Annotated in this window: 56 protein-coding genes, 1 tRNA gene, 1 pseudogene and 1 riboswitch (1 of these 59 running past the window's edge); of the genes and pseudogenes, 29 read left to right on the forward strand and 29 right to left on the reverse strand. The window is 68.2% G+C overall.

The window, feature by feature from the left end; translation table 11 throughout:
• Nucleotides 1-151: 151 nt before the first annotated feature.
• Nucleotides 152-385: a hypothetical protein gene (locus AC6LJ9_RS14475; RefSeq protein ID WP_103272179.1), complete on the reverse strand. Its 234-nt coding sequence runs from the start codon at nt 383-385 to the stop codon at nt 152-154.
• 177 nt (nt 386-562) lie between these two features.
• Nucleotides 563-1,423, reverse strand: a complete 861-nt coding sequence (locus AC6LJ9_RS14480; protein WP_498148097.1) for an NAD(P)H-hydrate dehydratase — start codon at nt 1,421-1,423, stop codon at nt 563-565.
• Between the two features lie 101 nt (nt 1,424-1,524).
• Between AC6LJ9_RS14480 and AC6LJ9_RS14485 the strand changes: the two genes are divergently transcribed.
• Nucleotides 1,525-2,358, forward strand: coding sequence for an enoyl-CoA hydratase/isomerase family protein (locus tag AC6LJ9_RS14485; RefSeq protein WP_212318031.1), 834 nt, complete (start codon nt 1,525-1,527; stop codon nt 2,356-2,358).
• A 22-nt stretch (nt 2,359-2,380) separates the two neighbouring features.
• Here the strand turns inward: AC6LJ9_RS14485 and AC6LJ9_RS14490 are convergent, their stop codons facing one another.
• Nucleotides 2,381-3,121 carry an enoyl-CoA hydratase-related protein gene (locus AC6LJ9_RS14490; protein ID WP_498148098.1) on the reverse strand — a complete coding sequence of 247 codons (741 nt, stop codon included), beginning with the start codon at nt 3,119-3,121 and terminating at the stop codon, nt 2,381-2,383.
• Between the two features lie 41 nt (nt 3,122-3,162).
• Entirely contained in the window at nt 3,163-4,155 is a 993-nt protein-coding gene (locus AC6LJ9_RS14495; protein ID WP_498148099.1) for an NAD(P)H-dependent flavin oxidoreductase, read from the reverse strand.
• A 270-nt stretch (nt 4,156-4,425) separates the two neighbouring features.
• Between AC6LJ9_RS14495 and AC6LJ9_RS14500 the strand changes: the two genes are divergently transcribed.
• The 4 genes from AC6LJ9_RS14500 (at nt 4,426) to AC6LJ9_RS14515 (ending at nt 9,415) form a co-directional block, all read left to right on the forward strand.
• On the forward strand, nt 4,426-5,049 hold the full coding sequence (locus tag AC6LJ9_RS14500) for a TetR/AcrR family transcriptional regulator (RefSeq protein WP_212318025.1): 624 nt from the start codon (nt 4,426-4,428) through the stop codon (nt 5,047-5,049).
• A 40-nt stretch (nt 5,050-5,089) separates the two neighbouring features.
• Nucleotides 5,090-6,238: an acyl-CoA dehydrogenase family protein gene (locus tag AC6LJ9_RS14505; RefSeq protein ID WP_212318023.1), complete on the forward strand. Its 1,149-nt coding sequence runs from the start codon at nt 5,090-5,092 to the stop codon at nt 6,236-6,238.
• A gap of 297 nt (nt 6,239-6,535) precedes the next feature.
• Nucleotides 6,536-7,765, forward strand: coding sequence for a CaiB/BaiF CoA transferase family protein (locus AC6LJ9_RS14510; RefSeq protein ID WP_498148100.1), 1,230 nt, complete (start codon nt 6,536-6,538; stop codon nt 7,763-7,765).
• Between the two features lie 126 nt (nt 7,766-7,891).
• Nucleotides 7,892-9,415 (forward strand): 3-hydroxyacyl-CoA dehydrogenase, encoded by a 1,524-nt coding sequence (locus AC6LJ9_RS14515; protein WP_498148101.1) that lies wholly within the window; start codon nt 7,892-7,894, stop codon nt 9,413-9,415.
• Between the two features lie 185 nt (nt 9,416-9,600).
• Here AC6LJ9_RS14515 and AC6LJ9_RS14520 read toward each other — a convergent pair whose 3' ends face one another.
• On the reverse strand, nt 9,601-10,515 hold the full coding sequence (locus AC6LJ9_RS14520) for a c-type cytochrome (RefSeq protein WP_498148102.1): 915 nt from the start codon (nt 10,513-10,515) through the stop codon (nt 9,601-9,603).
• A 236-nt stretch (nt 10,516-10,751) separates the two neighbouring features.
• Between AC6LJ9_RS14520 and AC6LJ9_RS14525 the strand changes: the two genes are divergently transcribed.
• A tRNA-Arg gene (locus tag AC6LJ9_RS14525) sits at nt 10,752-10,826 on the forward strand.
• A 50-nt stretch (nt 10,827-10,876) separates the two neighbouring features.
• Here AC6LJ9_RS14525 and AC6LJ9_RS14530 read toward each other — a convergent pair.
• Complete coding sequence (locus AC6LJ9_RS14530; RefSeq protein WP_498148103.1) at nt 10,877-11,074, reverse strand: hypothetical protein; 198 nt, start codon at nt 11,072-11,074, stop codon at nt 10,877-10,879.
• A 692-nt stretch (nt 11,075-11,766) separates the two neighbouring features.
• On the opposite strand from AC6LJ9_RS14530, the gene AC6LJ9_RS14535 reads away from it, so the two are divergent.
• Nucleotides 11,767-12,450: a hypothetical protein gene (locus AC6LJ9_RS14535; RefSeq protein WP_498148104.1), complete on the forward strand. Its 684-nt coding sequence runs from the start codon at nt 11,767-11,769 to the stop codon at nt 12,448-12,450.
• Nucleotides 12,451-12,547: 97 nt separating this feature from the next.
• Here AC6LJ9_RS14535 and AC6LJ9_RS14540 read toward each other — a convergent pair.
• Nucleotides 12,548-13,330 (reverse strand): annotated as a pseudogene (locus AC6LJ9_RS14540) (porin); the annotation flags it as partial.
• Between the two features lie 44 nt (nt 13,331-13,374).
• Between AC6LJ9_RS14540 and AC6LJ9_RS14545 the strand changes: the two are divergent.
• The 3 genes from AC6LJ9_RS14545 (at nt 13,375) to AC6LJ9_RS14555 (ending at nt 16,346) form a co-directional block, all read left to right on the forward strand.
• Nucleotides 13,375-13,818: a hypothetical protein gene (locus AC6LJ9_RS14545; RefSeq protein WP_498148138.1), complete on the forward strand. Its 444-nt coding sequence runs from the start codon at nt 13,375-13,377 to the stop codon at nt 13,816-13,818.
• 146 nt (nt 13,819-13,964) lie between these two features.
• Nucleotides 13,965-14,189 (forward strand): hypothetical protein, encoded by a 225-nt coding sequence (locus tag AC6LJ9_RS14550; protein WP_212318012.1) that lies wholly within the window; start codon nt 13,965-13,967, stop codon nt 14,187-14,189.
• 60 nt (nt 14,190-14,249) lie between these two features.
• On the forward strand, nt 14,250-16,346 hold the full coding sequence (locus AC6LJ9_RS14555) for a putative bifunctional diguanylate cyclase/phosphodiesterase (protein WP_498148105.1): 2,097 nt from the start codon (nt 14,250-14,252) through the stop codon (nt 16,344-16,346).
• 56 nt (nt 16,347-16,402) lie between these two features.
• Here AC6LJ9_RS14555 and AC6LJ9_RS14560 read toward each other — a convergent pair whose 3' ends face one another.
• Entirely contained in the window at nt 16,403-17,362 is a 960-nt protein-coding gene (locus AC6LJ9_RS14560; RefSeq protein WP_498148106.1) for a Bug family tripartite tricarboxylate transporter substrate binding protein, read from the reverse strand.
• Between the two features lie 149 nt (nt 17,363-17,511).
• Nucleotides 17,512-17,757 carry a hypothetical protein gene (locus tag AC6LJ9_RS14565; protein WP_103272191.1) on the reverse strand — a complete coding sequence of 82 codons (246 nt, stop codon included), beginning with the start codon at nt 17,755-17,757 and terminating at the stop codon, nt 17,512-17,514.
• Between the two features lie 184 nt (nt 17,758-17,941).
• On the opposite strand from AC6LJ9_RS14565, the gene AC6LJ9_RS14570 reads away from it, so the two are divergent.
• The 10 genes from AC6LJ9_RS14570 (at nt 17,942) to AC6LJ9_RS14615 (ending at nt 27,487) form a co-directional block, all read left to right on the forward strand.
• Nucleotides 17,942-19,066, forward strand: coding sequence for a cupin domain-containing protein (locus AC6LJ9_RS14570; RefSeq protein WP_212318006.1), 1,125 nt, complete (start codon nt 17,942-17,944; stop codon nt 19,064-19,066).
• Nucleotides 19,067-19,152: 86 nt separating this feature from the next.
• Nucleotides 19,153-20,064, forward strand: a complete 912-nt coding sequence (locus AC6LJ9_RS14575; RefSeq protein ID WP_103272193.1) for a fumarylacetoacetate hydrolase family protein — start codon at nt 19,153-19,155, stop codon at nt 20,062-20,064.
• 73 nt (nt 20,065-20,137) lie between these two features.
• Nucleotides 20,138-21,304 (forward strand): ABC transporter substrate-binding protein, encoded by a 1,167-nt coding sequence (locus tag AC6LJ9_RS14580; RefSeq protein WP_498148107.1) that lies wholly within the window; start codon nt 20,138-20,140, stop codon nt 21,302-21,304.
• Entirely contained in the window at nt 21,301-22,215 is a 915-nt protein-coding gene (locus tag AC6LJ9_RS14585; RefSeq protein ID WP_212318002.1) for a branched-chain amino acid ABC transporter permease, read from the forward strand. The genes AC6LJ9_RS14580 and AC6LJ9_RS14585 overlap by 4 nt, the downstream gene beginning before the upstream one ends.
• Nucleotides 22,216-22,217: 2 nt before the next feature.
• Nucleotides 22,218-23,198, forward strand: coding sequence for a branched-chain amino acid ABC transporter permease (locus AC6LJ9_RS14590; RefSeq protein ID WP_249205167.1), 981 nt, complete (start codon nt 22,218-22,220; stop codon nt 23,196-23,198).
• On the forward strand, nt 23,188-23,994 hold the full coding sequence (locus AC6LJ9_RS14595; RefSeq protein WP_498148108.1) for an ABC transporter ATP-binding protein: 807 nt from the start codon (nt 23,188-23,190) through the stop codon (nt 23,992-23,994). The genes AC6LJ9_RS14590 and AC6LJ9_RS14595 overlap by 11 nt, the downstream gene beginning before the upstream one ends.
• On the forward strand, nt 23,981-24,673 hold the full coding sequence (locus AC6LJ9_RS14600) for an ABC transporter ATP-binding protein (RefSeq protein ID WP_212317996.1): 693 nt from the start codon (nt 23,981-23,983) through the stop codon (nt 24,671-24,673). Before AC6LJ9_RS14595 ends, AC6LJ9_RS14600 begins: the two co-directional genes overlap by 14 nt.
• Before the next feature lie 14 nt (nt 24,674-24,687).
• Complete coding sequence (locus tag AC6LJ9_RS14605) at nt 24,688-25,731, forward strand: carbon-nitrogen hydrolase family protein (RefSeq protein WP_498148109.1); 1,044 nt, start codon at nt 24,688-24,690, stop codon at nt 25,729-25,731.
• A gap of 123 nt (nt 25,732-25,854) precedes the next feature.
• Nucleotides 25,855-26,616 carry a GntR family transcriptional regulator gene (locus AC6LJ9_RS14610; protein ID WP_498148110.1) on the forward strand — a complete coding sequence of 254 codons (762 nt, stop codon included), beginning with the start codon at nt 25,855-25,857 and terminating at the stop codon, nt 26,614-26,616.
• The gene (locus AC6LJ9_RS14615) at nt 26,609-27,487 is read left to right on the forward strand and encodes an alpha/beta hydrolase (RefSeq protein ID WP_498148111.1); all 879 of its coding nucleotides are present in this window, start codon (nt 26,609-26,611) and stop codon (nt 27,485-27,487) included. The genes AC6LJ9_RS14610 and AC6LJ9_RS14615 overlap by 8 nt, the downstream gene beginning before the upstream one ends.
• A 39-nt stretch (nt 27,488-27,526) precedes the next feature.
• On the opposite strand, the gene AC6LJ9_RS14620 is transcribed toward AC6LJ9_RS14615, so the two are convergent.
• The 5 genes from AC6LJ9_RS14620 to AC6LJ9_RS14640 all read right to left on the reverse strand — a co-directional run bounded on the left by AC6LJ9_RS14620 (nt 27,527) and on the right by AC6LJ9_RS14640 (nt 31,336).
• Complete coding sequence (locus AC6LJ9_RS14620; protein WP_498148133.1) at nt 27,527-27,808, reverse strand: HigA family addiction module antitoxin; 282 nt, start codon at nt 27,806-27,808, stop codon at nt 27,527-27,529.
• Between the two features lie 13 nt (nt 27,809-27,821).
• Nucleotides 27,822-28,100, reverse strand: coding sequence for a type II toxin-antitoxin system RelE/ParE family toxin (locus tag AC6LJ9_RS14625; protein ID WP_498148112.1), 279 nt, complete (start codon nt 28,098-28,100; stop codon nt 27,822-27,824).
• A 132-nt stretch (nt 28,101-28,232) separates the two neighbouring features.
• A complete protein-coding gene (locus tag AC6LJ9_RS14630) occupies nt 28,233-28,754 on the reverse strand; it encodes a lipocalin family protein (RefSeq protein WP_498148113.1) in 522 nt (173 codons plus the stop codon).
• Between the two features lie 84 nt (nt 28,755-28,838).
• Nucleotides 28,839-30,410 carry a glutamate--cysteine ligase gene (gene gshA / locus AC6LJ9_RS14635; RefSeq protein WP_498148114.1) on the reverse strand — a complete coding sequence of 524 codons (1,572 nt, stop codon included), beginning with the start codon at nt 30,408-30,410 and terminating at the stop codon, nt 28,839-28,841.
• A 32-nt stretch (nt 30,411-30,442) separates the two neighbouring features.
• On the reverse strand, nt 30,443-31,336 hold the full coding sequence (locus AC6LJ9_RS14640; protein WP_498148115.1) for an alpha/beta hydrolase: 894 nt from the start codon (nt 31,334-31,336) through the stop codon (nt 30,443-30,445).
• A 60-nt stretch (nt 31,337-31,396) separates the two neighbouring features.
• On the opposite strand from AC6LJ9_RS14640, the gene AC6LJ9_RS14645 reads away from it, so the two are divergent.
• Entirely contained in the window at nt 31,397-31,939 is a 543-nt protein-coding gene (locus AC6LJ9_RS14645) for a hypothetical protein (RefSeq protein ID WP_498148116.1), read from the forward strand.
• On the opposite strand, the gene AC6LJ9_RS14650 is transcribed toward AC6LJ9_RS14645, so the two are convergent.
• Nucleotides 31,923-32,237, reverse strand: a complete 315-nt coding sequence (locus AC6LJ9_RS14650) for a helix-turn-helix domain-containing protein (protein ID WP_498148117.1) — start codon at nt 32,235-32,237, stop codon at nt 31,923-31,925. The two genes, AC6LJ9_RS14645 and AC6LJ9_RS14650, sit on opposite strands and share 17 nt — an antisense overlap.
• A gap of 124 nt (nt 32,238-32,361) precedes the next feature.
• Between AC6LJ9_RS14650 and AC6LJ9_RS14655 the strand changes: the two genes are divergently transcribed.
• Nucleotides 32,362-33,258, forward strand: a complete 897-nt coding sequence (locus AC6LJ9_RS14655) for an AEC family transporter (protein ID WP_498148118.1) — start codon at nt 32,362-32,364, stop codon at nt 33,256-33,258.
• 33 nt (nt 33,259-33,291) lie between these two features.
• Here the strand turns inward: AC6LJ9_RS14655 and AC6LJ9_RS14660 are convergent, their stop codons facing one another.
• The 5 genes from AC6LJ9_RS14660 to AC6LJ9_RS14680 form a co-directional block, all read right to left on the reverse strand.
• A complete protein-coding gene (locus tag AC6LJ9_RS14660; protein ID WP_212322160.1) occupies nt 33,292-34,299 on the reverse strand; it encodes an Ldh family oxidoreductase in 1,008 nt (335 codons plus the stop codon).
• A 32-nt stretch (nt 34,300-34,331) separates the two neighbouring features.
• Nucleotides 34,332-35,303: a hydroxyacid dehydrogenase gene (locus AC6LJ9_RS14665; RefSeq protein ID WP_498148119.1), complete on the reverse strand. Its 972-nt coding sequence runs from the start codon at nt 35,301-35,303 to the stop codon at nt 34,332-34,334.
• 18 nt (nt 35,304-35,321) lie between these two features.
• Nucleotides 35,322-36,338, reverse strand: a complete 1,017-nt coding sequence (locus tag AC6LJ9_RS14670; RefSeq protein ID WP_498148120.1) for a Bug family tripartite tricarboxylate transporter substrate binding protein — start codon at nt 36,336-36,338, stop codon at nt 35,322-35,324.
• Between the two features lie 187 nt (nt 36,339-36,525).
• Nucleotides 36,526-37,701 carry a UxaA family hydrolase gene (locus tag AC6LJ9_RS14675; protein ID WP_498148121.1) on the reverse strand — a complete coding sequence of 392 codons (1,176 nt, stop codon included), beginning with the start codon at nt 37,699-37,701 and terminating at the stop codon, nt 36,526-36,528.
• A gap of 35 nt (nt 37,702-37,736) precedes the next feature.
• Nucleotides 37,737-38,018, reverse strand: a complete 282-nt coding sequence (locus AC6LJ9_RS14680) for a UxaA family hydrolase (RefSeq protein WP_103272210.1) — start codon at nt 38,016-38,018, stop codon at nt 37,737-37,739.
• A 198-nt stretch (nt 38,019-38,216) separates the two neighbouring features.
• Here AC6LJ9_RS14680 and AC6LJ9_RS14685 point away from each other — a divergent pair, with 198 nt between their 5' ends.
• From AC6LJ9_RS14685 to AC6LJ9_RS14700, 4 genes are all read left to right on the forward strand, one after another.
• Complete coding sequence (locus tag AC6LJ9_RS14685; protein ID WP_498148122.1) at nt 38,217-38,963, forward strand: GntR family transcriptional regulator; 747 nt, start codon at nt 38,217-38,219, stop codon at nt 38,961-38,963.
• Between the two features lie 258 nt (nt 38,964-39,221).
• A riboswitch (SAM riboswitch) is annotated at nt 39,222-39,303 on the forward strand.
• Nucleotides 39,293-40,552: a homoserine O-succinyltransferase MetX gene (metX, locus tag AC6LJ9_RS14690; protein WP_498148123.1), complete on the forward strand. Its 1,260-nt coding sequence runs from the start codon at nt 39,293-39,295 to the stop codon at nt 40,550-40,552. It overlaps the preceding riboswitch by 11 nt.
• On the forward strand, nt 40,549-41,163 hold the full coding sequence (gene metW, locus AC6LJ9_RS14695) for a methionine biosynthesis protein MetW (RefSeq protein WP_212319843.1): 615 nt from the start codon (nt 40,549-40,551) through the stop codon (nt 41,161-41,163). Before metX ends, metW begins: the two co-directional genes overlap by 4 nt.
• Nucleotides 41,164-41,321: 158 nt before the next feature.
• On the forward strand, nt 41,322-42,611 hold the full coding sequence (locus AC6LJ9_RS14700; RefSeq protein WP_498148134.1) for a muropeptide transporter: 1,290 nt from the start codon (nt 41,322-41,324) through the stop codon (nt 42,609-42,611).
• 23 nt (nt 42,612-42,634) lie between these two features.
• Here AC6LJ9_RS14700 and AC6LJ9_RS14705 read toward each other — a convergent pair whose 3' ends face one another.
• The gene (locus tag AC6LJ9_RS14705; protein WP_498148124.1) at nt 42,635-43,504 is read right to left on the reverse strand and encodes a universal stress protein; all 870 of its coding nucleotides are present in this window, start codon (nt 43,502-43,504) and stop codon (nt 42,635-42,637) included.
• 221 nt (nt 43,505-43,725) lie between these two features.
• On the opposite strand from AC6LJ9_RS14705, the gene AC6LJ9_RS14710 reads away from it, so the two are divergent.
• Both AC6LJ9_RS14710 and AC6LJ9_RS14715 read left to right on the forward strand, forming a co-directional pair.
• Nucleotides 43,726-44,364, forward strand: a complete 639-nt coding sequence (locus AC6LJ9_RS14710; RefSeq protein ID WP_498148125.1) for a trimeric intracellular cation channel family protein — start codon at nt 43,726-43,728, stop codon at nt 44,362-44,364.
• A 113-nt stretch (nt 44,365-44,477) separates the two neighbouring features.
• Nucleotides 44,478-45,179 (forward strand): GntR family transcriptional regulator, encoded by a 702-nt coding sequence (locus AC6LJ9_RS14715; RefSeq protein ID WP_498148126.1) that lies wholly within the window; start codon nt 44,478-44,480, stop codon nt 45,177-45,179.
• 64 nt (nt 45,180-45,243) lie between these two features.
• Here the strand turns inward: AC6LJ9_RS14715 and AC6LJ9_RS14720 are convergent, their stop codons facing one another.
• The 4 genes from AC6LJ9_RS14720 to AC6LJ9_RS14735 are packed head-to-tail and all read right to left on the reverse strand — an operon-like array spanning nt 45,244 to nt 48,235.
• A complete protein-coding gene (locus tag AC6LJ9_RS14720) occupies nt 45,244-46,008 on the reverse strand; it encodes a LamB/YcsF family protein (RefSeq protein WP_103272218.1) in 765 nt (254 codons plus the stop codon).
• Nucleotides 46,009-46,058: 50 nt separating this feature from the next.
• Entirely contained in the window at nt 46,059-47,048 is a 990-nt protein-coding gene (locus AC6LJ9_RS14725; RefSeq protein WP_498148127.1) for a 5-oxoprolinase subunit C family protein, read from the reverse strand.
• The gene (gene pxpB / locus AC6LJ9_RS14730) at nt 47,045-47,779 is read right to left on the reverse strand and encodes a 5-oxoprolinase subunit PxpB (RefSeq protein ID WP_498148128.1); all 735 of its coding nucleotides are present in this window, start codon (nt 47,777-47,779) and stop codon (nt 47,045-47,047) included. Before pxpB ends, AC6LJ9_RS14725 begins: the two co-directional genes overlap by 4 nt.
• A 24-nt stretch (nt 47,780-47,803) precedes the next feature.
• A complete protein-coding gene (locus AC6LJ9_RS14735; protein ID WP_103272221.1) occupies nt 47,804-48,235 on the reverse strand; it encodes a VOC family protein in 432 nt (143 codons plus the stop codon).
• Between the two features lie 182 nt (nt 48,236-48,417).
• Here AC6LJ9_RS14735 and AC6LJ9_RS14740 point away from each other — a divergent pair, with 182 nt between their 5' ends.
• Nucleotides 48,418-49,284, forward strand: a complete 867-nt coding sequence (locus tag AC6LJ9_RS14740) for a LysR family transcriptional regulator (RefSeq protein WP_498148135.1) — start codon at nt 48,418-48,420, stop codon at nt 49,282-49,284.
• A gap of 59 nt (nt 49,285-49,343) precedes the next feature.
• Here AC6LJ9_RS14740 and serA read toward each other — a convergent pair whose 3' ends face one another.
• The 4 genes from serA to AC6LJ9_RS14760 form a co-directional block, all read right to left on the reverse strand.
• Complete coding sequence (gene serA / locus AC6LJ9_RS14745; RefSeq protein WP_498148129.1) at nt 49,344-50,543, reverse strand: phosphoglycerate dehydrogenase; 1,200 nt, start codon at nt 50,541-50,543, stop codon at nt 49,344-49,346.
• 186 nt (nt 50,544-50,729) lie between these two features.
• A complete protein-coding gene (locus tag AC6LJ9_RS14750) occupies nt 50,730-51,188 on the reverse strand; it encodes a DUF411 domain-containing protein (RefSeq protein ID WP_498148130.1) in 459 nt (152 codons plus the stop codon).
• Between the two features lie 209 nt (nt 51,189-51,397).
• Nucleotides 51,398-52,249 (reverse strand): copper resistance protein B, encoded by an 852-nt coding sequence (locus tag AC6LJ9_RS14755; protein ID WP_498148136.1) that lies wholly within the window; start codon nt 52,247-52,249, stop codon nt 51,398-51,400.
• Nucleotides 52,250-52,423: 174 nt separating this feature from the next.
• Nucleotides 52,424-53,939: the 3' portion of a copper resistance system multicopper oxidase gene (locus AC6LJ9_RS14760; RefSeq protein ID WP_498148131.1), read on the reverse strand. 299 nt of this gene lie beyond the right edge of the window; only the last 1,516 of its 1,815 coding nucleotides appear in the window; its start codon lies off the right edge, out of view; its stop codon occupies nt 52,424-52,426.

The raw sequence follows: 53,939 nt of genomic DNA on the forward strand, positions 1-53,939 counted from the left end.
CTCTTGAGGCTGCCCCGGCGCTTAGGCGCCCGGTGAGGGGCAGGGCGCCTGGGGCCGGAACGGGCGCTGCGCGGGCAGCGGGCGTTCCGGCCACCGCGCGCCGGCATCAACCGCGGGAGATCTATCGCGGTTCAGGCCGACGCGGCGGTTCTTACCACTGGGAACCGGAGAAGCGCGAACTGGCGGCGCGGGCGCGGTTCATCGATTCGTTGACTTCGTCGATGAAGGCGAACACGGCGGCGATGCCGGCGACCACAGCCTTGCTGGCCTTCTTCAGGCTCAGCAGCGGGTGGGCGTTGGGTTGGTTCTCGAGGGCGCCGCGGAGCAGGTCGCGCTCCAGCGCGTCGGTCAGGCGGGCAGTGTGGTTCAGGGTCAGTTCGCTCATGGTGTTCTCCAGTCCAGTCCGTTTCGTCTTGGGGTAAACCATTATAGGGATAACCCTAGGGAAAAGGCAACGGGCGCAACAGGGCCAACCATGTGAATGTTGTAAAAATGTTTTTGTGCCAGGGACTTAGCTCGCCGGCCGGGCTTTTCCCCGTGGCGGGGGCAACCCCAGGGGACCCTAGCCCCGGTTGCGCAAGGTGCGGGCGGCGTCGGCCAGTTCGCCCGCCGTCAGGCCGATGGGGCCGATGCCCTTCATGACCAGGGCGTCCGCCGCCGCGCCGTGTAGCCAGACCGCGCCCGCGACCGCCTGTTCCAGCGGCAGGCCCTGGGCGATCAGCGATCCCAGCATGCCCGCCAATACGTCCCCGGTTCCGGCAGTCGCCAGGCCGGGATTGCCACTGGTGTTGCGCCGCCAGCCGCCATCGGGAGCGCAGACGATGGTGCCGGCCCCCTTGAGCACGATCCAGGCGTCATAGCGGCCGGCCAGCTGTTGGGCGGCGGCGGGCCGGTCGGCCTGTACCTGGGCGGTCGTCCGGCCGAGCAGGCGGGCCGCTTCGGCCGGATGCGGCGTCAGCACGACCGGGCCATCGCCCCAATGCGGCTCGACCTGGCCGCGCGCCAGCAGGTTCAATCCATCGGCGTCCAGCACCAGCGGCGCCTGGCCGCGCCGGGCGAACAGGCGCCACAGCAGATCGGCGGCCAGGGGCGCGTCGCCGATGCCGCAGCCCGCCACCCAGGTCGTCACGTTCCAGTTGCCGTCCAGCAGCGAGCGGCCGTCGCGCAACATCAGTTCGGGTTGCAGCGGGTCGCAGGCTAGGGGCGAGGCGTCCTCGGCGAAGCCGACCAGCACCTTGCCGGCGCCGCTCTTGAGCGCGGCCCGCGCAGCCAGCAGCGCGGCGCCCGTCATGCCCGGGCCGCCGCCGACCACGCCGACCGTGCCGAAGCTGCCCTTGTGGCTGTCCGGATCGCGTGGCGCGAACAGGGCGGACAGATCATCGCGGCGTATGGGGGCGCCGGCGGGCGGGACGGGCGTGTTCATGGGCTGGGCTTCCAGGGCGGGGCGGGGGCGGGATGGATCCCTTCATCCACTATAGTGCCCCAAAACGCGCCGGCGTCCTGCCGGCGCCACCGGAGAAGACAATGACCGACATCACGCTGGAACACTACGCCGCCTACGAGTCCCTGAAGCTGCGCCGGCATCCCGGCGGCGTGCTGGAGCTGATCATGGGCGCCAAGGACGGCCTGCCCGGCAAGCTGTCCACGGCCGACGACCGCATGCACCGCGAGCTGGCCGACATCTGGCGCGACATCGATACCGATCCGGATACGCGCGTGGTGGTGATCCGCGGCGAGGGCAAGGGCTTTTCCGGCGGCGGCGACCTGGGCCTGGTGCAGCAGATGGCCGACGATTTCGACGTGCGCGCCCGCGTCTGGCGCGAGGCCCGCGACCTGGTCTACAACATCATCAACTGCAACAAGCCCATCGTGTCCGCCATGCACGGCGCGGCGGTGGGCGCCGGCCTGGTGGCCGGGCTGCTGGCCGACATTTCGATCGCCGCGCGCAACGCCCGCATCATCGACGGCCATACCCGGCTGGGCGTGGCGGCCGGCGACCACGCGGCCATCGTCTGGCCGCTGCTGTGCGGCATGGCCAAGGCCAAGTACTACCTGATGCTGTGCGAGACTGTGTCCGGCGAGGAAGCCGAGCGCATCGGCCTGGTGTCGCTGTGCGTGGACGAGGCCGAGCTGATCGCCAAGGCTTTCGAAGTGGCCAACAAGCTGGCCGCCGGCTCGCAGACCGCGATCCGCTGGACCAAGTATTCGCTGAACAACTGGCTGCGCATGGCCGGCCCCAGCTTTGATACCTCGCTGGCACTGGAGTTCATGGGCTTTGCCGGCCCGGACGTGCGCGAAGGGATCCAGTCGTTGCGCGAGCGCCGCGCGCCGAACTTCCGGCCTGACTCGCCGTTCTGAGCGTGGCGTTGGCGCCGTCTACCTACTTCTTGAAGAACCGCGCGAACGCCGCCTGGGCCTCCTCGGTGGCGAGGCGCGCGCGGAACTGCTCGGCTTCATAGTCGAGCGTGGCCTGGATGGCGTCGCGGTCCGGGCGCCTGAGCATGGCCTTGGTCAGCCGCAGCGCCGCCGGCGGCTGGGCCGCCAGGTCGGCTGCCGTGGCCCGGGCCGCCGCCAGTGCCTGGCCGGCGGGCGTGACCGAGGTGGCCAGTCCGCCCTCCAGCGCCTGGCGGGCGCCGAAGGCCTTGCCCTGCAGCAGCCATTCGGCGGCGCGGCGGGCGCCGGCCAGCCTGGGTAGCAGCAGGCTGGACGCGCCTTCCGGGCACAGGCCCAGCGCCACGAAGGGCAGGCGCAGCGTGGCGCCTTCGGCGATGTGCACGAAATCGCAGTGCTGCAGCAGCGTGACGCCGATGCCGACGGCATAGCCCTCGACGGCCGCGATGACCGGCACCTCGGTCGTCGTCAACGCGCGCAGGAAGCTCATCGCGGCGCTGTCGCCCGCGTCGCGCTCGGCCTGGAAATCGCGCAGGTCATTGCCGGCGGTGAAGTGCTCGCCGGCGCCGGTCAGGATGACCGCCGACACGGACGCGTCGGCCGACGCCCGCGCCAGCTGCTCGGTCAGCGCCGCGTAGGTGGCGTTGTCGAGCGCGTTGCGGCGCTCGGGCCGGTTGATGGTCAGGGTGAGGACCGCGCCGTCGCGGTCGATGGCCAGGCCAATGCTCATGGCGTCGTTCTCCGGGTCGGGGGCGTTGCGTGGCGTCGTGCTTACGCGAAGTCCGCGCCGGCCAGGCGGGCGCGGGCCTGGGCATATTCCGTGCGCAACCTGGCGACGATCTCGCGGGCGGGCAGCACGCTGTCGATGCCGCCCACGCCCTGGCCCGCGCCCCAGATGTCCTTCCAGGGCTTGGCGCGGCCGCTGCCGAAGTTGGACGCGCCGCTGTCGGGCGCCGGCAGATTGGCCGGATCCAGGCCGGCGGCGACGACGCTGGCTTTCAGATAGTTGCCGGGGATGCCGGTGAAGAACGGCGTGTACAGCACGTCCGAGGCGCTGGCATCGACGATGGCGGATTTGTAGCCCTCGCTGGCGTTGGCTTCCTCGCTGGCGATGAAGCGCGTGCCCATGTAGGCGAAATCCGCGCCCATGGCCTGCGCCGCCAGCACGTGTTCGCCGGTGGTGATGGCGCCGGACAGGATCAGCGGGCCGTCATAGAAGCGGCGCACCTCGGACAGCAGCGCGAAGGGGCTGAGCGTGCCGGCGTGGCCGCCCGCGCCCGCGCAGACCAGGATCAGGCCGTCCACGCCGGCTTCCAGCGCCTTTTCGGCGTGGCGCAGCGTGGTGACGTCGTGGAAGACCTTGCCGCCCCAGTCGTGGATGCCCTTCACCAGGTCGCCCGGCGCGCGCAGGCTGGTGATGATCAGCGGCACGCGATGGCTGGCGCAGACGGCCAGGTCCTGTTCCAGGCGGTCGTTGGATTGGTGGATGATCTGGTTGACGGCGTAGGGCGCGACCTTGGCGCCCGGATGGGCCTCGCGGTACGCGGCCAGCCCGGCCTGGATCTCGTCCAGCCAGTCGTCCAGGAGACTCTGGGGGCGGGCGTTCAGCGCCGGGAAGGAGCCGACCACGCCGCTGGTGCATTGCGCCACCACCAGCTTGGGATTGGACACGATGAACATCGGGGCGCTGATGACCGGCAGGGACATCTGGCCATACAAATCAGTCACGAGAGGATGGGGCATGGTGTCTACGCGTGCGTTCATGGGTCAGGATGGGGAGCGCGCGGGGCCGTGGAACAAACCGCTTGAGCCCTGCCGCAGGCTGTGCCTATAATTACCTACCGACCGTCCGGTAATTAATTAATCTTTATTTAACGGCATGCGCCGAGCCGCTGTCAATCGAGGTTCGCTCGCGTCCTGATGGGCGGGCGCTGCCCTGATTCCAGCTCTGATCGCAAGCGCGGTCCCGGCCGCAGTCACTGCCGTAGTTCCAGCCGAAATTCCTGTCCAATCGCAGTCCCAACAGGCCCTGTCATGGCGCATACCGCTCCCCCCGCCCAGAAGCGCGCCCGCGCTGGCCGGCCGCCCACGCTGGCGGCGCCGCGCGAACGCATCCTGGAAGAAGCCGCCAAGCTGTTCGCGCAAAGCGGCTACGACGGCAGTTCGGTGGCCGACCTGGCGGCGGCGCTGGGCGTGTCCAAGGCCGCCATCTATCACTACTTCACCACCAAGCAGGACATCTACGACGCCATCATCCTGGCGGTGCTGGAGGGCCTGACGCGGCATGTCGGCCAGGCGCTGGACCAGGCGGCGGGCCCGGCCGAGCGGCTGCGCGCCTTCATGCTGGGCCACGCGCGCTATTTCGAACGGCACCACGCCGAATTCGTCACCATGTTGATCGGCTATTCCGGCATGGCGCTGCCCGAGCGCGAGGACGCCGCGCGCCTGCGCGACGGCTACGAGAAACGCCTGCGCGCAGTGATCGCGCAAGGCGTGGCCGAGGGCGCGTTCCGACCGCTGGACGTGGCCGCCACCGGCCGCGCGGTGCTGTCCATGCTGAACTGGATGGTGCGCTGGTACAAGCCGGGCATGGGCGACGACGCCGAAACCATCGCCGCCGGCTATTACGACTTACTGGTTGGCGGCATGCGCGCCTGAGCGCCGCCGCCCACCCGGACCCCTGGAAGAGACCCCGATCATGGCCCTGGACACCGAAACCCTGACCCTGTTGCTGGACGCCGTGCGCCGCTTCGTGCACGAACGCCTGATTCCCGCCGAGGACGAACTGGCCGCCAGTGGCCAGGTGCCGCCGGACATTGTGCGCGAAATGCGCGAGCTGGGCCTGTTCGGCCTGTCGATCGCGCCCGAGCACGGCGGCCTGGGCCTGAACATGGAAGAAGAGGTGCGGGTCGTGTTCGAGCTGGGCCAGACCTCGCCCGCCTTCCGCTCGCTGGCCGGCACCAACATCGGCATCGGCTCGCAGGCCATCGTGCTGGCCGGCACTGACGAGCAGCGCGCGAACTACCTGCCCAGGCTGGCCAGCGGCGAGTTGATAGGCTCCTTCGCGCTGACCGAGCCGGATGCCGGCTCCGACGCCATGGCGCTGCGCGTCTCGGCCGAGCGCGACGGCGACCACTACGTGCTCAACGGCACCAAGCGCTACATCACCAACGCGCCCATCGCGGGCCTGTTCTCGGTCATGGCGCGCACCGCGCCCGAGCGCCGCGCCGCGTCGATCTCCTGCTTCCTGGTCGAGGCGGGCACGCCCGGCCTGTCCATCGGCCGGCCCGACAAGAAAATGGGCCAGGCCGGCGCGCTGACCAGCGACGTGGTGTTCGACAACTGCCGCGTGCCCGCCAGCGCGCTGCTGGGCGGCGAGGAAGGCAACGGCTTCCGCACCTCCATGCGGGTGCTGGACAAGGGCCGGCTGCACATCTCCGCGCTGTGCGTGGGCATTGCCGACCGCCTGTTGCGCGACGCGGTGAAGTACGCCATCGACCGCAAGCAGTTCGGCCAGCCCATCGCCGAATTCCAGCTGATCCAGGCCATGATCGCCGACAGCCAGGCCGAGCTGTATGCGGCGCGCTGCATGGTGCTGGACGCCGCGCGCATGCGCGACCGCGGCGAGAACACCACCATGCAGGCGGCCTGCTGCAAGCTCTATGCCACCGAGATGGTAGGCCGCGTGGCCGACCGCGCGGTGCAGATCCACGGTGGCGCCGGCTATATGTCCGAGTACGCGGTCGAGCGCTTTTATCGCGACGTGCGCCTGTTCCGCATTTTCGAGGGCACCTCGCAGATCCAGCAGCTGGTGATCGCGCGCGAGACTATCAAGGCCCATTCCTGAGCCTGCGGCGATCCTGGCGCGGGGCGGCGGGCGGATGCGCCGGCCGCCCGGCCAGCGTCCGCCGCGTCGACAGGTCCCGGCCGCCGCGTCCCGGCGATGCCGGCTAAAGGCTAATATCCAGCAGTGTGCTGTGCGGGCGTATCTGCGGCACAGCACACTAGCCCGACGACGAATCGCAAGGCCCGCAAGGCGGCGCGGCGCGAGCGCCGGCCAGCCGCCGGCATGACGGAATTCCCGCCCGGCCCGCAGTGCAGCGCGGACCGGACGTTTTCATTTTTGAATGAGCGTAGAGATCAGATGTCGCAACGTCCCGCCCCTCTCACCGGCATCCGCGTGCTGGACCTGACCCGCGTGCTGGCCGGCCCCTGGTGCACCCAGAACCTGGCCGACCTCGGCGCCGAAGTCATCAAGATCGAACGCCCGGGATCGGGCGACGACACCCGCGCCTGGGGCCCCCCGTACCTGAAGGACGCGGCCGGCAACGACACCAGCGAGGCGGCCTACTACCTGTCGGCCAACCGCAACAAGCTGTCGGTGGCGCTGGACATCGCCTCGCCGCGCGGCGCCGAGCTCGTGCGCGAGCTGGCGCTGCAAAGCGATATCCTGGTCGAGAACTTCAAGGTCGGCGGCCTGGCCAAGTATGGGCTGGACTACGACAGCCTGAAGGAACTGAATCCGCGCCTGATCTACTGCTCCATCACCGGCTTCGGCCAGACCGGCCCCTACGCCAGCCGCCCCGGCTATGACTTCATGATCCAGGGCATGGGCGGGCTGATGAGCATCACCGGCGAACGCGACGACCTGCCCGGCGGCGGTCCGCAGAAGGCGGGCGTGGCGGTGGCCGACCTGATGACCGGCATGTATTCCACCGTCGGCATCCTGGCGGCGCTGCACGAGCGCAGCAGGAGCGGCCTGGGCCAGCGCGTGGACATGGCGCTGCTGGACTGCCAGGTGGCCATGCTGGCCAACCAGAACCTGAACTACATGACCTCCGGCAAGGCGCCGCGCCGCGCCGGCAACGCGCACCAGAACCTGGTGCCCTATCAAGTCTTCGCGGCCAGCGACGGCCACCTGATCGTGGCCGTGGGCAACGACAGCCAGTTCCGCAATTACTGCGGCGTCATCGGCTTGCCCGAGCTGTCCGCCGATCCGCGCTTCTCGACCAATCCGCAGCGCGTGAAGAACCGCGAGGAACTGGTGCCGCTGCTGGCCGAGCGCATGGCCACGGGCGCGCGCGACCACTGGCTGGCCGCGCTGGAAGGCGTGGGCGTGCCGGCCGGTCCGATCAACACGCTGGACCAGGTCTACGAAGATCCGCAGGTGCTGGCGCGCGGCATGAAGCGCGAGCTGCCGCATCCGGCCGCCGGCAAGGTGCCCATGGCCGCCAGCCCGCTCAAGCTGTCCGGCAGCCCGGTCGAATACCGCCGCGCCCCGCCCATGCTGGGCGAGCACACGGCGCAGGTGCTGTCCGAGAAGCTGGGCCTGTCGGCCGATGAAATCCAGGCGCTGGCGCAGGGCCAGGCCTGACATTCCTGCGCGGCCGCGTCGCGGGCATCTTGCATGCGCGTCGCGGCGCGCGGCGGCCATGGTCCGCCGCAAGCCATCCACATATCCAATCACCCAGATCGTCCATATAGAGGCAGGAGAGCGTTCATGAAGGAGATTCAAACCATCGGCGTCGTGGGCGCCGGGGCCATGGGGCGCGGCATCGCGCAGATCGCGGCGCAGGCCGGATTGCGCGTGCGCCTGTACGACACCAGCGCGGAAGCCGTCGCGTCGGCGCGCGAAGCGCTGCGCCAGACCTGGGACAAGCTGGCGCAGAAGGGCAAGCTCGGCGCCGCCGACGCCCAGGCCGCGCTCGAGCGCGTGGTCGCGGCCGGCGCGCTGTCCGACATGGCGGACTGCCAACTGGTGGTCGAGGCCATCGTCGAGCGCCTGGACGTCAAGCGCGACCTGTTCGCGGCGCTGGAAGGCGTGGTGGCCGAGGATTGCATCCTGGCTTCGAACACGTCCTCGCTGTCCATCACCGCCATCGCGGCGGCCTGCAAGCGCCCGCAGCGCGTGGCCGGCTATCACTTTTTCAACCCGGTGGCGCTGATGAAGGTGGTGGAAGTGATCGACGGCCTGCGCAGCGCGCCGGAAGTCGGCGACGCGCTGGCCGAGCTGGCCCGACGCATGGGCCACACGCCGGTGCGCGCCAAGGACATGCCCGGCTTCATCGTCAACCATGCCGGCCGCGGCATGAATACCGAGGGCCTGCGCGTGGCGCAGGAGGCCGTGGCCAGCTTCGCCCAGGTCGACGCCATCATGCGCGAGCAGGCCGGTTTCCGCATGGGCCCGTTCGAGCTGCTGGACCTGACCGCGCTGGACGTGTCGCATCCGGTGATGGAATCCATCTACCGCCAGTTCTACGACGAGGCGCGCTTCCGTCCCTCGCCCATCACCGCCGTGCGCCTGGCCGGCGGTCTGATCGGCCGCAAGGCCGGCGAAGGCTTCTACACCTATGTCGACGGCCAGAAGCAGGTGCCGGCCGAAACGCCCGCGCCGGCCCTGCCGCAGAATCTGAAGATCTGGGTCAGCCCCAAGCACCCCGAAGGTTATGCGCGCGCCACCGCGCTGCTGGAAAAGCTGGGCGCGCCGCTGATCTCCGGCTCCACGCCGGCGGCCGACGCGCTCATCATCGTCACGCCTTACGGCGAGGACGTGTCCACCGCCGTCTCGGCGCAGGGCCTGGATCCGGCTCGCAGCGTCGGCCTGGACACGCTGTACGCGCTGGACGGCGCCAAGCGCCGCAGCCTGATGCTGTCGCCGGCCACGCAGCCGCAATGGCGCGACGCGGCCCATGCCGCGCTGGCCGCCGACGGCGTGCCGGTCACCGTGATCCAGGATTCGCCGGGCTTCGTCGCGCAGCGCATCGTGGCCACCATCGTCAACATCGCCTGCGACATCGCGCAGCAGCAGATCGCCACGCCGGAGGACATCGACCGAGCCGTGACGCTGGGCCTGGGCTATCCGACGGGCCCGCTGGCGCTGGGCGACACGCTGGGCACCACGCGCATCCTGGAAGTGCTCAAGAACATCGAGCGCGTCACCGGCGACCAGCGCTATCGTCCCAGCCTGTGGCTGCAACGCCGCGTGCAACTGGGCATGTCGCTGCTGGAGCCGGCGGCGGCTTGATGGATGGCGCGCGGCCCGCACTTGCGGCGAGCCGGCGCAACGCGGGCCGACGCGCGCACCGATGGCGCGGTGGCCAATACCCTTGTGCCTGTTGCGGGTGATCCTGGCGTCCGCCAATGCAAAAGACCCTTGGAATTCCAAGGGTCTTTTTGCTGTGCCGCCCTCTGGCGGCGCGGATCAGCGGGCTACTTGGCCGCGTCCACCATGTATTGCACGGCCGCGCGGATGTCTTCTTCCGTGGCGGTGGCCGCGCCGCCCTTGGGCGGCATGGGCGGCTTGCCCTGCATGGCGACCTTCACCATCGCGTCCATGCCGGTCTTGATGTAGGGCTCCCAGGCGGCCTTGTCGCCGAACTTGGGCGCGTTGGCCACGCCGGTGGCGTGACAGGCGAAGCAGACGCTCTTGTAGAGCTTTTCGCCGGCCGGGTTGACGGCGGCCTGTTGCGGCGCGGGCGCAGCAGCGGCGGGGGCGGGCGCTGCGGGTGCGGGAGCCTCGGCGGCCGGGGCGGCAGCGGCAGGAGCCGGCGCGGCGGCGGCCGGCGCAGCAGCAGCCGGAGCGGCGGCTTCCTCCTTCTTCGCGCCGTCCTCGGCCGGAGCGGCCGGTTCGGGCAGCGAGGCGCCGGACTTGTTGGCCATGTAGACCACGGCGCGCGCGACTTCGTAGTCGCTCAGCGTCGGGTTGCCGCCCTTGGCGGGCATGCCGCCCTTGCCGTGCAGCGCGACGTTCAGCAGGGACTCGTAGCCGGACTTGATGAAGGGCGCCCAGGCGGCGTTGTCGCCGATCTTGGGAGCGCCCGCCACGCCGGCGGTATGACAGGCCGTACAGACGGCGGCGAAGACCTGTTCGCCGGTCTTGAAGACCTTGGGCGCGTTGGCGTCGACCAGCTCGAAGCCGGCGACCGGCGCAATGCGCTTGGTGACGGCTTCAGGCGTCAGGGTGTCCGAGCCGGCGCCGACCTTGGTGCCGGAGACGACCATGTTCACCAGTAGGATGATGATCCCGATCGGCACCACGAACGCCAGTATGGCCGTGACGATCAGTTGCTTGGGGGTCTTGATGGGGGAGGAATGCTCTTCTATGTGTTCCTGCTGGTTGCTCATGACCAAATCCTGCAAACGGGTACCGGGGCGCCTGGTGGCGGCAACAGAGAAAGATCAGTACTGCACATTCGGGCGGCGAACAGCGGATCGCCCAGCAAGCAAACGCTGGATTATATAACGGTGTCATGGACGCCCGTCCAATGGATCGGGCCGGGTTTTCGAGCAGTTTGCGCGAGGATTTGATCTATTTCATGCACGCTGCTCAAACTTGGGTACAATACCGCCTCCCTTGCGCTGCGCCCGTAGTTCAATGGATAGAATGAGAGTTTCCGAAGCTCTTGATACAGGTTCGATTCCTGTCGGGCGCGCCATCAAATCAAAGACTTAGGCGTGGTGTGTGACCACCGCGTGACCAAAACGCCTACGTGTCGTCCCTCTGGCCGGCGTGTGCCGACTCTTCAGGTCGGTACTGCGCAACGAGCTGGCGCATCTTGTCCTTCTCGCGCTGGTTGGCCGCACCGTCGATCCATTTCGAATAGACCTCGAAGAACATCTTGGCGTTCTTGTGGCCCATCTGCCTGGACAGGTATCCGGGATTCATGCCGGCATGTAGTCGCATAGGTATGTCGGGTCTGCCTTGCATCTCGTTCGCGGAACCCAAGATCGGTGAGGGCCTGGCGCCATATGGCAAGGGGGCTGCAGTATCGGTGAGCGCTGCTGCCGTGCCTGGGCTTGTGCACCGCTACGACAATGGCCGGGTTGTCGTTGATCTCCGAGCTGGGGCGCATCGTGTAGGCACGGAGGGCGCAAAGTAAAAGGGGCACCCTAACGGGCGGCCCTTTTGCTTTGTTGGGGGCTGTCTCCATGCGGGCGGCCGTTCCCCCCCCCCCGGCTGCGCCGGCGGGGCCGTCCTACGGACGTTCACGGAGTCCCTTAAGGCCCTCACACAGGACGCACCCTCCGGGTGCAGCTATCTTTTTGATTTGTTTTGTCTTTTCTGGCGGGGAGAGGATTTCTATTGTCTTACATACAACCCTCAACCTCCGCGTAAAGCCATGATGGGGCAGCAACTTCAATGTATACAAATCGGATGAAATCGCTCTCGACCAATCGATGGCGCTCCGCTTTACCCCACGGATAGGGCAGATATGGGCCAATAATTCCCACCTTTGCACCGCACCTATCGCATGGAGGGACACTTTTAGGACACACGTGATACCTTTTATGCCGCTCGAACGCCAGTTTGGTCGCGCATGCATCGTAGCTTCGACTGGCCTCATATTCATGCCTGCGGACGGGAGACAGGACAACATGCAGCTATCAGATTTCGTTTGGCAAACCGCGCTTACAACCCTCTTGAGCACGGGCCTTGTCGCACTTTTTGGATTTGCCCTGCGTACGTGGATCAAACAGAAGATCAAGCACAGCATCAAGGCTGACTATGATCAAGATCTCGAGAAATTGAAGAGTCAATTAAAGACTGCTTCCGATTTGAGCGTCGAGCAATACAAAGCCGAACTCAAAGCCGTCAACGACGCAGAAATGGCTAGGCTTACGGCCGAATTGGCTCGAGAATCCAGCCGCCAGGCGACGAAGTACGGGCATGTCGCAAAAGGGCAGATTGAGGCCATTCAACTGGTCTACAGTGCAGTAGAGTCCGCCTACGACAATTTAGTCGCCTTTACGCTTCCCTTTCGTGCGGTAAATGTCGATGCCGATGCGCTCCGTAAGCACGCGTTTCAGGCAATCAGGGAGTTTGACGAGATATACAGAGGGAACAGGATCCATCTAACGGGCGATACGGAGTTGTGTGTGGAGAAGCTCTACACGGTCATGCTAGATAAGTACAATCTGTTCTACTACGGCGTGGAATTGACAATTCAAGACCCCGAACGAGTGGAGCGATGGAACAGGGTGTACCAGAATGTGGTCGGTGATGTGAAGGCGGGCGTGGACGACGTTCGAACAAGATTGCGCGACCTCATGAACAGCTGAAAGAGCGCTGGCCTGTGCCCAAAAAAAAGCCCACCGCGATTGCGGTGGGCTTTTCTACTTCATGCGGCCGGGGGCAGGCCTTGAATCGTTTTGACGATTAGAAGATGTGGCGCATGCCCAGGCCGGCACCGATCTGGCTGGTGCGGCCGGAGATGTCGCCGGTGGATGCGTCGCGGACCTTGTTGTAGTCCACGGTGCTGTACACCTGCGTGCGCTTGGACAGCGCGTATTCAGCCACGGCCACCAGGGCGTAGCGCTTGCCCTTGTCGCCGTCGACCACGACGTTCTTGGCCTGATCGTAATAGGCGGCGCCGGTGATGGTCCAGCGCGGGGTGGCCTGCCAGCTGGCGCCCAGGAAGTAGCCGTTGTCCTTGCGATCCAGGGTGCTGGTCGGGTCAATCGCGCGGCCCATGACGGCGTTGGTCCAGTTGGTCTGGTCCCCGCCGTTGAAATAGCCGGCGAAGACCTTGACGACTTCGAACTGATACGAGGCGCTGAGGTTCCAGACTTGCTGGCGCTTGTCGGAGTTGCCGGAGTCAACGGTCTTCTGGAAGGCGCCGCCCAGGCCGAGCTGGCCGACCGTGTAGCGCAGGCTGATACCCATCTGCTGGCCGGCAGCGCGGTCCTTCCAGCTATCGCCGTTGGACCACTGGCCTATCACAGCCAGGTCGCCCAGCGTATTCGCGTAGCGGATGGCATTGTTCGCGCGCACGTGGCCCATGGCAGCGGGCAGCCACGAGTTTTCGGCGTAGTTACCGACCGTCAGCGGATCGAAGTGGTCGGCCATCAGGTCCTGGATCACGGTGTTCTGCAGACCCAGCGTGAGCGCGCCGATCTTGCCGCCGTCCAGGCCGACGTAGGCCAGACGGTTAAAGGTCTTGTGGTACGGCAGCCCTGCAGGAGTGGATAGCGCAGGCGCGCCGGGTGGTGGATGTGGCGGCGCAAGCCGTCGGCGATGAAATGCCGCAATGGCCCGCGCCGGCCTTGTCGACGCCGATTCGGATCGAGATCGACAGATTGGAGGCGGTCGATGAGCTCGATCCCGGCACGCTGCGAGCGTCCATTCATAATCCCGGGCCGGACAGCGTGGGGATTGCGCTATCCGGCCGGGATCTGAATGCGGGCCTGTGTGCAAGCGTCACGTCGCCCGATATGCCGGTGACGGTGGCGACCGATGTCCCGGGACGCCTGCTCGTCATTCAAGCCGGCGAGACAAGAAACGTGGCCTTGATGCTTGACCGGGAGTGTCTTGCCGCATCCCCTGGCCAATTTTGGGGAGTCATCATTCTCGTCCGCAATGAGGTTGTGGAATATCGGAGCATTACTCTATTTGATATTCCGAGGGTCGAACCGCACCGCGCCAACTAGCGCACGCACGGATTCGACAGCCGCCGCGAGCGCTGGCGGGTTCGCAATACCCTGTATTGAAGCGACGCGGGCGATGGATCGCGCCTGGATCATCGTCTGCCGCGCACCGGCATGAGCAATGCGCGATGATTCTTGAATGTCGCGAAATGGAGAATATCTTCGCCAGCATTGCGCATGGATCCGCGCGTCTGCGCTTGCGGATCGCCGTCATGCAACGCGAAGAACGTGACAGTCACAGAGCAGGACTGCGCCATATCAACCGCCATGCGCAGCTCGCATTTCCCGTTCGTCTTCCAGAAAAAACAACAGAACCAAGAAAAGCCGCTTCCACACTCATCGCGCTGCTGCTTTCGCGGCCAAACCGCTGGTAGCATTGGCTCACTGCGGGGCCGGCAAGATCGAAGCCGGGCCGCAGGCTTGCAGGAATAGCGATGCTGATCGGTGAATACAGTCCCCTCCTGGTTTTTCTTTCTTTAATTGTTGCGATTGTTGCGTCGTATACGGCGCTGGACATGGCGGGGAGGATCAGCAATGTCCGTGGGCGGGCCGCGAAATACTGGCTCGCCGGCGGGGCATCGGCGATGGGCCTGGGCATCTGGTCCATGCACTTTGTCGGCATGCTGGCCTTCAGCCTGCCGATCCCGCTGGGCTACGACCCGTGGATCACGCTGATGTCGCTGCTGATCGCCATCGCGTTTTCCGCCTATTCGCTGCACCTGGTCTGCCAGGAGCGCCTGCCCTGGCAAAAACTGGCGGTGGGCGCGCTGCTGATGGGCGCCGGCGTGGCCGGCATGCACTACACCGGCATGATCGCCATGCGCATGGCGCCGGGCATCGCCTACGACCCGGCCCTGTTCGCGCTTTCCATCCTCATCGCGGTCCTGGCCTCGGGCGCGGCGCTGTGGATCGCGTTCAACCTGCGGCACAACACCACGCGCGTGCGGCGCATGCGCCTGCTGGGCGCCGTGGTCATGGGTATCGCCATCGTCGGCATGCACTACACGGGCATGGCCGCCGCCAATTTCCCGCTGGGCAGCATCTGCGGCGCTTTCGTCGGAGGGCTCAGCCCGGAATGGCTGGCGCTGTTCATCATCACCGTCACCATGTCCGTGATGGGCACGGCGCTGCTGGTGTCGCTGCAGGACCTGCGGCTCGAGACCACGACCTCGTCGCTGTCCAGCTCGCTGGTCAAGGCGAACGAGGAACTCACCTACCTGGCGCTGCACGACAACCTGACCAAGCTGGCCAACCGCCTGCTGCTGGACGACCGCCTCAAGCAGGCGCTGCGCACGGCGCGGCGCGACAAGGACCTGACCTTCGCGCTGATGTTCCTGGACCTGGATGGCTTCAAGGGCATCAACGATGTCTACGGCCATCACGTCGGCGATCTGCTGCTGATCGAAGTGGCGCAGCGCATACGCGGCGCCCTGCGCGAGGAAGACACCGTCGCCCGCATGGGCGGCGACGAGTTCGTGATCCTGGCGCTGAACATGGATCCGGCCAGCGCGGGCCGCCTGGCAGAGGACCTGATCGAGGCGATCCGCGAGCCGTTCCGCATCGATATCCACCAGCTCGCCATTTCGCTGAGCATCGGCATCGCCATCTATCCCAACGACGGCATCGACCAGGACGACCTGCTGACCAACGCCGACGCGGCCATGTATCACGCCAAGGGCATGGGCCGGGACACGTACTGCTTCTTCCAGTCGTCGATGAATGCCAATGTGCATCGCCAGCTGCAGCTGGTGCAGGACATGCGCCGCGCGCTGGAAAACAGCGAATTGAGGCTGCACTACCAGCCCAAGTTCATGGCGCCCGACGGTCCCATCATCGGCGTCGAGGCGCTGGTGCGCTGGCAGCATCCCACGCTGGGCCTGCTGATGCCGGACGAGTTCATCCCCATCGTTGAGAAGACGGGGCTCGTGATTCCGCTGGGCAAGTGGGTGCTGAACGAGGCCTGCCGGCAACTGGCGGCCTGGCACCGGGAACACGGCATCCGCTGGAGCGTGGCGGTCAACCTGTCGGCGGTGCAGTTCGGCCATCCGGACCTGGTGGGGACCGTGTCCGACGTGCTGCGACGCCATGGCCTGGACGCCAGCTATCTGACGCTGGAGGTCACGGAATCCACGGCCATGAAGAACGCCGACGCGAGCCTGGCCATCCTGCAACAGTTGCACGAGATGGGCGTGCGCATTTCCATCGATGACTTCGGCACCGGCTATTCCAGCCTGCTGTACCTGAAGCGCCTGCCGGCCACGGAATTGAAGATCGATCGCGGCTTCGTGCGAGACCTGGAGCAGGACACCGAGGACGCCGCCATCGTGTCGGCCATCATCGCGCTGGGCAACGCCCTGAAGGTGCAGGTCGTGGCCGAAGGCGTGGAAACGCCCGAGCAGCGCGAGTTCCTGACCGAGTTGGGCTGCCATTCGCTGCAGGGTTATCTGTTGGGCCGTCCGATGAACGTGGAGTCGGTCGAATCGCTGATGACGCAGGACACGTTGACCATCGATACGGGCAAGTCGGGCTGAGGCCCGCCGGCGGCGGCCGATTCCGGTCGCCGCAAGTCAGCGCCCGTCCCGGGCGCTCAATCCAGCGTCGCGCCCGTGAACTTGACGATCTCGGCGTAGCGCGCGATGTCCTGCCTCACGAAGGCATCCAGTTCCTGCGGGCTGCTGCTGACCGCGGTGGCGGCCTCGGCGTCGAGCAAGCGGCGGAAATCCGGCGCCGCCACGGCCTGGCGCGCCGCGCCGTTGAGCGCCGCCACGACATCGGCCGGCATCCCCGCCGGGCCGAACAGCGCGAACCAGGCATTCGATTCAAAGCCCTTGATCGTGTCGCCGATGGGCGGCACGCCGGGAAACTGCGGCAGCGGCCGGGGGCTGGTCAAGCCCAGCGCCTTGAGCGCGCCGGACTTGATATGCGGCTGCGCGTTGAGCGAACTGGCGACCATCATGTCGACCTGGCCGCCGAGCAGGTCGGTGATCGCCGGCGCCGTGCCCTTGTAGGGCACGTTCAGGATATCCAGCCCGGCCATCATCTTCATGCGCTCGCCGGCCATGTGCAGCGACGAACCCAGCGCGCCGACCGCCATCGTGTACTTGCCAGGATGCGCCCGGACCTGCTGAACGAAAGCCGCCATGTCCTGGGCGGGGAAGTCCTTGCGCGTCACCAGCACGCTGGGCACCCGGGCCAGCATGCTGATGGGCGTGAAGTCGCGGACCGGATCGAAGGGCAGCTTGCGGTACAGCGAGGCGTTGATCGAAAAGCTCGTGAAGGTGACCAGCAGCGTGTTGCCGTCGGGTGCGCTCTTGGCGACGTAGTCGGCGGCGATGTTGCCGCCGGCGCCGGGACGGTTCTCGACCAGCACGGTGCGCTTGAGCGTCTGGCTCATGTGTTGGCCGATGTTGCGGGCCACGGTGTCCGTGGTGCCGCCGGGTGGCGCGCCGACCACCAGCTTGACGGGCGGGGTCTGGGCGGCGGCGGGCAGGCTGAACGCGCAGGTGACGAGCGCGCAGCGCGACAGGAAGCGGTGAAGTCGGGCCAAGGTTTCGTCTCCGGTGGACGCCGCGACGGCAGGCGCCTACCTTACCCATGCGCGCGCGAGCGGCGCAAGCAGCGGCGGCTCATGGCTTTCCCGACCTGGGCCGCGTCAGGCCGGACGGGCGCCGGCCTGTCCGCTCATGCGCCGCCGGTTCAATCGTCCAGCGCGGGCACGGTGCCGATCTGCGCCAGGATGCGCGGCGATCCCATGTCGCCGGTTTCCTTGTCCACCATGACCTCGTAGGCGGCCACGCCGGCGAATTTCGCCGCCATGGAATTGGCGATGCGGATCGCGCCGAACTCGCTGCTGGCGGGACGGATCTCACCGGGGGCGACGCCGCCGGCGGCGGCGCGATAGGGTACGACGATGTACTGCATGACGTGAGCGGCTTCGGACATGAGCGTCTCCAGGCGACGGGTTGCACAGGCGAGCGCAATGTATCAGGACAACTGTGATTTTGTACAGTGGTTTTTACAGGCCGCCTCTCCCCAGGAAAACCCCTAGCGCGCAATTCTTGATCAGGCGCCATCCCCGGATTTAATATTTTCGAAAATCTAAATTTTTTTATAAAAAGAGGTCGGGATGGAGACGAACAGGTACGACGCATACCGCGAAGACCGGGCAGGCCGCGCCAATGTGGCCGACTCGCCGGAGCGCGTCGCCTACTACCAGGAGCTGGCGCGGCTGGAGACAGGCGCGCTGTGGACGGTGGCGAACAAGATCGAGCCCTGGGCGCCGCGCTCGGCCTCGGTGCCGGTGGTCTGGCGCTACCAGGACCTGCGCGGCCACGTGCTGCGCTCGGCCGAGCTGGTCTCGCCCGAGGAAGCCGGCCGCCGCGTGATCTACCTGAACAATCCCGGCCGCCGCGACGTGGCCGCCGCCGTGGGCTGGCTGTACTCGGGCCTGCAGGTGATGAAGCCGGGCGAACTGGCCTCGGCGCACGCGCACTCGCATTCGGCGCTGCGCTTCATCATGGAAGGCAGTGGCGCGTACACCATCGTCGACGGCCACAAGATGACGCTGGGCGCGAACGACTTCGTGCTCACGCCCAACGGCACCTGGCACGAGCACGGCGTGTCCGAGGACGGCACTACCTGCATCTGGCAGGACGGCCTGGACATCCCGCTGGTCAACGCGCTGGAAGCCGGCTTCTATGCCGTGCATCCGGACCTGAACCAGGCCGTCACGCATCCGGTCGACGACACCACCGCCACCTGGGGCGGCGTGGCGCTGCGTCCGCAGGCCTCGGGCTGGACCAAGCCCTACTCGCCGCTGTTCAAATACGAATGGGAGCCCACCTACGAGGCGCTGCGCCGCTACGCGCGCGTCACCGCGGGCAGCCCGTATGACGGCGTGCTGCTGGAGTACGTGAATCCCATGACCGGCGGGCCGGTGATGCCGACCATCGGCGCCAGCATGCAGCTGCTGCGGCCCGGCGAGCACACCAAGGCGCACCGCCACACCGGCAGCTTCATCTACCAGGTGGCCAAGGGCAGCGGCTATTCCATCATCGAGGGCCGGCGCTACGACTGGACCGAGCGCGACATCTTCTGCGTGCCGTCCTGGGCCATGCACGAGCACGTCAACCTGTCCTCGAACGACGACGCCTGCCTGTTCTGTTTCAACGATCTGCCGGTCATGCGCGCGCTGTCGCTATACCGCGAAGAGGCGCTCAAGGACAACGACGGTCATCAGACGCTGATCTGACGCGGTTCCGAACAACGATTTTCCATCCGACGCCCCGGCCTGCCGGGACGCCCGTATCCACTCGTCTTGAATATTCTGGAGTACCTATGCGCTTGGTGACTTTTCGCGCCCATCCCGCCGCCGCCGGCCGTCTTGGCGCGCTGGCCGACGGCTATGTGATCGACCTGGCCCTGCTGGGCCAGGCCGGCGGCGTGGCGCTGCCCGACGACATGCTGAGCTTCATCGACCTGGGCCCGGCCGCGCTGGCGCAGGCCGCGCGCCTGCTCGAACAGTTTCGTGGCGCCTGGCCCGTGGGCGCCGCGCTGCCGCAGGAGAACGTCAAGCTGCTGGCGCCCATCCCGCGTCCGCGCAAGAACATCTTCGGCATCGGCCTGAACTACGTCGAGCACGTCGAGGAATCCAGCCGCACGCTGGATACGTCCGCCGACCTGCCCAAGCAGCCGGTGATCTTCTCCAAGCCGCCCACCACCGTGATCGGCCCGGGCGACGCGATCGAGCACAACGCCCGCATCACGCAGCAGCTGGACTGGGAAGTCGAGCTGGCCGTGATCATGGGCCGGCGCGCCGCGCGCGTGGCCGAGGCCGACGCGCTGTCCTATGTGTTCGGCTACAGCGTGATGCTGGACATGAGCGCGCGCGACTGCCGCCGCGCCGGTCAGTGGATCTATTCCAAGGGCCAGGACACCTATGCGCCGTTCGGCCCCTGCATCGTGACCGCCGACGAGATCCCGGATCCGCAGAAGCTGGACCTGTGGCTCACGGTGAACGGCGAGAAGAAGCAGGGCTCGAACACGCGCCACATGCTGTTCAAGGTGCCGTTCCTGATCTCGGACATCAGCGCCGGCATCACGCTGGAGCCGGGCGACATCATCGCCACCGGCACGCCGGAAGGCGTGGGCGCGGGCCGCAGCCCGCAGGAATGGCTGTGGCCGGGCGACGTGGTCGAGGCCGGCGTCGAGGGCATCGGCACGCTGCGCCATCCGGTCGTGGCCGTGTAAAGGCCGGCATTCCAAGCAATGAATCCGCCCGGCGCGAGAGACGCCGGGCCATGCAGTCTCCAAGGGGAAAAACATGAACTGCAAAATGATCCTGGGATGCCTGGCGCTGGCCGCGGGCGCGTCGGCGCAGGCGGCCGGTCCGGTGAAGATCGGCTTCATCGCTACGCTGTCCACGCCGGCCGGCTACATCGGCGAGGACGAGCGCGACGCCTTCAACCTGGCCATCCAGCAGGGGGGCGGCAAGCTGGGCGGCGTGCCGGTCGAGCTGGTGATCGAGGACGACGGGCTCAAGCCCGCCAACGCCAAGCAGGCCGCCGACCGGCTGCTGCAATCGGGCGTCAAGCTCTATACCGGCGTGAACTTCTCGAACGTGCTGGCGGCGGTCGTGCCGGGCGTGGTGAAGTCGGGCGCGTTCTACGTCAGCCTGAACCCCGGCCCGTCGAACTTCGCCGGCGAGAAGTGCGATCCCAACTATTTCGTCGCGTCCTACCAGAACGACGCCTTCCACACCGCCGGCGGCGTGGCGGCCAATGAGCTGGGCTACAAGCGCGTGGTGCTGCTGGCGCCGAACTACCAGGCAGGGCGCGACGCCATCGAAGGCTTCAAGCGCACCTACAAGGGCGAGGTCGCGGCCGAGATCTACACCAAGCTCGACCAGTCGGACTTCTCGGTTGAGCTGGCGCGGCTGCGTTCGCTGGCGCCCGACGCGATCTACCAGTTCCATCCCGGCGGCACCGGCATCAACTTCGTCAAGCAGTACGCGGCGGCCGGGCTGAACAAGACCATTCCCATGCTGATGCCCAGCTTTTCAATGGATGCCCGCATGATCCAGGCCACCGGCGATGCTTCGCTGGGCGCCTACACCACCGGCATCTGGTCGATGGACTTCGACAATCCGCAGTCCAAGGCTTTCGTGGAAGCGTTCAAGAAGGCCTACGGCCGCGCGCCCACCGACTACGCCATGCAGGCCTACGACACGGCCCAGCTGATCGGCGCGGGCCTGAAGGCCACCGGCGGCGACCTGTCCAAGGCGGCGGAATTCCGCGCCGCGCTGCGCAAGCCCGAGTTCGCCTCGTTGCGCGGCAAGTTCAGCATGAACGTCAACCAGCACCCGATCCAGGACCTGTACCTGATGCGCGTCGAGAAGGGCGCCGACGGCAGCCTGTCGCCGCGCCTGGTCCGCAAACTGGTGTCCGATGACAAGGACGCCTACGCCCAACACTGCAAGATGCCGTCATGACGCTATTGTTCGAGCAGTTGCTCAACGGGCTGCAGTTCGGCGCCATGCTGTTCATGCTGGCGGCCGGACTGACCCTGATCTTCGGGATCATGGGCGTGGTCAACCTGACCCACGGCTCGTTCTACATGGTGGGCGCGTACTGCGCCGCCTACGCCATCGGCACCACCGGCTCGTTCCTCGCGGGCGTGCTGGCGGCGCTGCTGGGGGCGGGGCTGTACGGCCTGACGATCGAGATCCTGGTGATACGCCGGCTCTACAAGCGCGATCACCTGTACCAGGTGCTGGCGACCTTCGGCCTGCTGCTGTTCAGCAACGAGGCGGTCAGCCTGATCTTTGGCCGCCGCCCGCCGCTGGTCGGCATCCCGTCCTTCCTGGAAGGCGCGGCGACGCTGGCGCCGGGCTTCCAGTACCCGATCATCCGGCTGGCCTTCATCGCCATCGGCGCGGCCGTGGCGCTGGGCCTGTGGTGGCTGGTCAACCGCACCCGCGTCGGCATGCTGATCCGCGCCGGCGCCGACGACCGCGAGATGGTCGACGCGCTGGGCATGGACATCAAGAAACTCTACACGCTGGTGTTCGGCCTGGGCGCGCTGCTGTGCGGCCTGGCGGGCGTGATGGCCGCGCCGCTGCTGGCCGTCGAGATCGGCATGGGCGAGCGCATCCTGATCACCACCTTCGTGGTCATCGTGATCGGCGGCGTGGGCTCGGTGCGCGGCGCGCTGGCCGGTGCGCTGCTGGTGGGCATGGTGGACAGCCTGGGGCGCGCCTTCCTGCCGCAGCTGCTGGGCGCGGTGTTTTCGCCGGCCACCGCCGATCCGCTGGCCGCGGGCCTGGCCTCGGCCAGCATTTACGTACTGATGGCGATCGTGCTGATCGCCAAGCCGGGCGGGCTGTTCCCGGCGCGAGGATGAGCATGGGCATGACACTTTCCAATCGCGGCCGCTGGGGCCTGGCGGGGCTGGCCCTGCTGATCCTGCTGCCGGCCGCGGCGGCGGCCTCGGGCTCGCCGTTCCTGATCGGCGTGGTGACGCGCTTCCTGATCTACGGCCTGGCCGCCGTCAGCCTGGACCTGGTGATCGGCTACGGCGCCATGGTGAGCTTCGGTCACGCCATGTTCTTCGGACTGGGCGGCTACGCCGTGGGCATCATCGCCTTCCACACCTCCGAGGCCGGCCCCATCTTCGGCTGGGCCGGCAGCAACGCGGCCCTGGTGGTCTGGCCGATCGCGCTGGCGGTGTGCGCGCTGGCCGGCTGGGTCTTCGGCTATCTGGCGCTGCGCACGCGCGGCGTGCAGTTCATCATGATCACGCTGGCGTTCGGGCAGATGGTGTATTTCATCCTGGTGTCGCTGCAGTTCTACGGCGGCGACGACGGGCTGATGATCTCGGCGCGCAACACGCTGCCGGGCATCAACCTGGAAAGCCCGCTGGTCTTCTACTACGTGTGCCTGGCGCTGCTGACGGCCTGGACGCTTTTGTGCATGCGCATCACCAGTTCGCGCTTCGGCATGGTGTTGCAGGCGCTGCGCCAGAGCGAGCGGCGCGCGCTGAACCTGGGCGTGGCGCCCACGCCGTACCGCCTGGGCGCCTTCGTGCTGTCGGCGGTGGGCACCGGCCTGGCCGGCGTGCTGTGGGCCAATTACGCCGGCCTGGTGACGCCGGACATGGCCGCCTGGACCAAGTCGGGCGAGCTGATGGCCATCGTGATCCTGGGCGGCGTGGGCACGCTGCTGGGGCCGATCGCCGGCGCGGCCGTGTTCCTGGGGCTGGAGCAGGTGCTGACCTCGCTGACAGAGCATTGGCTGTTGTATATGGGGCCGATCCTGGTGCTGGTGGTGCTGTGCGGGCAGAAAGGCCTGTTCGGCAGTCTGCTGGAGACGCGCCATGCTGACTAAGCCCACCCCCGATACGCTGCTGCGCCTGTCCGGCCTGCGCAAGGCCTTCGACGCGGTGGTGGCGACCAACGGCGTGGACCTGGACGTGCGCGCCGGCGAGATCCACGCCATCATCGGCCCGAACGGCGCCGGCAAGTCCACGCTGATCGCGCAGATCTGCGGCGAGATCCGGCCCGACGCCGGCTCCATCCATCTGGATGGCCGCGATGTGACGGCGCTGCGCGCCTTTGAACGCGCGCGGCTGGGCCTGGGCCGCTCGTTCCAGATCACCGAGCTATGTCAGGAATACACGGCGCTCGAGAACGTGATCCTGTCCTGCATGCTCAAGACCGGCCGGGCCTTCCAGCTCTGGTCCGACCCGCGCCGCGACGCCGGGCTCAAGGAACAGGCGCTGGGCTGGCTGGATCACGTCGGCCTGCGCGACCGCCGCCACGTGCGCACCGCCGATCTGGCGCATGGCGAGAAGCGCCAGCTGGAGCTGGCCGTGGCGCTGGCCCGCTCGCCGCGCCTGCTGCTGCTGGACGAGCCCATGGCCGGCATGGGGCCGGAGGAGTCCGCCCGCATGACGCGCCTGCTGCAAGGCATGAAGGGCCAGTACGGCATCCTGCTGGTCGAGCACGACATGGACGCCGTGTTCGCGCTGGCCGACCGCATCAGCGTGCTGGTGTACGGCAAGGTGGTGTTCAGCGGGCCGCCCGACGCGGTGCGGCGCCATCCGGAGGTGCGCGCCGCCTACCTGGGCGAGGAAAGCGCCGGCGAGGCGCGGGCTTTGGGAGAAGCGCATGTTGAAGGTTGAGGAGCTGACCGGCGGCTACGGGTCCAGCAAGGTGCTGTTCGGCATGGCCTTCGAGGCCAGCGAGGGCGAGGTGATCTCGCTGATCGGCCGCAACGGCATGGGCAAGACCACCACCGTCAAGACACTGATGGGCATGCTGCCGGCCACCGGCGGCAGCGTGACCTTCCGCGGCCGCGTGCTGGGCCGTTCGGCGCCCAGCGTGGTGGCGCGGCTGGGCGTGGGCCTGGTGCCCGAGGGGCGGCGCGTGTTCGGTTCGCTGAGCGTGCGCGAGAACCTGGTGGCCACGGCGCGGCCCGCCTCCGGCGGCTGGTCGCTGGAGCGCGTGTACGAACTGTTTCCCAGGCTGAAGGAGCGCAGCGGCCAGTCCTCGCGCACGCTGTCCGGCGGCGAGCAGCAGATGCTGGTGGTCGGCCGCGCGCTGATGACCAATCCCAAGCTGCTGATCCTGGACGAGGCCACCGAAGGCCTGGCGCCGCTGATCCGCCAGGAAATCTGGCGCTGCCTGCGCGCATTGAAGGCCGAGGGCCAGACCATCCTGGTGATCGACAAGAACCTGCCGGAAATGGCCACCCTGGTCGACCGGCATTACATCGTGGACAAGGGACGCGTAGCCTGGTCCGGCAAACCCGCCGAGCTGTCGGCGCAGCCGGAACTGGCGCAGCGCTACCTGGGCATTTGAACGGAGACGAACGCATGTTGAACCTGCCTGCATTCAAGGCCGCCGCGGTCCAGGCCGCGCCGGTATTCCTGGACACCGACGCCACCGTCGACAAGGCCTGCGCGTTGATAGGCGAGGCCGCCGGCAACGGCGCCAAGCTGGTCGCGTTCCCGGAGGTCTATATCTCGGCCTATCCGTACTGGAGCTGGGTGATGAACCCGGTCGAGGCCAGCCCCTGGTTCGAGAAACTGTGCCGCAGCGCCATCGAGCTGCCCGGCCCGGAAATCCGCCGCATCGCCCAGGCCGCGCGCCAGTATCGCGTCAACGTGGTGATGGGCGTGAACGAGCGTAGCCGCCATGGCGTCAGCACCATCTACAACACCATGGTGTTCATCAGCGACGAAGGCCGCATCCTGGGCCGCCACCGCAAGCTGGTGCCGACCTGGGCCGAGAAGCTGACCTGGGCCCACGGCGACGGCGAGTCGCTGCGCGTGTACGACACCTCGGTCGGCAAGCTGGGCGGGCTGGCCTGCGGCGAGAACACCAACACCCTGGCGCGCTTCTCGCTGCTGGCGCAGGGCGAGATGGTGCACGTGGCCAGCTACATCTCGCTGCCGGTGGCGCCGCCCGACTACGACATGGCCGAGGCGATCCGGCTGCGGGCCTCGGCCCATAGCTTCGAGGGCAAGGTGTTCACCGTGGTGTCCTGCTCCACCATCTCGAAAGAGATCCAGGATGCCATCGGCGCCAGCCACCCGCAGGCTCGCGAGACGCTGGCCCGCCGCAACAGCGCGTTCTCCGGCATCATCGGGCCGGACGGCCGCGTCATCGGCGAACCGCTGATCGATGATGAAGGCATCGTCTACGCCGACATCGACCTGTCGCGCTGCATCCAGCCGAGGCAGATGCACGACATCGTGGGCCACTACAACCGCTTCGACGTGTTCGATCTGCGGGTGAACCGCCGGCCGCTGCGGGCCGCCCGCTTTGACGACGGACAGGAGCCGGACCTGAACGAGGGCCTGGGCGAGGGGTTGGACGAGGGCAAGACGCCGGCCGAGGCCGGGGCGCGCGGGTAGAATGGGCCGCCCGCGCGCAGCCGCGCCGCAGCGGCCACAAGCAGCTGGCCGCGCCCGCCGCGCGGCCGCCTCGCCGGCGCGCTTGCGCCGCGCGCGGACCAAGCCGCCTGTCTGGAGAGCATCTTGAGACCAAGAATCAAAGCGTCCCGCCTGGACGATCCCGGGTCGGACGGAAACCCCGAAATAGAAGAAATCACGCTGTCCGAGCAGGTCTACCGGCTGCTGCGGCGGGACATCATGAGCGGCGCCTTCGCGCCGGGCCAGTCGCTGCGCCTGGAGCTGCTCAAGCAGCGCTACGGCAGCAGCTTCTCGCCCATCCGCGAGGCGCTCAACCGCCTGCGCAGCGAGCGCATGGTGGTCAGCACCACCTCGCGCGGCTTTCGCATCGCGCCGCTGTCGGTCGAGGAAATGTGGGACGCCTGCGAAACCCGAATCCTGATCGATTGCGAGGCGCTGCGGCGTTCATTGGGCAACGCCGACGACGCCTGGGAGGCGCGGCTGGTGGGCGCCTATCACGCGCTGACGCTGGCCGCGCAGCGCGCCGGCGAGGCCGCCGCGCCGGACCAGGAGCTGGCAGAGCTGCTGGAAGCGCGCCACCTGGATTTCCACCACGCGCTGATCGGCGCCTGCCGCTCGCACTGGCTGCTGGACCTGTCCACGCAGCTGTACGCGCAGACCGAGCGCTACCGCCGTCCGGCCCGCGCCGGCGCGACCGCCTACGGGCCGGAGCGCAACGTCGACGACGAGCACCGCCAGCTGCTGGACGCGGCCTTGTCGCGCGACGCCGACAAGTCGGCCGCCATGCTGGCCGCGCACTATCGCAAGACCGCGCAGTTCATTGAACACATCATCTCGACCCAGGACAGGCAGGCCCTCCATGCGTGACGCCACTCCCGATCTTTTCTTCGCCTCGATCGCCGAGCGCGAGGTGCAGTACAACGCGCGCGCCTCGGTCGCGGATTTCGATGCCTGCGTGCGCCGCTACGCGGAATCGGCGGCGCGCGTGCGCACGCGCCGGCCGGGCGTGCTGAACCTGCGGTACGGCATGGGCCAGGACGAAAGGCTGGACCTGTTCCTGCCGGCCGCCGCGCAGGCGTCGGCGCCGCTGTTCGTGTTCATCCACGGCGGCTACTGGCGCTCGCAGCGCAAGGAAGACGCGCCCGTCATGGCCGAGGCCTTCAACGCGGCCGGCGCCGCCGTGGCCACGCTGGAGTACACGCTGCTGCCCGAAGCCACGCTGCCCGAGGTGGTGCGCGAGGTCCGCTCCGCCGTGGCCTGGCTGTACCGCAACGCCGCCGCCTATGGCGTGGATCCCGCGCGCATCTACGTCAGCGGCAGCTCGGCCGGCGGCCATCTGGCGGGCATGCTGGCCGCGCCGGACTGGCAGGCGCGCTACGGTGTGCCGGACGATGTGATCAAGGGCACGCTGGCCCTGAGCGGCCTGTTCGACCTGCGCCCGCTGTGCGACATCAGCGTCAACGACTGGCTGCGTCTGACGCCCGAGCAGGCCAGGCTGCAAAGCCCGATCTTTCATCTGCCCGCGCAGGCCGGTCCCATGCTGCTGGCCGTGGGCGGCCTGGAGACGCAGGGTTTCAAGAATCAGACCGATGCCTATGAGGCCGCCTGGCGCGCCGCCGGCCTGTCTGCCACGCGCATCGCCACGCCGCAGTGCAATCACTTCGATCTGGTCAATGAACTGGAGGATCCGGACAGCGACCTGACGCGGGCGACCCTGGGGATGATGGAACTGCGGTGAGCGTCAGTCCCGCAGCGTTGCGCGTCTTACTGCGAAACATCAGTCCGTGGTCGCCAATGACCGTACCGGCGGCTGCTCATGCTGTTGTGCCTGCCACAAGTCGTAGTTGGCCTGCATCGCCAGCCAGGCCCGCGCGGTACTGGCCCCGGCCTGCTCCAGCCGGACGGCCAAGTCGGGGCTGATGCCCGCCTTGCCGTTGAGCACCCGCGACAGCGCCACGCGCGACATGGCCAGCCGGCTGGCTGCTTCGGTGACGGACAGGCCCAATGCCTCGATGACGTTCTCCCGGAGGATTTCGCCCGGGTGCGCGGGGTTATGCATCATGGTCGGGCTCCTAGTGATAGTTCTGATAGTCGATCAGCTCGGCGCCCATGCGTGTCAGACGGAAGGTTACGCGCCAACTGCCATCGACTCGGACCGACCAATGTGTGGCAAGGTTGCCTTTCAGCATGTGCAGCCGGAGCCAGGGTAGGTTCATGTCTTGAGGTTCCCGAGCCGTATCAAGCATGGTCAGGATTTGGCGCAATTTATTGGCATGCGCGGCATAGATGCCCCGGGTCGAGCCTGTGCGGTAAAAGAGTTCCAAGCCTTTGTGGCGGAAGCCGATGATCATTGGTGAGTGTATCGTCAGTAGATACACAGCACAATATCCGGCGAGTCGTCGTGTCGACAACCTGTGGGTTACCGCAGAGCCAGCGCTCTTCCGAGATGGCTCGCATGCAACGGTCTGATTTTGTAGGCGAAGCTACTTCTGCGGCGTATACCGCAGCTCATCCAGCTGATAGCCCTGCGCCTTGGCGGCGGCCAGCGCGCGGTCCAGCTCTTCCTGCGGCAGCTGGGGCGAGCGCGACAGGATCCACAGGTATTTGCGGTCGGGCGTGCCGACCACGGCCCAGCGGTATTCCGGGTCCAGGCCGATGATCCAGTAGTCGCCCTTGAAGGGCTGCTGGAACGTGACTTCCAGCTTGGCGTTGTTGCTGCCTTCGACCACCGTGGCGGTGCCGGACGCGGAATCGACCTTGCCGTCCTTGTTGCGGCAGCGGTTGTTCACGCCCACGCCGCCATCCGCGTGCAGCGTGTATTCGGCCGTGGTGTCGCCCACGCAGTCGCGCTGGAACACCATGGGGAAGTTGGCGATTTCGTACCACATGCCGGCGTAGCGTTTCAGGTCCACCGACTCCACGGTTTGCATGGGGGGCGGGGCGGCGTGGGCGACGCTGGCCATGCTGGCGGCCAGGGCCAGCAGGGCGGTTGCGATGCGGCGCATGGGTAAGACCTCCTGGTGTGACGGGGACGACCGGCCCGCCGGCGGGCACAGCCGCGCCGCGGACCAAAACCCTAACGATACGCCTTATTTGCGCGGCGCCTTGAGCGCGGCGTGGTAACGGGCGACATAGGTGTCGAAATCCTCGGTGTCGGCCTGCTCGATGCGGATCTGCTCGGCGGCCGAGTCGCGCGCGGCCTGTTCGTAGGCGGCGGCGGTCGCGGCGGGCAGCGGCTGCGCGCGCAGCGCCTCGGCGTGCTTGCGGCTCAAGTCCAGCGAGTAGTCGTGGAACGAGACGCCGCCGTCGACCAGCTCGCGCAGCAGGCGCGCCGAGGGCGTGGCATCGGGATCGCCAAGCTTGGCGCGCTGGGCGGCCAGCGCGCGGGCGTAGGCGTCGCCGCCCAGCGCCGAGTCATACAGGGCGGCATAGGGCGCGATGCGGTCCAGCAGTTCGTTGCCCCATTGCGCCAGGCTCACTGGCTGGCCTTCGCGGTCCAGTTGCAGGCCGGGCTTGCGGCCTTCCGTGACGACGGTGGAGAAGTTGTCGGCGCTGCGCTGGCAATAGCCGCTGGCGGGGAAGTAGGGGCTGTCGGACGCGGCGCAGAACAGCAGGAAGGCATCGACGAAGCGGCCGGTCTCGGCCTGGATGCCGACCGGCGCGTAGGGGTCGATGTCCAGGCAGCGCACTTCCACGTACTGCACGCCGCGCTCGGCCAGCGCGGTGATCGGGCGCTCGCAGCGGCCGGTGGCGCGCTTGGGGCGGATGCTCGAGTAGTACTCGTTTTCGATCTGCAGCACGTTGGTGTTGAGCTGGATCCACTGGCCGTCGCGGTGGGTGCCGATCTTCTGGTAATCGGGCCAGGGCTGGGTGACGGCATCGAACAGGCGGCCCAGGAAGGTGTCCAGGTCGTTGTAGCAGAGCTTGAGCTGCGACTGGGCCTTGTTCTGGTAGCCCAGGTCGCTCATGCGCAGGCTGGTGGCGTGCGGCAGGTACAGCGTGTGGTCGCCCAGGCTTTGCAGCGGGTGTTCGCGGCCGCGCAGGAAATCACGCGCCAGCGCCGGCGCCGCGCCGAACAGGTACATCAGCAGCCAGGAATAGCGGGTGAAGTTGCGGATCAGCCCGATATAGCCGCGCGAGCGGCGGTCCTGGGTGGTGCCAGGCGCGGTGTCCAGCACGTCCCACAGCCCGTCGGCCAGCGAGTAGTTGTAATGCACGCCGGCGATGCACTGCATGGTCTTGCCATAGCGCTCGGCCAGGCCACGGCGGTAGACGTGCTTGAGCATGCCGGTATTGGAGGTGCCGTACCAGGCGATGGGGATGTCCGCCTCGCCGGGCAGCGTGGCCGGCATGGACTGGTTCCAGATCAGCTCCTGGCCCAGCACGCTGTAGACGTGACGGTGGGTATCGCTGAGCTCGCCCAGCAGCGCGTCGACATCGCGGTGGGTGCCGGTGATCAGTTCCAGCAGCGACTCGGAGTAGTCCGTGGTGACGTGTTCGTTGGTCAGCGCCGAGCCCAGGCGGGCGGGGTGGGGCGTCAGGGCCAGCTTGCCCTGGCCGTCCACGCGCAGGCCTTCTTTCTCGATGCCCCGCAGGGTGTCCTTGAGCAGCGGCAGGTTGGCTTCCAGGCGGGCGTAGCGGTTGGCGGCGGTATCGGTCACGGAATCTTCTCGTTCGGGTCTGTCGCCGGATTTTACGGGGTGCTGGCCTCCTCTGCCGAGGGAGTCAATACTGGGGACAGGGACAATGCCTGAGCGGTGCGCGCCAGCCATTCGTCCAGGTCGGCGTAGACCGGGTCCGCGATCGGGGCGGTTTCGTTGAAGATCTCGTGCCAGGCGGTGTCGTACCAGCGCAGGGTCAGCAATTCGGCCGGCGCGCGCTGGGCGAACTGGCGGCTGCCTTCGGCGGCCACGATGGAGTCGTCGCCCGCCACCATCAGCAGGGTGCGGCAGGCCAGCTGATGGGCTTCGCGCAGCGAGGCGGCGCCGCCTTCGTCGACGAAGCGCGCCAGCCGGCCCGTCATGCTGCGGCGTACCAGCGGATCGCTGCGGTAGGCCTTGACCACGGCCCGGTCGTGCGAGATGCGGGCGGGCGCCAGGCCGTGCGGCACGCGCAGATCGGGCGTGTGGCGCGACATCCAGGTCAGCGTGCGCCGCACCCAGGGCGGCACGTGCACCACGAAGGGCGGCGAGCTGAGCACCAGCGCGTCCAGTTCCACCAGGCGCCGCAGCGCGATCCGCACCGCCACCAGCGCGCCCAGGCTGTGGGCCAGCAGGATGGGCGGGCGGCCCTGCGCGCGGGTCCAGGCCCGCAGGCGGTCCACGGCGTCGGTCACCAGGTCGTCTTCCTGGACAAGCGTGGCGGGCCGCCCGCTGGAACGGCCATGGCCGCGGTGGTCGTGCGCGCCCACCACCCAGCCGCGCGCGGTCAGCCAGCGGGCCAGCCGGTCATAGCGGCCGGCATGCTCGCTCAGGCCATGCAGCAGGTAGATGCTGGGCGTGCCCGGGCCGTCGATCGGCGGGGAAACGTTGGGGGCGGCCGGCCAGAGATAATTGGCCAATGGCGTGCCGTCGGGCGCGGGGGTCATCGAAATCGGCGACAATTTCTGGCTTCCTCGGTATGAACAGGCCATGAGGTCCTGCGGGCAATGACGATTTCATCGCTGTTTCGTTTCATGTTCAAGAAAGCCGGCGCGATAGTTGTGCTGGCTGCCATCGTGGCCTGCTCGCCCAGTTACAACTGGCGCGAGCTCGACGTGGCCGGCGGCCATGTGCGGGCCGCCTTTCCCGACACGGTGAAGACCGAGACCCGCGACACCCGGGTCGACACCATGACCATGCCCGTCACCATGGCCAGCGCCAAGGTCGGCGAGGGCATGTTCGCCGTGGTCTCGGCGCCGCTGCCGGCGGAGATCGCCGCCAGCCCGGGGGCGAGCCGGGGGCTGGGCGTGGCGGCGATGCGTTCGCTGTACCTGAACCTGCAGGTGCAGCCGCCGCTGGAGTTCCCACCCTATGGCCAGGACCTCGAAATACGGGGCCAGAGCGGCGGGCAGCCCTTCTGGATGCTGGCGCGCGTCTGGGTGACCGATACCATGCTGATCGAGGCCATCGCGGCGGGCAGCGAGAAAGGGCTGCCGCGCGAGCGCGCGCGCGAATTCCTGGATTCGGTCGTGCTCAAGAAGACGCCGTGAATGCATCCAGCAGTTTTTCCTGCAGGGCCTTGGCCACGGCGGCGCGCCGCCCGCGCACGCCCAGCCGTTCGCAAGCGTTGCGCAGGTGGAAGTTGACCGTGCTTTCGCTCAGGCCGAGGATGCGGGAGGTTTCCCAGCTGGTCTTGCCGATGGCCGCCCAGCGCAGGCATTGGGCTTGCCGGGGCGACAGCGGCAGGGTTGCGGGCCGCGCGCATGGCGCGGCGTCGGCATGCGCGGGCGGGACATCGATCGGCGAGTCGGCGGGTCGGTCGGCGGAGCCGGGGAAGGATTGCGGCATGGCGTCGGGCGCCGGCGGGCGCTGGCGGGTGGATGATGCGGACCATGTTCGGCCGTCATCCCGGAAAGCCGCAAACCTTCGCGCCTGTACGTATTGCCCCCTTGATCTTTGACGGAATCGTCGCATGCCGGCCATCGTCCAGTTCTATCTCTCGGCCATCGTGCTGATGCTGCCCCTGCTGTTCTGCGTGGGCATCGGCGTCTATTGGGGCAAGCGCGACCTGCCGTTCGGGGGCTCCTTCATCACCACGCTGGTCACGTCGGTGACCACGCCGGCCCTGGTATTCCATACCTTCGTCACCACGCGGCTGGACGATCGCGCGCTGGCCGACGTGGCGGCGGCCACGGTGCTGGCCTTGCTGCTGTGCGCGCTGGCCGGCGCGCTGCTGCTCAAATTGCTGAAGCTGCCGGTGCGCACGCTGCTGCCCACCGCCTTCCTGCCCAACGCCGGCAACCTGGGGCTGCCCATGTCGCAGCTGGCCTTTGGCGACGCGGGCCTGTCGGTGGCGGTGGCCTTCTTCGCGGTGAACTCTTTCATCATGCACACGGTCGCGGTGCGGCTATTGCCCGGCGTGAACACGCGCGGCAGCTGGAAAAGCCCGATCCTGCTGGCCTCGCTGGCGGCGGTGGGCATGCGCGTGGCGCACGTGCCCGTGCCCGACTGGCTGATCGAGACCGCGCGCATGCTGGGCGCGGTCACCGTGCCGCTGATGCTGCTGAGCCTGGGACACGCGCTGGCGCTGATCCCGTCAGGCGGCGTGCGCGACGGCGCCAAGGTGGCGGCCATCCGCCTGGCCACGGGGCTGGCCGCCGGGCTGCTGGTGGTGTGGGCGCTGGACCTGGAGGCCGTCCTGGCCGGCGCGCTGACGCTGCAGATGGCCATGCCCTGCGCCGTGGTCAGCTACATGTACGCGCGCCGCCATACGGACCTGGGCGACACCGCCGCCGGCGCGGTGCTGGTGTCGACGGTGGTGTTCCTGCTGCTGGCGCCGTTGATGCTGTGGTTCAGTCACGGGCATTGACCGGGGTGGGTGGAACGAGCGCCTCATTTTGGATCATGATGCGCCCGCCATGGCGCGCAACTGCGCCATTAGCGCCTCGGGCAATTCCACGCCGTGCTTGAGCGCCTCGTCGCGCAGCTTGCGGCGGCGGTCGCCGGGCAGGCGCACGTGTTCATCTTCCAGCATGACGTCGACCAGCGTCTCCACACGTTCCAGGTAGGCATCGTTGCCGGCCAGGGCGCCGGGGTCGATCGCCATGAAGGCCTGGCCTAGGCGCGCCGGGCCGCCTTCGTCGACGAAGAAGGACTCGGTCTCGAAGCCGAAGTGCGAACCGGTCAGGGCGCAGGCCAGCAGCTCGACGATCAGCGCCAGCATGGCGCCCTTGACGCCGCCGGCGGGCAGCATGCTGCCCGCCAGGCCGGCCTTGGGATCGGTGGTGGGATTGCCGTCGGCGTCCAGCGCCCAGCCTAGCGGAATGGGCTGGTTGTCACGCGCGGCGATCATCAGCTTGCCGCGCGCCACCTGCGACAGCGACAGGTCGATCACCAGCCGTGCGCCGCCGCGTCGGGGAAAGACGGCGGCGATGGGATTGGTGCCGAACAGCGGCCGCTTGCCGCCCCAGGCGGGCATGGCGGCGGGCGAATTGCTCAGCGCCAGGCCCACTAGGCCCAGGTCGGCCATGGCTTCCAGATGGTAGCCGGCTTCGCCGAAGTGATGGCTGTTGGCGACGCCGATGAAGGCCACGCCGTGCTCGCGCGCGCGCAGGCCGGCCTGCTCGACGGCCAGCGCGCAGGCCGGAAAGGCCAGCCCCGAGCCGGCGTCGATCAGCGCCGCGCCGCCGCGTTCGCGCACGATGCGCGGCACGGCTGAACCCACGGCGCGGCCGGCGCGCAGATGGCCGGCATAGAAGGGCACGCGCGACAGGCCGTGCGAGCTGAGTCCCTGGCTTTCGGCGAAGACCAGCGCGCGCGCGGTGCTGTCGGCCATGGCGGGGTTGGCGCCGGCGGCGGCCAGGCCGGCCGCCGCCAGGTGTTGCAATTCGTCCAGATAGATGTGAGCCATATCCTTCTCGTCAGTGGGCGCGCCGGAATCGTTCATCGGTCGCCGCCGGTAAGGGCTATTGTCACACCGGACGCCACCATGTCGGAAACGCGGGCGTTGGCTTCGCGCGTCAGTCCGGCGATATGGGGCGTCAGGATCAGGCCGGGCGGGGCGCTCAGCCTGCCCAGCCGGATGTCGGCCAGCAGGCCGGCCAGCGGGCCACCGGCAGGCAGCGGCTCGGCCTCGAACACGTCCAGCGCCGCGCCGCGCAGCCGGCCGGCGCGCAGGGCCTCGGCCAGGGCGGGCTCGTCGACGATGCCGCCGCGCGAGGTATTGATCAGCACCGCGCCCGCGCGCATGCGGCCGATGCGCGCGGCGTCGAACAGGCGCCGCGTGTCCGGGGTCAGCGGCAGGTGCAGGCTGACCGCGTCGGCGCGTTCCAGCAGGGCGTCCAGCGAGCACGATTCCACGCCGCATTCGCCCCAGGCCGGATGGCTTGCCGGCAGTGCCGCGTCATGGCCGACGACGCGCATGCCCAGGCCGCTCGCCAGCGTCGCGACCAGGCGGCCGATGCCGCCGAAGCCCACCACGCCCAGCGTGCGGCCGTGCGCTTCCAGCCCGTCGGACAACGCGGCGCGCGGCCACTGCCCGTCGGCCACCGCCGCGCTGGCGCCATAGGCGCCGCGCAGCAGGACCAGCAGCGTGCCGATCACGTACTCGGCGACGGCGCGGGCGTTGGCGCCCGTCGCCGGCACCACGGCGATGCCGCGCGCGGCACAGGCGGTCAGGTCGATGTTGTCCAGGCCCACGCCGAGCCGGCCCACCGCCCGCAGCCGGGGCGCGCTGGCGAGCAGGGCGGCGTCCACCTGGCTGCGGTTGCGCACGATGAGCGCGTCCGCCTCCGCCACGGCCTGCAGCAGTCCGTTGCGGCGGTCCACCAGCTCCGGCTCGTAGCGCACGTCGAAGCGCGCGCGCAGCGCATCGACGGCGGGGGCGTCCATGAATTCCGATATGACGATGCGCATGGCGGTGCTCCGGCGGGATCAGGCGATCTGGATGTTGGCGTCGCGGATGATGCGGGCCCAGCGCTCGACTTCCGCTTTCAGGTAGGCGCCGAAGGCCTCCGGCCCGCGCGGCTGCGGCACGAAGCCCAGTTGCGCCAGCGACTGTTGCAAAGCGGGCTGCGACATTTGCCGGACGATGGCTGCGCCGATGCGGTTCACCAAGGCTGGCGGCGTGCCGGCCGGCGCCAGCACGCCGGTGAAGTTCTCGACGATGAGGTCCGGCAGGCCGGCTTGCGCCACGGTGGGCACCTCGGGCAGGTCGGCCGTGCGCTCGCGCGTGGTGATGGCCAGCGCCCGCAGCGCGCCGCCCTTCACGTGCGGCAGCGACTCCGGGTAGTTGGAAAACACCACGTCCAGGTGCCCGCCAATCAGGTCGGTGAGCGAGGGCGCGCCGCCTTTGTAGGGCACGTGCATCAGCGCCGTGCCGGTCAGCTTCTGGTACAGCGCCAGCGTCAGGTGCGGCGGCGTGCCGTTGCCGCTGGAACCCGCCGATAGCTGTTTGGCGCGGGCCGCGCGCGCCAGGTCTTCCATGTTGCGGATGTTGCTCTTGGCATTGACCACCACCATGATGGGCGAAGAGGCCAGGCCGGCCAGCGGGGTCAGGTCGCGGATCAGGTCGTAGCCGGCGCGGCCGGCGAACAGCGTGGCGTTGGCCGCGTGCGACAGCGTGATCGCCAGCCAGGTATGGCCGTCGGGCGCGGCGTGCGATACATGGGCCGCGCCGATGTTGGCGGCGCCGCCCGGCTTGTTTTCCACCACCACGTTCCAGCGCTCGGCGTCGCCCAGCGCCTTGCCGACCTGGCGCGCGGCCACGTCCGTCAGGCCGCCCGGCGGAAAGGGCACGATGTAGTTGATGGGCCGCTCGGGCCAGGATTTCTGCGCCAGGGCATGCCTGCCCGGCAACAGCAGGCCGGACGCGCCGAGACCGGCCGCGCCGATGGCGGCCAGCGCGCGGCGCCGGGATGGGTTCATGGGGGGCTGCTGCTCGCGGTTCATCTGTCTTCCTCCTGGGATGCGCCCCGATGGGACGCGCGGCCCGCCTGGCGGCCTGCGCTCAGGGCTGCGGTTCTGGATGCGTGGATGTTGCGATGCTGCGTGATGCCGCCGCGCCGGCGGATGCCGGCGCGGGAAGGGAAAGCGGCGTGGCTCTTTTTCTATCGCCGGGCCGCGCGCGGCGCCGGGTTCAGGCGCTTTCGAAGATGCGGGTCAGGACGAACTCGCGATGGCCCAGCGCCTCGGCTGCCGTCCAGCGGCCGTTGGCGGTGGCCAGCATGCAGGCCAGCAGCTGGTCGCCGGCCTGGTCCAGGTCGATCTCGCGTTGCAGCAGCCCGCTGGTGTCCACGTCGATGTGCTCGGACATGGTGCGCACCGTGCGCGGGTTGGCGCAGATCTTGATGACCGGCAGGATCGGGTTGCCGATCACGTTGCCCTGTCCGGTGGGGAAGAAGTGCACGGCATAGCCCGAGGCCGCGCAGAGCGTCACCATCTCGGCCGCCGCCGACGACGAGTCCATGAACCACAGCCCGGGACCGTCCGGGATCTCGGCCTTGTCGAGCACGCCGTCGACGCGGCAGCGCTTGCCGATCTTCTGGATGTTGCCCAGCGCCTTTTCCTCGATGGTGGTCAGGCCGCCGGCAATGTTGCCCTTGGTGGGCTGCGATTCGGACAGGTCGCTGGTCTTCCAGCGGTCGATCATGGCCTGGTAGCGGTTGAACATGAACATGAAGCGCTCGCGCACCGCGTCGTTGGCGCAGCGTTCGGCCACGATGTGCTCACCGCCGGTCAGCTCCGAGGTCTCGCCGAACACCAGCGTGGAGCCCAGCGCGTAGAGCTTGTCGAAGGCGTTGCCCACGGTGGGGTTGGCGCCACAGCCCGAGGTGGTGTCGGACTCGCCGCATTTGGTCGAGACCCAGAGATCGGCGATGGGGCACTCGCTGCGCGACAGCGAGGTCGCGTAGTGCACGTATTCCTTGGCCTGGCGCGAGGCCCGCATGATGGTGTCGTGGTCGCCGTGCAGTTCGATGCTGAAGCCGGCCACGGGCTTGCCGGTGGCGGCGATGCCGTCGACCACGCGGCGGGTCCAGCCTTCCTCGATGCCGATGACCACGACGGCCGCGACGTTGGGATTGCAGCCCGTGCCGATCAGCGTGCGGAAATGCAGCTCCAGGTCTTCGCCGAATTGCAGCCGGCCGTAGGGGTGGGGCAGGGCCAGCGTGCCCTTGATGTTGTTGGCGACGGCCTCGGCCGCGGCGTTGGAGATGTCGTCCACGGGCAGCACGATGACGTGGTTGCGCACGCCGACGCGGCCGTTGTCGCGGCGATAGCCCTGGAAGGTGGTGGAAGCGGTGATGAGGGACATGGCGGATTCCTCTGTGCGTGGGCGGGGGCTGCGGGCTACCAGCGCTTGGTCTTGATGTTGTGCACGTGGGCGTGCTGGCCGGCCTGGATCGGCGCGACCACGCGGCCGATATCCACGCCGTACTTGTAGACCGTGTCGCCCACGGCCATGTCCTTCATGGCGACCTTGTGGCCGATGGGGATGTCCTGCGAGGCGCGCACATGGACGATCCTGTCCTCGTCCATGATCCAGGCGCTGAGTTCGGTTCCGGCCGTCAGGCCTTCCACCACGGCGACCGCCACGGTGTCCTTCGCATCGTGCAATACGGCGTGAATCATGGTCTTGCTCTCCTAGTGTCGGGCGCCGCGGGCGCTGCCGCCTGGGGCGCGGATAACAACGTCCGGCAAATCTTATGGCCGCGTTTTTCTCATGTCAACTAAATCATATATATGAATTGTATGAATAAAGGGGCCGCACTTGAGCACCGGGTTTCGCCGCCGCTACACTGTCGGCTCCTTGATCATTGCGACGCATCCATGAACACCAGCCTGTCTGCGACTGAGTCTTTGGGCAGTCCCTTGTACGAGCAGGTCAAGCAAGCCGTGCTGGCCGCGCTGGCGCAGGGCGAATGGAAGCAGGGCGACGCCATCCCTCCGGAAAAACTCCTGGCCGAGCGCTTCGGCGTGTCGATCGGCACGCTGCGCAAGGCCATCGACGAACTGGCCGCCGAGAACATCCTGGTGCGCCACCAGGGACGCGGCACCTATGTGGCCGCGCATACGCGCAACCATCATTTCTTCAAGTTCTTCCGCATCCTGCGGCAGGACGGGCACAAGAGCTATCCGGTCACCGAGCTGCTGCGTTTCCGGCGCGTGCGCGCCTCGGCCGCCGCGCGCGAAAAGCTGGAGCTGCCGGCCGGCGCGCAGGTGTTCGAGTTCGTGAACCTGCTGTCGCTCAATGGCGACGTGGTGATGACGGACGAGATCTGCCTGCCCGAATCGCGCTTTCCCGGCCTGGCGGAAGCGCACCTGCGCGAACGGCCCAGCACGTTGTACGCGCTGTACCAGGACGTGTTCGGGGTGAACGTCATCGGCACCGACGAACGGCTGCGCGCGGGCCTGGCGGACCGCGCCCAGGCGCGCTGGCTGGGCGTGCAGGAAGGCGAGCCGCTGCTGGAGATCCGGCGCGTGGCGTATTCGTACAACCGGCAGCCGGTCGAGTGGCGGATTTCGCGCGTGAACACGGCGGCATACGAGTATCTGGGCAATCAACCCTGGGGGTAGGTCCCCCCCGCAGCGCCTGCGGCGCTTCCCCCCAGGGGGCGCCGCTACGGACCGGCGGAGCCGGATCCGTGCGGCCTGGATTTGGGAGGGCGTGCCGCGATGAGGCGCGTTTCTTCTGTTGGGAGGCCAGCTGGCTGGGGTCGGATCGTGTGCCCGCGATGAGAATGCATCTGTGGGATGGATGCGTTGGTGCCTCGGGGCAGTGCCGCGCAGCGGCTTCAAAGCCGCTGGCAAGCAGTGCTAGAATGCTCCGGCATTATCTAATTCGGCGCCGATTTGCCTGATCCGCTTGCGGGCGCCTTCCAATAAATCCAGCTAAAGAGGTCTGTATGACCACTCCTGCCCAGAATCCGGCCGGTGATTCGGCCAGCGGGTTCGCGCCCGCTACCCTTACGCGATCCGACGCCGTTGATCCCGGCTCCGTCGGCCTCGTTTCTCCCGTCTTCCTTCGTTTCGACGAGCCGCTGCCCCTGGCCAGCGGACAGTCGCTGGCCGCCTATGAGCTGGCGGTTGAGACCTACGGCACGCTCAATGCCGAGCGCAGCAACGCGGTGCTGATCTGCCATGCGCTGAACGCCTCGCACCATGTGGCGGGACAGGCGGCGGACACGCCCAGCGATGTCGGCTGGTGGGACAACATGGTCGGCCCTGGCAAGCCGGTGGACACCAATGTGTTCTTCGTGATCGGCGTCAACAACCTGGGCTCCTGCTTCGGCTCGACCGGCCCGGCCAGTATCAATCCGGCCACGAACAAGCCCTGGGGCGCGGCCTTTCCGGTGCTGACCGTGGAGGACTGGGTGCAGGCGCAGGCGCGCGTGGCCGACCACTTCGGCATCGAGCGCTTCGCCGCCGTCATGGGCGGATCGCTGGGCGGCATGCAGGCGTTGAGCTGGTCCATCACGCTGCCCGGGCGCGTGGCCAATTGCCTGGTGATCGCCAGCACGCCGCGCCTGTCGGCGCAGAACATCGGCTTCAACGATGTGGCGCGCCGCGCCATTATCACCGACCCCGACTTCCACGGCGGCGACTACTACGCGCAGGATACCGTGCCGCGCCGTGGCCTGTCGGTGGCGCGCATGATCGGCCACATCACCTATCTGTCCGACGATGACATGGCCGAGAAATTCGGCCGCGCCCAGCGCGCGCCGGGCGAGAACGGCGCCTATCACTACGGCTACGACGTCGAGTTCGAGGTGGAGTCGTACCTGCGCTACCAAGGCGAGAAGTTCACCCGCTATTTCGACGCCAACACCTACCTGCTGATCACGCGCGCGCTGGATTACTTCGATCCGGCCCGCGCCACCGGCGGCGACCTGGCGCGCGCGCTGGCGCCGGCGCAGGCCAATTTCCTGCTGGTCTCGTTCACCACCGACTGGCGCTTTCCGCCGGAGCGTTCGCGCGAGATCGTGCGCGCCCTGCTCAAGAACGGCAACCCGGTCACCTACGCCGAGATCGACGCGCCGCACGGGCACGACGCCTTTCTGCTGGAAGACGCCCGCTATCACGCGGTGGTGCGCGGCTATTACGAGCGCATCGCCCGCGATCTGAAGCTGGACGCCGCCGCGCAGAACCAAGGACCTTCCGCATGACGACCGCCATCCCGCGCTATGCCGCCGACGCGCTGCGGCCCGACCTGGCCCGCATCGCCAGCTGGATCGAACCGGGCAGCCGCGTGCTGGACCTGGGTTGCGGCGACGGCGCGCTGCTGGCGCACCTGCGCGACCACCGCCAGGTGCGCGGCGCCGGCGTTGAGCTGGACGACACCTGCGTGATCTCCTGCGTGCGGCGCGGCGTGGAAGTGATCCAGCAGAACCTGGAAGACGGGCTGGCGCTGTTCGACGACAAGCAGTTCGACACCGTGGTGCTGTCGCAGACGCTGCAGTCCATGCACCGCACCGAGCACATCCTGCGCGAGATGGCGCGGGTGGCGCGGCACGGCGTGGTCTCGTTTCCCAACTTCGGCTACTGGCCGCACGGCTGGGCCATCCTGCGCGGCCGCATGCCGGTGACGGGGCAGATGCCTTACCAGTGGTACAACACGCCCAACATCCACCTGTGCACGCTGCGCGATTTCGAGCAGCTGGCCGGCGAGCTGGGCCTGCGCATCCTGGAGCGCGCCACCTTCAACGAGGCGCGCGAGGTGAAGCTGATGCCCAGCTGGCGCAGCACGCTGGCGGTCTACCGCTTCGCGGCGGGCTAGGGCGCGGCGAAGCCGGTTTTTCCTGGCGCATGTCCTGGCCGCGCGGTCCTTGCCGCACGGAACATCCGGCGGCGGATCCGTTACTGACGGATCCGACTGACGCCGCTGCCCGCCACGTCCTACAATTGCGGCACGCCGAGAGCGCGTGCCTGTTGTCCATGCACGGCGCGCGGCGCGGCCAGTTCCAGGAGATTGCCATTACCGCCGCAGCCAACGTCTACGCCAGTCCCCGAGTCGCGCCCCTGCTGGTGCTGGGCTTTGCCAGCGGGCTGCCGCTGGCGCTGACCAGCGGCACCCTGCAGGCCTGGGCCACGGTGGAGAACGTGCCGCTGCAGCAGATCGGCTTCCTGACCCTGGTCGGCACCGCCTATACCCTCAAATTCCTGTGGGCGCCGCTGGTGGACCGCTATGCGCCGCCGCTGCTGGGCCGCCGGCGCGGCTGGATGCTGCTGACGCAGGTGCTGCTGGCGCTGGGCATCATGGCCATGGGCCTGCTGTCGCCGTCGTCGGCGCTGCTGCCGCTGGCCCTGCTGGCCGTGACGGTGGCCTTTCTGTCGGCCACCCAGGACATCGCCTTCGACGCCTATTGCACCGACGTCCTGCGCAAGGACGAGCGCGGCGCGGGCGCGGCCATCAAGGTCATGGGCTACCGGCTGGCCATGATCGTGTCCGGCGGGCTGGCGCTGATCCTGGCGGACCAGTGGCTGGGCTGGGGCCATACCTACGTGCTGATGGGTGCGTTGATGCTGGCCTGCGCGCTGGCCACCTTGTGGGCGCCCGAGCCCGAGGTGCTGACGCCGCCGCCGCGCAGCCTGCGCCAGGCGGTGGCCGAGCCGCTGCGCGAGTTCTTCACGCGGCGCGGCGCGCTGGCCGTGCTGCTGCTGATTGTGCTGTACAAGCTGGGCGATGCGTTCGCCGGCGCGCTGTCCACCACCTTCCTGCTGCGCGGCGCGGGCTATTCGCCGACCGAGGTCGGCACCGTCAACAAGATCATGGGTATCGCCGCCACGGTGGTGGGCGCGCTGGCCGGCGGCATGCTGATGGCGCGCTGGACGCTGTACCGTTCGCTGATGGTCTTCGGCCTGTTGCAGGCCGTGTCGAACCTGGCGTACTGGCTGATCGCCGTCAGCCCGCGCAGCCTGTGGCTCATGGCCGCCGGCGTGGGCCTGGAGAACCTGTGCGGCGGGCTGGGCACCGCCGCCTTCGTAGGCCTGCTGATGGCGCTGTGCCGCCAGCGCTTCTCGGCCACGCAGTTCGCGCTGCTGTCGGCCTTGTCGGCGGTGGGGCGCACCTATCTGGCCGGACCGCTCACGCCGCCGCTGGTCGAGCTGTTCGGCTGGCCGGGCTTCTTCCTGATCACCGTGCTGATCGCCGTGCCCGGCCTGGTGCTGCTGCACCTGCTGCGGGATCGCATCGAGGACATGGTCAGGGACGGCGACAGCCGCTGATCGGGCTGTCGCCGGCGGGGGACTTATTCCCCGGCGGCCAGGCGCACGATCAGGACATCGCTGGGCAGCGACTCCAGCAACCGTTCGGCCACGCTGCCGATGGCGGTGCGCAGGATGCCGGTGCGGCCGTGCGTGCCGGTGACCACCAGGTCGGACCGGTGGTTGAACGAATACTCCGACAGCACCGTTTCCGGCTGGCCGCATTCGAGCACCACCTTGGGCCGGGCGCGCTCGGCCAGTTCGGGCGTTTCGGCCAGGAATTCCCTGGAATTCTGTTCCGCCGCCTTGTAGAAATTGCGCGTCACGGCTTCGTCCGGCACGTTCTTGCCCTGGAAGGGCACGTCGTAGGCATGGAACAGCGTCAGGTCCGCTTCGGGCACCAGATACAGCGCGGCGCGCAGCGCCTGGCGCGAACCGGCCGAGAAATCGGTGGCCACCAGCACGTCGCGGTAGGGCCGGCGCGGGCGGTTCTTGACGACCAGCACGGGCTGGCGGGCCTGGCGCGCCAGCTTCTCGACCGTGTTGCCCAGCAGCAGCCGGCCCAGGGTCTCGTCCCGCGCCGTGCCGGTGACGATCAGCGAGCAGCCATAGGCGTCGGCGGTTTCCAGGATGCGGACCAGCGGGTCGCCCGAGACCACCACTACTTCGGTGGAGACGCCCGAAGCCGCCAGGTCCTCGGCCAGCTCGCGTTCGGCCAGCGCCTTGTGATCGGTCGACAGGCGCCGCCAGACGGGGGTGGTCAGCCTGGCGGTGCCGCCGTGCGACTCCATGACATGCAGCACGATCAGCTGGGTGCCGCGTTCCTTGGCCAGCTGCAGCGCCCGGTCCAGCGCGCGGTCGCCCCGCGCGCTCAGGTCCGTGGCCAGAAGAATGGGGCCGGTTTGCTTGGACATAGGTTTTCTCCCGTATTGGGGCCGGGGCAGCGGATCCCGCATCCGCGGTCCAGCCTGTGCCGCCCTCGCGGGCACGCCTTCATTGTCCCGCCGTCCGTCCCGTCGGGGCTTGACCCACGTCAACGCCTGGCCGGCGCCGGCGGATCCGCGCGGCGCGATCCGGATCCCGGCCGGCGCGCCGGCTCAATACAATGGGAGCCTCGATTTTCCCGGCCCGTTCCATGTTTTCCGATATTTCGCCCGTCCTGCTGCACACGCTGTACCTGGTGGCCATCGTGGCGGAAGCCATGACGGCGGCGCTGTCCGCTGGCCGCCGCGACATGGACTGGATGGGAGTCTGCATCATCGCCTGCGTCACCGCGCTGGGAGGCGGTTCGCTGCGCGACGTGCTGCTGGGCCACTATCCGCTGACCTGGGTGATCCATCCCGAATACTTGTGGATGACCGCCGGGGCGGCGCTGCTGACGGCGCTGATCGCCCCGGTGATGCGGCGCCTGCGCAGCCTGTTCCTGCTGGCCGACGCGCTGGGCCTGGTGGCGTTCACGGTGATCGGCTGCCAGGTGGCGCAGCTGATGCAGCTGCCAGTGACGGTGGTGATCATCAGCGGCATGATCACCGGCTGCGCCGGTGGGGTGTTGCGCGACGTGCTGTGCAACGAAGTGCCGCTGCTGTTCCGCAAGGAACTCTATGCCAGCGTGTCGGTGGTGACGGGCGGGCTATACCTGGGCGTGCAGGCGCTGGGGCTGAACGCGAATGCCGCCGTGCTGATCGCCTTGCCCGTGGGATTGGCGCTGCGGCTGCTGGCGTTGCGCTTCAATTGGCAGATGCCCAAGTTCGTGTATCGCGACGATTGGGATTGATCCGCCCCTGAATGTGTCCATGCTCTGCAACAATTTTCCTATTTGTGTTTCAATAAATTTCGAGTATCTTCTCGCATCTCACACACGCATCACGCAGTAACAAGGGGAGCCGATTGGACGTCAAAGCGCCCGCCACGATTCCGTATTTCCTACAGGAACAGATTCGTGAACTGATAGTGGACGGCACTATCAGGCCCGGGCAGCCCTTGCGGGAACAGGAACTGGAGCAGCGTTTCGGCACCAGCCGCAGCCCCATCCGGGAAGCATTGCGGTTGCTGGAGTTGAGCGGCCTGGTGACGCATGTGCAGCGCAAGGGATTCCGGGTAACGCTCTATTCCGAAACACAGATACGCCATCTTTATCTGCTGCGCGCCGAGCTGGAGGCCTATTGCATCCGCCAGGTCGCCGAGATGGACGATCTGGCGCCACTGGTGGCCGAACTGCGCGACTACGAAGAGGTCGTCGCCGCCGCCCTGACGCGGCGCGACGTGCGTGCCTACATCGGCGGCCTGCGCGAGTTCTACCTAGCCGGGGCCCGCCATACCGGCAACGCGCCGCTGGCCAGCACGCTGGCCAAGCTGTACGAGCAGGTCGAGCCGCTGCGCTACCTGCTGGCGCGCCAGTCCATGGAGCAGGGCGGCATCCATGGCTATACCTCGGGCATCATCGAGGCCCTGGACGGGCGTGATTTCGAGCGCGCGGCCGAGCTGACGCGCGGCTATGTGCAGGATGTGCTGCCCGGGATCCTGCAGGCCTATCGCCATGCCTCGGAACAGGATGCCGAGGAGCAGGCGCCGCGGCTGCGGCGGGCCTGACCCGGTTCTGCGCCGCCCCTGAACTCGCCGGACCTGCCCGCCGCGGGTTCCGATAGCGGGCGGCTCAGGCGCGCGGCACGCGCACTTCGATGCCGGCGTCTTCCAGCGCCTGCCGGATGCCGCTGGCGAACACCAGCGCGTTGGGCTGGTCGCCATGGATGCAGAGCGTGTCCGCCTGCACCGCCACGTCCTTGCCGTCCACCGAGCGCACCTTGCCTTCGCGCACCATGCGCACCACCTGCGCCACGGCCAGGTCCACGTCCTCGATCATGGCGCCGGGCTTGCCGCGCGGCGTGAGCGAGCCGTCGTCCTGGTAGCTGCGGTCGGCGAAGACCTCGTTGGCGGCGGCCAGGCCGATCTCGCGCGCCACGCTCACCAGCCGGCTGCCGGCCAGCCCGTACAGCACCAGCGTACCGTCCACGTCCTTGACCGCCTGGCATATGGCCCGCGACAGGCCTTCGTCCTTGGCCGCCATGTTGTACAGCGCGCCGTGCGCCTTCACGTGGTGCAGGCGCGCGCCCTGCGAGGCGGCCACGCCCGCCAGCGCGCCGAGCTGGTAGACCACCAGGTCGTAGGCTTCCTGCGGGCTGGTCGGGATGACGCGGCGGCCGAACCCGGACAGATCCTGCAGGCCGGGATGCGCGCCCAGCGCCACGCCCTGGGCCAGGGCGGCGGCCACGGTCTTGCGCATGGTGGCCGGGTCGCCGCCGTGGAAACCGCAGGCGATGTTGGCCGAGCTGACGTAGCGCAGCACGGCGGCGTCGTTGCCCATCACCCAGGCGCCGTAGCTTTCGCCCATGTCACAGTTCAAGTCGATGCTGGGATTCATAGTGGTCTTCCTGGTCCGGAGTGGGGCGGCGCCCGCGGGCGCCGATGGTGTCAGAGCAGCGCGCGCATCGGCGCCAGCGCGTCCTGCAGCTGGGCGAAGGCGCGTTCGCGCTCGACGTCCAGGCGCTGCGCCTCGTGCAGCTCGATCTGCTGGAAACGCAGCTCCTGGCCGGGCAGCGATTGCGCCAGCGCGGGCAGGTCCACCGAGGCGATCTGCGCGATCTTGGGATAGCCGCCGGTGGTCTGCCGGTCGGCCATGAGGATGATGGCTTCGCCGCCGGATGGCACCTGCACGGTGCCGAAGCAGGCCGCTTCCGACAGCGTCTGGCGCGGCTGCGCCATGGCCAGCGCGGGCCCCTGCAGCCGGTAGCCCATGCGGTCGGACTGCGGACTGATGCGGAACGCCTGGCCGGCGAAGGCGGCGCGGGAAGCGTCGGAGAATTCATGCCAGTGGCGGCCCGGCAGGAAGCGGATGGTGTCGCGCCGCTTGCCGGCCAGCGTGGCGGGCAGGTAGACGCGGATCTGCCACAGCGCTTCCTGCAGCGCCGCCAGGTCGCGCCCGGCGTCCAGCGGGGCGTGCAGCGGCAGCACGTCGCCACGGGCCAGGGCGCGTCCCTGGAAGCCGCCGAAGCCGCTGCGCAGATAGGTGGTCTGGCTGCCCATCACCAGCGGCAGCGCATAGCCGCCATGCACGGCCAGGTAGGCGCGCGCGCCCGAAGCGGGACGGGCGCCGAAGGCCAGCGTGTCGCCGGGCCGGGCGACCAGCGGCCGGTGCATGGGGAGGTCCTGGCCGTTGAGCTGCGCGCCCAGGTCGGCGCCGGCCAGCGCGAAACAGGCGGCGGCGTCAAAGCGCAGCGCCGGCCCGGTCAGCGTGATTTCGAGGGTGGCGCGGTCGCCTTCGTTGCCCGCCAGCGCATTGGCCAGCCGGTGCGCGCGCTCGTCCATGGCGCCGGCGGCGGGGATGCCCTGGTGCTGGTAGCCGTCGCGGCCGCGGTCCTGGAAGCTGGACAGCATGCCGGGCTTGATTACGGTCAGGCTCATGCGCCGGCCTCGCGCAGGCGTTGGAATTCGTCCTCGGCGATGGGCACGAAGCGCACCGAGTCGCCGGGCTGCAGCAGCGCGGCCGGTTCGCGGGCCGGGTCGAACATGGCCAGCGGCGTGGCGCCGATGATGTTCCAGCCGCCGGGCAGGCGGTTGGGATAGATGACGGTCTGGCGGTTGGCCACGGCCACCGAGCCGATGGGCACGGCGGTGCGCGGCGAGGGCCGGCGCGGGATGTTCAGGCGTTCATCGTGCACGCCCAGGTAGGCGTGGCCGGGAGCGAAGCCCAGCATGAAGACCATGCTGCGCGGCTCGCTGTGCAGCCGGATGATGTCATCGGGCGTCAGGCCGGCCGCTGCCGCGACCTCGGCCAGGTCGGGGCCGTGCTCGCCGCCGTAGCAGACAGGGATGTCGATCTCGCGGCCACCCAGCTCGCCTTCCGGGATGCCGCCGGCCAGCAACTGGCCGATGCGCTCGGCCAGCGCGCCATGGCAGGGACTGCCGGCGCTGGCGTCAGGGCGGTAGTGGATCGCCACCGTGCAGAAGGATGGCACCACGTCGGTCACGCCGGGCAGGCGCGCGCCGCGCAACATGCGCGCCGTCGCCAGGCAGGCCCGGCCGATCGCGGCGTCGATCTGGTCGCCGAACGAAATGATCAGGCTGCGGTCGCCCTGCGGTTCGATGCGCCAGGGGGTTTCGGCCGGAGAAGGTGGTGCGGGGATTGCGTTCAACGGCACGAAACCTGATTGGAGAGATTATTTGGCGAACAGGGAATCCAGGTTCTTGAAGGCCTTGAATTCCAGCGCGTTGCCCGACGGGTCGAGGAAAAACATGGTGGCTTGTTCGCCGACCTCGCCCTTGAAGCGGATGTACGGTTCGATCACGAACTCGGTACCGGCATCGGTCAGGCGCTTGGCCATGTCTTCCCATTGTTCCATGGAAAGCACGGCGCCGAAATGGCGCACGGGCACATTATGCGAATCCACGGCGCTGGTGGCCTTGTGGCCGCACTCGCTGGGCGCCAGGTGGGCGACGATCTGGTGGCCGTAGAAATTGAAGTCGATCCATTCGGGCGAGCTGCGGCCCTCGGGACAGCCGAGCTTGACGCCGTAGAAGGCGCGGGCTTCTTCCAGGTCGCGCACCGGGAAGGCCAGGTGGAACGGCGGCAGGTTGGTCTGAGCGGTCATGCGTAGTCTCCAGGGAGGCTGGGTAGTCGGGGAATCTGCTGGCGCGGCTTGCCGGGAGGCGCCGGATGCAGGGTCCGGCTGGCATCGCGGCGCTCGTGCCTTGGCATGAACGGCTAGTTTAGGTATTGTTTTTTCGATTGAAAAACGATATTTTTTGTGCCTTAGCATCAAAAATATTGATAGTGATCAAAGAGTTCAAGACCTTCATCGCGGTGGCGCGGGACGGCACCTTCACCGGCGCCGGCGCCCAGCTGGGCCTGACCCAGTCCGCCGTCAGCGCGCAGATCCGTCGCCTTGAGGACTACCTGGGCGTGGAGCTGTTCGACCGGGGCGCGCGCGCCGCCGTGCTGAACGTCCACGGGCGCGAGATGCTGCCGCAGGCCGAGGAGCTGGTGGCCATGGCCGAGCGCATGGCCAGCGCCGGCGGCGCGGGACACGTCAGCGGGTCGCTGCGCATCGGCGCCATCGCTTCGGTGCAGCAGGATCTGCTGGTGCGCGCGTTGGGCCTGTTCCGCGCCCAGTATCCCGACGTGCGCGTGCGCATCGTGCCGGGCGTGTCGCTGTCCTTGCTGGGGCAGGTCGATGCCGGCGAAGTCGATCTGGCCGTATTGATCCGTCCGCCTTTCGCGCTGCCGCCGGAATTGGGCTGGCAGCCCTTGCTGTCCGAGCCGGTGGCGCTGGCCGTGCCCGCCGCCATGCCCGAGGCGCCGTGGCGCGAACTGCTGGCCACGCAGCCCTTCATCCGCTACGACCGCGCTTCCTTCGGCGGCCGCGTGGTGGATCTGTTCCTGAAGAAGCAGCGCATCCGCGTGCACGAGGCCGTGGAACTGGATGAGATCGAGGCCATCGCCAACATGGTGCGCCACGGCCTGGGCGTGGCGCTGTTGCCAAGGTTGCGCCGCCTGGACACGACGGGCCTGCGTCTGCTGCCGCTGGGCGAGGCCGCGTTCCAGCGCGAGATCGGCCTGATCGGGCGGCTGCCGTTCGAGCCCGGCAGCATGCGCGGCAAGATCGCCGAATGCCTGTTGGCGGCCGCCGCCGAACCCTGATCCCGGCCGCCAAGAAAAAAGCGCCCCGGATGGGGCGCTTGCATTGCGGCTGGCGCGGACTACAGCCGGTCGCAGCGGACCGTGATGGGGTGCTGGCGCAGCGTGCTCATCACGATGTCGTCGACCTGGCCTTCCACGTCGGTGATCACGTAGCCGATCTGGCCCTTGGTCTGCAGCGTCTGGCTGACGATGTTCAGCCCGTGCTGCGCCATCAGGTTGTCCAGCGTGCCCAGCGCGCCCGGCGCATTGCGGTGCACGTGCAGGATGCGCGTGCCCTCGCCGCGTTCCAAGTAGGGCAGCTCGGGGAAGTTGACCGCGCCCTTGGTGGTGCCAGCCTGCAGGAAGCGCACCAGCTTCTCGGCCACCTCGCGGCCGATGTTCTCCTGCGATTCCTGCGTGCTGCCGCCGATGTGCGGCGTCAGGATCACGTTGGGCAGGCCGATCAGCGGGCTGTCCAGCGGTTCGTCCGGACCCTTGGGCTCGGTGGGGAACACGTCCAGCGCCGCGCCGGCCAGATGGCCGGACTTCAGCGCCTGGTGCAGCGCGTCGATGTCGACCACGGCGCCGCGCGAGGCGTTGATCAGGATGGACCCGCGACGCATGCGGCCGATGGTCTCGGCGTTCATGATGTTCTCGGTGGACTTGCCGCCCGGAACGTGCAGCGTGACCACGTCGGATTGCTCCAGCAGCTCGTTGAGCGAGCTGGCGGCGCGCGCATTGCCCAGCGGCAGCTTGGCTTCCACGTCGTGGAACACCACGCGCATGCCCAGGCCTTCGGCCAGCGTGCTGATCTGCGAGCCGATGTTGCCGTAGCCCACGATGCCCAGCGTCTTGCCGCGCGTTTCGAAGGCGCCGGACGCGCTCTTGTCCCAATGCCCCAGATGCACGCGGGCGTTCTTTTCAGGAATGCGGCGCAGCAGCAGGATGGCCTCGCCCAATACCAGCTCGGCGACCGACCGGGTGTTGGAGAAGGGGGCGTTGAACACCGGGATGCCGCGCTGCATGGCCGTGTCCAGGTCGACCTGGTTGGTGCCGATGCAGAAGCAGCCCACGACGCGCAGGTCGGGGTTGTCGGACAGCAGGCCGGCGTCCAGGTGGGTGCGAGAACGGATGCCCGCCACCTGCGCGCCCTTCAGGGCGCCGCGCAGCTCGGCCGGCGGCAGGGCCGCGGCGTGCGTGACGATGTCGGTGTAGCCAGCGGCCTCGAAGACGGCTCGGGCGCTGGGGTGGATGTTCTCGAACAGGACGATTTGTGCCATGACTGCCTGGGGGAGGGGTGGGGAATGCGTTTGATTGATTGTGGCGCATTTTTGCTGCGGTGCAAGGAGAACCCCCTGGCGCGTTGTGGGTGAATTGTTTCAACGCGCGGATCCCGCCGTCGCGGCAAGGGCCTCCCCGGGCGGCCACGGCCCGTCCCGTCCGTGGCCGGCGCTGACGGATCCGTCCTATCGATAGGCCTGGAACACCTTCGAGCCGCCGCGCTTGTCCACCAGCAGCACGTCGTGCGGCGTCTTGCGTCCGCCATACTCCGGGCCATCCATGCCGGGCGAGCCCAGCGGCATGCCGGGCGCCGCCAGCCCGGCGGCGTCGGGTTTCTCCAGCAGCAGCCGGCGCACGTCGCTGGCCGGCACATGGCCTTCGATGGCGTAGCCGCCGACGACCGCCGTATGGCAGGAGCCATGGTCGGCCATGCCGGCGTTGCGGCGGATGGGACCGGTGTCCGAGACATCATGCGTGGTCACGGCGAAACCGTTGCCGCGCATGTGCTTGACCCAGTCTTCACAGCAACCGCAGGTGGGCGTCTTCCAGACCTCCACGGGCGTGGGCGCCTGGGCCGCGGCCAGGCCGGGCAGACCCAGGGCGGCGGCAAGCACGAGTCGGCGGACGAGAGGGGCGATGGTCATCAGTGCTCCTATGATCAAGATTCAACTGCAATTATTCCGGCGCCCCAACTTGGCGCGCCGCACTATCGGGATGCCGCGGAGCCGGCTTTGCCGGTCCGCAGGCATGCCCCCGGGGGAGGCGCGCGAGCGCTTGGGGGGGGTTCTCCTCCGGTCCGCAGGCATGCCCCCTGGGGGGAAGCGCGCGAGCGCTTCGGGGGGGCTCATCCCCTCTAGAACCAGAACCGTATGCCGGCCATGATCGCGGTTTGCGAACGGCCGGCGCCGGCCGCGGATGCATAGTCGGCGGTCTGGCCGAATTTCCGTTCGAAGGATACGCCAACATACGGCGCGAACTGGCGCGTGACCTCGTAGCGCAGCCGCAGCGACAGGGAGCCGGAGGACAGGCCGGAGCCGATGCCGCGCTCGGGGTCGCTCTTGCCATAGAGGCTGGCCTCGAGCTCGGGCGTGAAGACCAGCCGCTGCGTCAGCAGCAGATCGTATTCCGCCTTCAGCCCCAGCGCCGTGCGCCCGGATGGGCCGACATAGCCCGTCGCTTCGAGTTCGATCCGGTAAGGCAGCATGCCTTCGATGCCGAACGCCGCCCAGTTGCGCTTGGGGCCGGTGCCGAAATCGCGGCGCGCGCCCAGCTGCAGGTCCCAGAACGGCGTGATCGCGTGGCTCCAGAGCGCCTCGACGCGGCCGCTGGAACCGCCGTTGGCATTCTCGGCCTCGCCTTCGCTCTTGATCGTCAGGCGATTGGTCGCCGTGCCGTACCAGAAGCGGCCTTCCCATTCGCGTGCGTTCTGACCGTCGCGGTTGCGCGACCAGCCGAATCGCTCGAGCAGCAGCTGCGCCGCCGGCATGTTGTCCATCATCATCATGTGAGGACGGATGCCATAGTTGTCGTAGCCGCGCGCGTCCGTGCCGTCGCTGGACGGCAGGCTGCCCACCGGCGGCGCGGTCGGGGACGACGCCGCGCCATGGTTCATGCCGGGCATGCTGGAATGATCCATCGCGCCGGATGAGGCGGGCGCGGGCGTGGCGGCGCCATGGTTCATGCCGGGCATGCTGGAATGGTCCATCGCGCCGGATGAGGCCGGCGCGGGCATGGCGGCGCCATGATTCATGCCAGGCATGTTGGCATGGTCCATGCCGCCGGATTGCGCCAATGCCGGGCCGGCCAGGCTGGCGGCCAGCGCCAGCGCGGCATATCGGGCGGTGGCGGGAATACGGTTCTGTGTCTTGTGTCGCATCGTCTACTCCACCACGACCGCCCTGAACATGCCGGCCTCCATGTGATACAGCAAATGACAGTGGTAAGCCCACTTGCCGCGCGCATCAGCGCTGACCCGATAGGTCAGGCGCTGCGCGGGGTTGAGCGAAATCGTGTGCTTGCGCACCTGGAAGGCGCCGTCGGCCGATTCCAGATCGCTCCAGAGCCCGTGCAGGTGGATGGGGTGGGTCATCATGGTGTCGTTGACCAGCACGAAGCGCACGCGCTCGCCATGCTTGAGCACGATGGGCTTGGCGTCGGAGAACTTCACGCCGTTGATCGACCACATGTAGCGTTCCATGTTGCCGGTCAGGTGCAGTTCGATCTCGCGGGTGGGCGGCGTATTGTCGGCGGGCTCGACCATGGAGCGCAGGTCGGCATAGGTCAGCACGCGTCTGCCGTTGTCGCGCAGGCCGACGCCGGGATCGTCCAGCCGGGTCGACACCACGTCGGGCAGCATGGAATTGCCCACGCCGCGTTCGGTGGGGTAGGGGTGCTTGACCTCCACCATGCCGCCCGAGCCGGCGGCGTCGCCGTGGTTCATGCCGGGCATCGCCCCATGGTTCATGCCCGGCATCGCGCCGTGATCCATGCCCGGGGCGGCCGGCGCGCTGGCCGGGCTCGTTCCCTGCATCGCGCCATGATCCATGCCGGCCATGCCGCCGCTCATGTCGTGGGCCATGCCCATGTCCATCATGGTCAGCAGCTGGACCGGGTCCAGCGCCGGCACGTCGGCCTGCATGCCGGGGCGCGGCGCCAGCGTGGCGCGCGCGTAGCCGGAGCGGTCCATGGCCTGCGAGAAGATGGTGTAGGCGCGGTCCTCGGCAGGTTCGACGATTACGTCGTAGGTCTCGGCCACGGCGATGCGGAACTCGTCGACTTCCACCGGTCGCACGTCCTGTCCGTCGGCCGCCACCACGGTCATTTTCAGGCCCGGGATGCGCACGTCGAAGTAGGTCATCGCCGAGCCGTTGATGAAGCGCAGCCGCACCCGCTCGCCGGGCTTGAACAGGCCGGTCCAGTTGCCGGCCGGCGTGGCGCCGTTGGTCAGGAAGGTGTAGGTGGCGCCGGAGACGTCCGCCAGGTCGGTGGGCGTCATGCGCATCTGTTCCCACATCAGCCGTTCCGACAAGGCCGCGCCCCAGCCCTTGGTTTCGGCTTCGCGCGCCAGGCTCTGCACGCTGGGACGGATGCGGTTGTAGTAGTCCGGCTGCACCATCAGCTTGCGGAACACGCTCATCGGATCTTCGTCGGTCCAGTCTGACAGCAGCACCACGTGCTCGCGGTCGAAGGCGATTGGGTCGCGCCTGCGCGGCTCGATGACGATCGCGCCGTACAGGCCGGTCTGTTCCTGGAAGCCGGAGTGGCTGTGATACCAGTAGGTGCCGCTCTGGCGCACGTCGAAGCGGTAGGTGTAGGTCTGGCCGGGATCGATGCCCGGAAAGCTCAGGCCCGGCACGCCGTCCATGTCGGTGGGCAGCAGGATGCCGTGCCAGTGG

It is taken from the genome of Achromobacter sp. 1011811831 (genome assembly GCF_059760905.1).

What these genes read in the sequence shown, in the direction of transcription:
- AC6LJ9_RS14575 (WP_103272193.1), top strand. Translation starts at nt 19,153, where the DNA reads ATGCGCTTGGTGACTTTTCGCGCCCATCCCGCCGCCGCCGGCCGTCTT.
- AC6LJ9_RS14580 (WP_498148107.1), top strand. Translation starts at nt 20,138, where the DNA reads ATGAACTGCAAAATGATCCTGGGATGCCTGGCGCTGGCCGCGGGCGCG.
- AC6LJ9_RS14675 (WP_498148121.1), bottom strand. Translation starts at nt 37,701, where the DNA reads ATGTCCCTCATCACCGCTTCCACCACCTTCCAGGGCTATCGCCGCGAC.
- AC6LJ9_RS14500 (WP_212318025.1), top strand. Translation starts at nt 4,426, where the DNA reads ATGGCGCATACCGCTCCCCCCGCCCAGAAGCGCGCCCGCGCTGGCCGG.
- AC6LJ9_RS14555 (WP_498148105.1), top strand. Translation starts at nt 14,250, where the DNA reads ATGCTGATCGGTGAATACAGTCCCCTCCTGGTTTTTCTTTCTTTAATT.
- AC6LJ9_RS14750 (WP_498148130.1), bottom strand. Translation starts at nt 51,188, where the DNA reads ATGACCATCGCCCCTCTCGTCCGCCGACTCGTGCTTGCCGCCGCCCTG.
- AC6LJ9_RS14480 (WP_498148097.1), bottom strand. Translation starts at nt 1,423, where the DNA reads ATGAACACGCCCGTCCCGCCCGCCGGCGCCCCCATACGCCGCGATGAT.
- AC6LJ9_RS14615 (WP_498148111.1), top strand. Translation starts at nt 26,609, where the DNA reads ATGCGTGACGCCACTCCCGATCTTTTCTTCGCCTCGATCGCCGAGCGC.
- AC6LJ9_RS14735 (WP_103272221.1), bottom strand. Translation starts at nt 48,235, where the DNA reads ATGACCGCTCAGACCAACCTGCCGCCGTTCCACCTGGCCTTCCCGGTG.
- AC6LJ9_RS14595 (WP_498148108.1), top strand. Translation starts at nt 23,188, where the DNA reads ATGCTGACTAAGCCCACCCCCGATACGCTGCTGCGCCTGTCCGGCCTG.
- AC6LJ9_RS14630 (WP_498148113.1), bottom strand. Translation starts at nt 28,754, where the DNA reads ATGCGCCGCATCGCAACCGCCCTGCTGGCCCTGGCCGCCAGCATGGCC.
- metW (WP_212319843.1), top strand. Translation starts at nt 40,549, where the DNA reads ATGACGACCGCCATCCCGCGCTATGCCGCCGACGCGCTGCGGCCCGAC.
- AC6LJ9_RS14665 (WP_498148119.1), bottom strand. Translation starts at nt 35,303, where the DNA reads ATGCGCATCGTCATATCGGAATTCATGGACGCCCCCGCCGTCGATGCG.
- AC6LJ9_RS14600 (WP_212317996.1), top strand. Translation starts at nt 23,981, where the DNA reads ATGTTGAAGGTTGAGGAGCTGACCGGCGGCTACGGGTCCAGCAAGGTG.
- AC6LJ9_RS14705 (WP_498148124.1), bottom strand. Translation starts at nt 43,504, where the DNA reads ATGTCCAAGCAAACCGGCCCCATTCTTCTGGCCACGGACCTGAGCGCG.
- AC6LJ9_RS14590 (WP_249205167.1), top strand. Translation starts at nt 22,218, where the DNA reads ATGGGCATGACACTTTCCAATCGCGGCCGCTGGGGCCTGGCGGGGCTG.
- AC6LJ9_RS14625 (WP_498148112.1), bottom strand. Translation starts at nt 28,100, where the DNA reads ATGATCATCGGCTTCCGCCACAAAGGCTTGGAACTCTTTTACCGCACA.
- AC6LJ9_RS14570 (WP_212318006.1), top strand. Translation starts at nt 17,942, where the DNA reads ATGGAGACGAACAGGTACGACGCATACCGCGAAGACCGGGCAGGCCGC.
- AC6LJ9_RS14530 (WP_498148103.1), bottom strand. Translation starts at nt 11,074, where the DNA reads ATGCGACTACATGCCGGCATGAATCCCGGATACCTGTCCAGGCAGATG.
- AC6LJ9_RS14640 (WP_498148115.1), bottom strand. Translation starts at nt 31,336, where the DNA reads ATGACCCCCGCGCCCGACGGCACGCCATTGGCCAATTATCTCTGGCCG.
- AC6LJ9_RS14680 (WP_103272210.1), bottom strand. Translation starts at nt 38,018, where the DNA reads ATGATTCACGCCGTATTGCACGATGCGAAGGACACCGTGGCGGTCGCC.
- AC6LJ9_RS14510 (WP_498148100.1), top strand. Translation starts at nt 6,536, where the DNA reads ATGTCGCAACGTCCCGCCCCTCTCACCGGCATCCGCGTGCTGGACCTG.
- AC6LJ9_RS14605 (WP_498148109.1), top strand. Translation starts at nt 24,688, where the DNA reads ATGTTGAACCTGCCTGCATTCAAGGCCGCCGCGGTCCAGGCCGCGCCG.
- AC6LJ9_RS14490 (WP_498148098.1), bottom strand. Translation starts at nt 3,121, where the DNA reads ATGAGCATTGGCCTGGCCATCGACCGCGACGGCGCGGTCCTCACCCTG.
- AC6LJ9_RS14725 (WP_498148127.1), bottom strand. Translation starts at nt 47,048, where the DNA reads ATGAGCCTGACCGTAATCAAGCCCGGCATGCTGTCCAGCTTCCAGGAC.
- AC6LJ9_RS14650 (WP_498148117.1), bottom strand. Translation starts at nt 32,237, where the DNA reads ATGCCGCAATCCTTCCCCGGCTCCGCCGACCGACCCGCCGACTCGCCG.
- AC6LJ9_RS14620 (WP_498148133.1), bottom strand. Translation starts at nt 27,808, where the DNA reads ATGCATAACCCCGCGCACCCGGGCGAAATCCTCCGGGAGAACGTCATC.
- AC6LJ9_RS14660 (WP_212322160.1), bottom strand. Translation starts at nt 34,299, where the DNA reads ATGGCTCACATCTATCTGGACGAATTGCAACACCTGGCGGCGGCCGGC.
- AC6LJ9_RS14645 (WP_498148116.1), top strand. Translation starts at nt 31,397, where the DNA reads ATGACGATTTCATCGCTGTTTCGTTTCATGTTCAAGAAAGCCGGCGCG.
- AC6LJ9_RS14495 (WP_498148099.1), bottom strand. Translation starts at nt 4,155, where the DNA reads ATGAACGCACGCGTAGACACCATGCCCCATCCTCTCGTGACTGATTTG.
- AC6LJ9_RS14710 (WP_498148125.1), top strand. Translation starts at nt 43,726, where the DNA reads ATGTTTTCCGATATTTCGCCCGTCCTGCTGCACACGCTGTACCTGGTG.
- AC6LJ9_RS14565 (WP_103272191.1), bottom strand. Translation starts at nt 17,757, where the DNA reads ATGTCCGAAGCCGCTCACGTCATGCAGTACATCGTCGTACCCTATCGC.
- AC6LJ9_RS14535 (WP_498148104.1), top strand. Translation starts at nt 11,767, where the DNA reads ATGCAGCTATCAGATTTCGTTTGGCAAACCGCGCTTACAACCCTCTTG.
- AC6LJ9_RS14475 (WP_103272179.1), bottom strand. Translation starts at nt 385, where the DNA reads ATGAGCGAACTGACCCTGAACCACACTGCCCGCCTGACCGACGCGCTG.
- serA (WP_498148129.1), bottom strand. Translation starts at nt 50,543, where the DNA reads ATGGCACAAATCGTCCTGTTCGAGAACATCCACCCCAGCGCCCGAGCC.
- AC6LJ9_RS14485 (WP_212318031.1), top strand. Translation starts at nt 1,525, where the DNA reads ATGACCGACATCACGCTGGAACACTACGCCGCCTACGAGTCCCTGAAG.
- AC6LJ9_RS14720 (WP_103272218.1), bottom strand. Translation starts at nt 46,008, where the DNA reads ATGAATCCCAGCATCGACTTGAACTGTGACATGGGCGAAAGCTACGGC.
- AC6LJ9_RS14505 (WP_212318023.1), top strand. Translation starts at nt 5,090, where the DNA reads ATGGCCCTGGACACCGAAACCCTGACCCTGTTGCTGGACGCCGTGCGC.
- AC6LJ9_RS14685 (WP_498148122.1), top strand. Translation starts at nt 38,217, where the DNA reads ATGAACACCAGCCTGTCTGCGACTGAGTCTTTGGGCAGTCCCTTGTAC.
- AC6LJ9_RS14520 (WP_498148102.1), bottom strand. Translation starts at nt 10,515, where the DNA reads ATGAGCAACCAGCAGGAACACATAGAAGAGCATTCCTCCCCCATCAAG.
- metX (WP_498148123.1), top strand. Translation starts at nt 39,293, where the DNA reads ATGACCACTCCTGCCCAGAATCCGGCCGGTGATTCGGCCAGCGGGTTC.
- AC6LJ9_RS14515 (WP_498148101.1), top strand. Translation starts at nt 7,892, where the DNA reads ATGAAGGAGATTCAAACCATCGGCGTCGTGGGCGCCGGGGCCATGGGG.
- AC6LJ9_RS14585 (WP_212318002.1), top strand. Translation starts at nt 21,301, where the DNA reads ATGACGCTATTGTTCGAGCAGTTGCTCAACGGGCTGCAGTTCGGCGCC.
- AC6LJ9_RS14550 (WP_212318012.1), top strand. Translation starts at nt 13,965, where the DNA reads ATGGAGAATATCTTCGCCAGCATTGCGCATGGATCCGCGCGTCTGCGC.
- AC6LJ9_RS14655 (WP_498148118.1), top strand. Translation starts at nt 32,362, where the DNA reads ATGCCGGCCATCGTCCAGTTCTATCTCTCGGCCATCGTGCTGATGCTG.
- AC6LJ9_RS14670 (WP_498148120.1), bottom strand. Translation starts at nt 36,338, where the DNA reads ATGAACCGCGAGCAGCAGCCCCCCATGAACCCATCCCGGCGCCGCGCG.
- AC6LJ9_RS14700 (WP_498148134.1), top strand. Translation starts at nt 41,322, where the DNA reads ATGCACGGCGCGCGGCGCGGCCAGTTCCAGGAGATTGCCATTACCGCC.
- AC6LJ9_RS14755 (WP_498148136.1), bottom strand. Translation starts at nt 52,249, where the DNA reads ATGGACCATTCCAGCATGCCCGGCATGAACCATGGCGCCGCCACGCCC.